Here is a 57,521-nt window from a genome sequence, read left to right as displayed (position 1 = left end):
GCGTAGTCGCCGTGGGTGGGCGGGTTGCGGGCAACACGTGCTGTGACGTGCGCCGCTCGCCCGACGGGGCGGGTCGGCGGCGGTGCTCGCGGCACGGTGCGTCGTCCGCGTGGCCCCGCTCCGTGCCGGGCCCGCCCGGTGTCCGCGTGCTGGTGGTGCCGGGTCGGACGGCTCCGGTTCGCGTCTATCCTGGCGCCCTGGCCCCGATAGCCCAACCGGCAGAGGCGTTCGGCTCAAACCCGATCCAGTGTGGGTTCGAATCCCACTCGGGGCACCCGTGCGACCGGCCGTCGTCGACGGACGGCGCCACCGGCAGCCCCCGGCAGGGGGATGCGCAGCGCGTCCGCGAGGCGTAGAACGGGTCGCATGTTCGAAGAGGGCCAGCTGTACGCCCCCGTCACCGCGGACGAGGACGGCAAGGCCAGGGTTCACCTCGCGGACGACCATCCCGGTGCGAAGGACGAGGAGTACCGGCGACGTCGCGACGAGATCGCGGCGCCGGCGCTCGCGTGGCGGCCGGGCGAGCCGGTGCCGCGCGTCGAGTACACGGACACCGAGAACCAGATCTGGGCGACCGTGTGCCGGGAGCTCGCGCCGAAGCACGAGCGGCTCGCGATCCGGGGCTACCTCGAGGGCAAGGAGGCCCTCGCGCTGCCGACGGACCACGTGCCGCAGCTCGACGAGGTCAGTGCGGGACTCATGCCGCTCAGCGCGTTCCGGCTCCACCCGGCCGCCGGGCTCGTCCCGCTCGACGTGTTCTACGGGTCGCTCGCGGACGGGGTGTTCCACTCGACGCAGTACCTGCGGCACGCGTCGCAGCCGCTCTACACGCCGGAGCCGGACATCCTCCACGAGGTCGTGGGGCACTGCAATCTCCTGGCGAACCCGGCGATCGCGGACGTCAAGCGGCGTGCCGGCGAGGCCGCGCGGCGGTGCGAGACGCCCGAGGGGCTGCAGTACGTCGCGGACGTCTTCTGGTTCACGATCGAGTTCGGCGTGATGTACGAGCACGGTGAGCTGCGCGCGTACGGGGCGGGGCTGCTCTCGTCGTACGGGGAGATCGAGGAGTTCCGCGGCGCGGACATCCGGCCGGTGGACTTCCACCAGATGGCGACGCTCGCGTACGACATCAGCCACTACCAGCCGATCCTGTTCGCGTGCGACGGGATGGGTGAGCTCACCGACCGGGTCGCGGGGTTCTTCGCGGACTTCGACGACGAGACGCCGGCACGGCTCGCGCGCGAGGCCGCGCGCGTCTGACGGACGGCGGGCGCGGCGGGTCGGGCTGCGCCGGCCCGCCGCGGACCGTCGGCGACGTCAGGCGACGGGCTCGCGCGTCTGGACGAGCAGGTGCTGCCGGAAGAAGGCCGCGAGGTCCGCGGTCGCGTCGAGCGGCAGGACGGCGGCGACGTACTGGTCGGGGCGGACGACGACGACGCAGCCGGCGCGGTCGACGCCGCGCAGGTCGAAGACGTCGTCGTCGGGGTGCGTGGCGAAGACCTTCTCGTAGTCGACGAGCGCGAACGGGCCCGTGCGCGGGAGGAACAGCGCGGGCACCGCCGTGATGTCGACGTCGACGTGCCGCTGCTGGTAGACGACCTTGACGTCGAGAAGTGCGTCGAGCGCGTCGCCGTCGCGCGCGTGCGCGAGGACGGGTGACTCGGGCGACGTCGCCATCCAGTCGGCCCAGTCCGCGAGCGCGGACCGCTCCCCCGCGGCGGGTCGGTCGGCGAAGGCGTAGACGCGCCAGCGGCCGTCGGCGCGGTGCTGGTGGCCGAGGTGCAGGGGGTTGGCATCGGCGACGCGGACGACGGGGGCGGACTTGAACCGTTTGCCGAGGGGGAAGCCGGTGGCGAGGTTCTGGTGGGTGGGTGCGGCGACGAGCATCGAGGGCGGGTACTGCGTCATGAAGCCGAAGAGGAACTCGGTGGTGCGGACGTAGAAGGCGGCGAGCTCGCCGGGGTCGAGGTCCTCGGGCTTGCGGGCCATGAGGGAGGACCACTCGCGGTCGAAGTCGATGAGGTTCTGGGCGATGACCTGGCGTTCGGCGGAGTAGGTGGCGAGGAGGGTCTCGGGGCTGCGGCCGGTCAGGACGTGGCCGAGCTTCCAGGCGAGGTTGAAGCCGTCCTGCATGGAGACGTTCATGCCCTGGCCGGCCTTGGCGCTGTGGGTGTGGCAGGCGTCGCCGGCGATGAAGACGCGGGGGGTGCGGGTGCCGCGCTGGTCGAGGGGGACGTCGTCGAAGCGGTCGGTGACGCGGTGGCCGACCTCGTAGACGCTGTGCCAGGCGACGGAGCGGACGTCGAGCGTGTAGGGCCGCAGGATGGCGTTGGCGTGGTCGACGATCTGGTCGATCGTGGTGGCGCGGACGGCGTCGCGGGTGTCGGGGTGGACCTCGCCGAGGTCGACGTACATGCGGAAGAGGTGTCCGCCCTCGCGGGGGATGAGCAGGATGCTGCCGCCGGTGCCGGACTGGATGGCGCACTTGAGGCGGATGTCGGGGAAGTCGGTGACGGCGAGGACGTCCATGACGCCCCAGGCGTGGAACGCGGAGTCGCCGCGGGGGACGCAGCCGATGGCGCGGCGGACGTCGCTGTGGGCACCGTCGGCGCCGAGGACGTAGCGCGCGCGGACGGTCTTCTCGGTGCCGGTGTCGTCGCCGGCGGTGCGGGTGAGGTGGACGGTGACGGGGTGGTCGCCGTGGTCGTCGACGTGCAGGTCGCGGAAGGCGTAGCCGTAGTCGGGCCGCATGCGGGTGGGGGCGTTGGCCATGTACTCGGCGAAGTGGTCGAGGACCCGGGCCTGGTTGACGATGAGGTGGGGGAACTCGCTGATGCCGGACGGGTCGTCGGGCGGGCGTTCGCCGCGGACGATGCGGGTGGGGTCGGCGGGGTCGGGGTGCCAGAAGCACATCTCGGTGATGCGGTAGGCCTCCTCGGCGATGCGGCCGGCGAAGCCGAACGCCTGGAAGGTCTCGACGCTGCGGGCCTGGATGCCGTCGGCCTGGCCGATGGCGAGGCGTCCGGGGCGGCGGTCGACGATGCGGGTGGTGACGTCGGGGAACTGGGAGAGCTGCGCGGCGGCGATCATGCCGGCGGGTCCGGTGCCGACGATGAGGACGTCGACCTCGTCGGGCAGGTCGTCGGGGCGGTCGAGGCCGACGCCGGCGGCGGGCTGGACGCGGGGGTCGCCCGAGACGTAGCCGTGGTGGTGGAACTGCATGGTGCGACTCCCCCGGACGTCGTTGTCGAGGCGGTGGGAGGCGTGGCGCGCCGGTCGGTCGCGTGGACCTCCCTCGTGCGGATCGTATACGGCGGTGGATAGAGTGCCGAGCGGACGGTCCCACGACGGCGTGGGCCCGACGTTCGACGAGGAGGTCGGCGATGCCCTCGGTCTCCGCGCACGCCGCGGTCACCCTCGCCGCGCACGTGGACCACGTGTTCGGGGTCATGGGCAACGGCAACGCGCACTTCCTCGACGCGCTCGCGCGGCAGACGTCGGCGACGTTCACGCCGGTGCGGCACGAGTCGGGGGCCGTGGTCGCGGCGGACGCGCACCACCGGGCGTCGGGGCGGCTCGCGGCGGCGACGACGACGTACGGCGCGGGGTTCACCAACACGCTCACGGCGCTGGCCGAGGCGGTGCAGGCGCACGTGCCGCTCGTGCTCGTGGTGGGCGACGAGCCCACGTCGGGGCCGCGCCCGTGGGACGTGGACCAGATCGCGATGGCGTCGGCGGTCGGTGCCCGCACGTACACGGTGGGGCGTGCGGACGCGGCGGCGACGACGGCGATCGCGGTCGAGCACGCGCTGACGTACCGGGTGCCGACGGTGCTGGCGATCCCCTACGACGTCGCGACGCTCGACGCGGGCCCGGTGCCCGACGTGCCCGAGCCGCGGCTGCCGGGGCCGCTCGCGCCGCGGGGCCCGTTCGCGGACGCGACCGTGCGGGAGGTCGCGGCGGCGCTGGCGTCGGCGCGGCGACCGCTGCTCCTGGCGGGACGGGGTGCGTGGCTCGCGGGCGCGGGCGACGTGCTCGGGAAGATCGCGGACGCGACGGGTGCGCTGACGGTCACGACGGCGCTCGGTCAGGGCGTCTTCCCGCGGCCCGAGTTCGACCTCGGCGTGGCGGGCGGGTTCGGTGCGCGCGGCGCGATGGGGCTCGTGCGCGAGGCGGACGTCGCGCTCGTCGTCGGGGCGTCGCTCAACCAGTTCACAATGCGGTTCGGCGAGCTGTTCGCGCCGGGCACGCGCGTGCTGCAGGTGGACGTCGCGCCCGCGGCGACGCACCCGCACGTGGGCGGGTACGTGCGGGGCGACGCGGCGACGGTCGCGGCGGCGGTCCTCGACGAGCTGCACGCGCGGCCCGACGCGACGCCGAGCGGGTGGCGCGAGTCCGTGGACGTGGCGGCCGCGCGCCGGCACGAGCCCGGGACGGGCACCGCGCCCGACGGTCGGCTCGACCCCCGCTCGGCGGCCGCGCGCATCGCTTCCCTGCTGCCGACCGACCGGGTCGTCGTGTCCGACGGCGGGCACTTCATCGCGTGGGCGAACATGTACTGGCCGGTGGCGTCGCCCGACCGCATGATCATGGTCGGCACCGCGTTCCAGTCGATCGGCCTCGGCTTCCCGAGCGTCGTGGGCGCGGCGCTCGCACGGCCCGACGCGACCGTCGTGCTCACGTCGGGGGACGGTGGCGGGCTCATGGCGCTCGCCGACCTGGAGTCGGCGGTGCGCGTCGCGGGTGGGCGCGGGATGGCCGTCGTGTGGAACGACGCCGCGTACGGCGCCGAGGTGCACGTCTACGGGCGCAAGGGCCTGGTGCGCGAGCCCATGCTCATCCCCGCGGTCGACTTCGCGGGCCTCGCGACGGCCGTCGGTGCGCACGGCGTGACCGTGCGGACGCTCGAGGACCTCGACGCCCTCGCCGACTGGGCCACGCGACCCGCCGGCGAACGCCCCTTCCTGCTGCTCGACCTCGTCGTCTCCCCCGGCGTCGTCGCGCCGTACCAGGAGGAGATCGTGCGGGCGAACAGCTGAGCAGCACGCGTCCGCGAGCGCCGGTGCCCGCGGTCGTGACGGGTTCCGTCGAACGAAGGACGCGGAGGTGCGGATGTCCGAGCAGGCCTCCGAGCAGGCCCCGGAGCGGGCCACGGGCGGGGACGCGGTCGACCCGAGGTTCGCCGCGCTCCCGGGGCGCCCGGGGAAGGTGGTCGCGGTGCACCTGAGCTACGTGTCGCGCGCGGACCAGCGGGGGCGCCGGCCGGCGCAGCCGTCGTACTTCCTCAAGCCGTCGAGCTCGGTGGCCGCGTCGGGCGGCACGGTCGAGCGGCCGGCGGGGACGGAGCTGCTCGCGTTCGAGGGTGAGGTGGCGCTCGTGATCGGGCGACCCGCCCGCCGCGTGTCGGCGCAGGAGGCGTGGGCGCACGTCGGGTGGGTGACCGCGGCGAACGACCTCGGGCTGTACGACCTGCGGGCGGCGGACCGCGGGTCGAACCTGCGGTCGAAGGGCGGCGACGGGTTCACGCCGCTCGGTCCGCGGCTGCTCGACGCGGCGCCGCTCGACCCGTCGGCGCTGCGCGTGCGGACGTGGGTGAACGGTGAGCTGCGGCAGGACGACACGACCGCGGGGCTGCTGTTCCCGCTCACGCAGATGGTCGCGGACCTGTCGCAGCACCTCACGCTCGAGCCGGGCGACGTGGTGCTCACCGGGACGCCCGCGGGGTCGTCGGTGCTGCGGCCCGGTGACGTGGTCGAGGTCGAGGTGGACGCGCCCGACGCACCGGGCTCGCCGACGACGGGTCGGCTCGTGACGACGGTCGTCGAGGGGACGCACGCGTTCGACGCGGCTGTCGGCGCGCTGCCCGCGGTCGACGACCACCAGCGCGCCGAGGCGTGGGGGTCGCGCGACGCCGCCGGGCTCGACCCGGTGACGGGAACGGGTGCGCTGACGCCCGAGCTGCGCGAGAAGCTCGCGCACGTGCCGGTCGCGGCGCTGAGCTCGCAGCTGCGCAGGCGCGGGCTGGACCGGGTCACGGTCGACGGGGTGCGGCCGCTGAACCCGGGGACGCGGCTCGTGGGCACCGCGCGCACGCTGCGGCTCCTGCCGGGCCGTGAGGACCTGTTCGCACGGCACGGCGGCGGGCAGAACGCACAGAAGCGGGCGTTCGACGCGGTGGGTCCCGGTGAGGTGCTCGTCATCGAGGCCCGCGGCCAGGCCGACGCGGGCACGCTCGGCGACGTCCTGGCGCTGCGCGCGCACGTGCGCGGGGCGGCGGGGATCGTCACCGACGGTGCGGTGCGGGACCGCGACGCGGTCGCGGCCGTCGGCATCCCGGTCTACGCGGCGGGGGCGCACCCGGCGGTGCTGGGGCGCCTGCACGTGCCGTGGGACGTCGACGTCGCGGTCGCGTGCGGCGGGACGACCGTCGAGCCGGGCGACGTGCTCGTGGGCGACGCGGACGGTGTCGTCGTCATCCCGCCGGCGCTCGTCGCGGAGGTCGTCGACGCGGCCCTCGCGCAGGAGGAGGAGGACGCGTGGGTCGCCGAGCAGGTCGCGGCGGGGCACGCCGTCGACGGGCTGTTCCCGATGGACGCGACGTGGAGAGCGAGGTACGACGCGTGGCGCCGCACCCGGTGAACGCCATCCCGAGCGCGCCGGCCCGGACGCCCGGGCCGCGGTCCGTCGCGCCTGCCGGGCCGCCGGCCCGCCCGCGGGCCGGGTCGTCGACGGCCGCCGGCAAGTCGGAGCAGGCGTACCGCTGGCTTCGCGAGCGCATCGCGGGCGAGCAGTACACGCCGGGCCACCGGCTCGTGCTCGGCACGATCGCGGACGAGCTCGGCATGAGCGTCGTGCCGGTGCGCGAGGCGATCCGGCGGCTCGAGGCCGAGGGGCTCGTGACGTTCGAGCGGCACGTCGGCGCGCGCGTCTCGCTCATCGACGACACGCAGTACCGGCACAGCATGGAGACGCTCGCGATGCTCGAGGGCGCCGCGACCGCGCTCGCCGCGCCGCACCTCACCGCGGAGCACGTGGCGCAGGCGCGGCGCGTCAACCGGCGCCTCGTGGACTGCCTCGACGACTTCGACCCGCGGCTGTTCACGTCGCTCAACCACCGGTTCCACGCGGTCCTGTTCGCGGCGTGCCCCAACCCGCGGCTGCTCGCGCTCGTCGACGCCGAGTGGGCGCGTCTGGGGCACCTGCGCGACTCGACGTTCACGTTCGTGCCGGGCCGCGCGCGCGAGTCCGTCCGGGAGCACGAGGCGCTGCTCGACCTGATCGCGTCGGGCGCGTCACCGGCCGACGTCGAACGCGCCGCCCGCGCGCACCGGTCCGCCACGCTCGCGGCCTACCTGGCGCGCGAGCACCCCGAACCCGCGCCGGACGCGACCGGCGTGACACCCCCGGAGAGGTGAGCGATGCCCACCACGCACGACCGCCCCGGCGCGCCGGCCGCACCGCACGTCCCGGCGGACCTGCCGGACCGGGTGCGGCACCACATCGGCGGCGAGGACGTCGACTCGGTCGACGGTGCCACGTTCGACGTCCTCGACCCCGTCACCCAGCGCACGTACCTGCGGGCCGCGCGCGGCACCGCCGCCGACGTCGACCGCGCCGTCGCGTCGGCGCGGCAGGCGTTCGAGGAGGGACCCTGGCCGCGGATGCTCCCCCGCGAGCGCTCGCGCGTCCTGCACGAGGTCGCGGACGTCGTCGAGTCCCGCGACGCGCGGCTGGCGGAGCTGGAGAGCTTCGACTCGGGTCTGCCGATCACGCAGGCGCTCGGGCAGGCGCGGCGGGCGGCGGAGAACTTCCGGTTCTTCGCGGACCTCGTGGTCGCGCAGACGGACGACGCGTTCAAGGTGCCCGGGCGGCAGCTCAACTACGTGAACCGCAAGCCGATCGGTGTCGCGGGGCTGATCACGCCGTGGAACACGCCGTTCATGCTCGAGTCGTGGAAGCTCGCGCCGGCCCTCGCGACGGGCAACACGGTCGTGCTGAAGCCCGCGGAGTTCACGCCGCTGTCGGCGTCGCTGTGGGCGGGGATCTTCGCCGAGGCGGGCCTGCCGACGGGCGTGTTCAACCTGGTGCACGGCCTCGGCGAGGAGGCGGGCGACGCGCTCGTGCGGCACCCGGACGTACCGCTCATCTCGTTCACGGGCGAGAGCCGCACGGGGCAGACGATCTTCGCCAACGCGGCCCCGCACCTCAAGGGCCTGTCGATGGAGCTCGGCGGCAAGTCCCCCGCGGTCGTGTTCGCGGACGCGGACCTCGAGGCGGCGGTCGACGCGACGATCTTCGGGGTGTTCTCCCTCAACGGGGAGCGGTGCACCGCGGGCAGCCGGATCCTCGTCGAGCGGTCGGTGTACGACGAGTTCGTCGAGCGGTTCGCGGCGCAGGCGGAGCGCGTCGTGGTCGGGCCGCCGCACGACCCCGCGACCGAGGTGGGGGCGCTCGTGCACCCGGAGCACGTCGCCAAGGTCATGTCGTACATCGACGTCGGGAAGAGCGAGGCACGGCTGGTCGCGGGCGGCGGGAGGCCGGACGGGTTCCCGACCGGCAGCTACGTCGCGCCGACCGTGTTCGCGGACGTCCCGCCCGACGCGCGGATCTTCCAGGAGGAGATCTTCGGACCCGTAGTCGCGATCACGCCGTTCGACACCGACGCCGAGGCCCTCGCGCTCGCGAACGGCGTCCGGTACGGGCTCGCGGCGTACGTGTGGACCAACGACCTGCGACGGGCGCACACGTTCGCGCACGGCGTGGAGGCGGGCATGGTCTGGCTCAACAGCAACAACGTGCGCGACCTGCGCACCCCGTTCGGCGGCGTCAAGGCGTCCGGGCTGGGCCACGAGGGCGGGTACCGCTCGATCGACTTCTACACGCACCAGCAGGCCGTCCACGTGACGCTCGGCCCGGTGCACAACCCGACGTTCGGCAAGGTCGCCGCGCACCCACCCGCCGACCTCGACGACCCCGACCCGCGCTGACCCCGACGACGAGAGGCGCACGCCGTGAACGCCACCCCCACGCCGCCGGGCGGTCGTCCGGACGACGCCCGCTTCATCCCGACCCCCACCTCGCCACCGCCCGACGTGCTGCGCGCGCTGTCCGTCGAGCTCGTCGTCACCGACCTCGCCGCGGCGCGGCACTTCTACGTCGACGTGCTCGGGCTCGTCGTGACCGCGCAGGACCCGACCACGCTGCACCTGCGCACGTTCGACGAGTTCCTCCACCACAACCTCGTGCTGCGGCAGGGGCCCGTCGCGGCGGCGGCGGCCCTCACCTACCGCGTGCGCGCCCCGCAGGACCTCGACCGGGCCGTCGCGTTCTACTCCGAGCTCGGGTGCCGGGTCGAGCGGCGACGCGACGGGTTCACCACGGGGGTCGGCGACTGCGTGCGCGTGCAGGACCCGCTCGGGTTCCCGTACGAGTTCGTCCACGACGTCACGCACGTCGAGCGGCTGTCCTGGCGGTACGACCTCCAACCACCCGGCCCGCTCGTGCGCCTCGACCACGTCAACCAGGTCACCCCCGACGTGCCGCGCGCGGTGCGGTACATGGAGGACCTCGGGTTCCGCGTCACCGAGGACATCCAGGACGCCGACGGGACCACGTACGCGGCGTGGATGCGCCGCAAGCCCACCGTGCACGACACGGCGATGACCGGCGGCGACGGGCCACGCCTGCACCACGTCGCGTTCGCGACGCACGAGAAGCACGACGTCCTCGCGATCTGCGACCGGCTCGGCGCGCTGCGGCTGTCCGACCGGATCGAGCGCGGCCCCGGGCGGCACGGGGTGTCCAACGCGTTCTACCTGTACCTGCGCGACCCCGACGGGCACCGCGTCGAGATCTACACGCAGGACTACTGGACGGGCGACCCCGACAACCCCGTCGTCACGTGGGACGTGCACGACAACCAGCGGCGCGACTGGTGGGGCAACCCCGTCGTGCCGTCCTGGTACACCGAGGCGTCGCTCGTCCTCGACCTCGACGGCGAGCCGCAGCCCGTCGTCGCGCGCACCGACTCCACCGAGATGGCCGTCACCATCGGCGCCGACGGGTTCTCCTACACGCGCCCCGAGGACGCCGGCGACCTGCCCGCGTGGAAGCAGGGCGAGTACAAGCTGGGGCACCAGCTGTGACGCGCGCACGCCGCGGGCCTGGCCAGGCGGGCCACCCGATCCGGTCGCGTCGAGGCGTCCCGTGCTGACGCCCGACGCGGTCGCCGACATCGCCGACGAGCTCGCCGCCGCCGAGCGCGACCGCACGACCGTGCCGCTGCTCACCGCGCGCCACCCGGGCATGACCGTCGACGACGCCTACACGGTCCAGGCCGAGTGGCGGCGTCGCGCCCTGGCCGCGGGGAGGCGGCACGTCGGGCGCAAGATCGGGCTCACGTCGAAGGTCATGCAGGCCGCGACCGGCATCGACGAGCCCGACTACGGCGCGATCCTCGCCGACATGATCCACGAGGACGGCGCTGTCCTCGAGCACGGGCGGTTCTCGAACGTGCGCGTCGAGGTCGAGCTCGCGTTCCTCCTCGCCGCGCCCGTCGACGGGCCCCACGCGACGGTCTTCGACGTGCTGCGCGCGACCGAGTACGTCACGCCCGCGCTCGAGATCCTGTCGTCGCGCATCGCGCTCGAGGGCCGCACGATCGTCGACACGATCAGCGACAACGCCGCGATGGGCGCCATGGTGCACGGCGGCAGGCCCGTGCGTCCCGACGACGTCGACCTGCGCTGGGTCGCCGCGCTGCTGCACCGCAACGGGACCATCGAGGAGTCCGGCGTCGCGGGAGCCGTGCTCGGCCACCCCGCGCGCGGGGTGGCGTGGCTCGCGAACAAGCTCGCGCAGCACGGCGAGCGCCTCGACGCGGGCGAGCTCGTCCTCGCCGGCTCGTTCACGCGCCCGATGTGGGTGCACCGGGGCGACACCGTCCTGGCCGACTTCCACGACCTGGGGACCCTCTCGTGCCGCTTCGACTGACCCCGACGTTCCGCGACGCCCTCGCGGGCCGTGCCGACCGGCCGCTCGTCGGCATGTGGGTGTGCACGGGCAGTCCGCTCGTCGCCGAGATCTGCGCCGGGTCCGGCCTCGACTGGGTGCTCGTCGACATGGAGCACGCGCCCAACGGCCTGGAGTCGGTGCTCGCGCAGCTCCAGGTCCTCGCCGCGTACCCGGTGACCCCCGTCGTGCGCGTCCCGGCCGCCGACCCCGTGATGATCAAGCAGGTCCTCGACCTCGGCGCGCAGAACGTGCTCGTCCCGATGGTGTCCACCGCGGACGAGGCGCGCGCCGCCGTCGCGGCCGTCCGGTACCCGCCGCACGGACGACGCGGCGTCGGTGGCGCGCTCGCCCGCTCCACCCGGTGGAGCCGCGTCGAGGGGTACCTCCGGGACGCCGACCGGCACGTGTCGCTCGTCGTCCAGGTCGAGACCGCGCAGGGCGTCGACGCCGCGGGCGAGATCGCGGCGGTCGACGGCGTCGACGGGGTCTTCGTCGGCCCGTCCGACCTCGCCGCGTCGATGGGGCTGCTCGGGCAGCAGGACCACCCCGACGTCGTCGCCGCGGTCCACCGCACGTTCGACGCGGTCCGCGCGGCCGGCACACCGGTCGGCGTCAACGCGTTCGACCCGACTCTCGCCGACGCGTACGTCCAGGCCGGGGCGTCGTTCGTGGCCGTCGGCGCCGACGTCGTGCTGCTCGCGCGCGGCTCCGAGCACCTCGCCGCGCGGTTCGCGCCCGACCGCCCGCCGGACGCCTGACCGACCGACAGGCGGACCGACCCCGCCCAGCGCTCGCCACACCGCGCCGGGTGCCTCACCATCGACGTAGCGCCGGCCCCGCGGCGGCCCACCAAGCAGAGGTGGAGGTCCCTCCATGACCTACCCGACCCCCGCGCTGGTCGCCTCCGGCGTCCCCTACGCGGTCCGCACGGTCAACGACCGGTCCCCGTCGAGCCTGAGCGACTTCGACGGCGTCGTGGCGGTCGCCGTCGAGGGCGTCACCGGGGCGCACGTCATCCGCGGCATCTCCGTCCACGCCGACGGCGCGGTCCGGCTCTTCGAGAAGAGCGAGGACGGCGTCGGCAAGGACGTCCGCACCTGGGACATCCACCCCGGCGCGCCCGCCGGGTTCACCGCCACGCCCCGGTAGGGACGGTCGGGCGCACGCCCGAGGAGGACGGCATGCCGCTGCGCGACCAGGTCCAGCTCATCACCTACGCCGACCGCCTCGCGGGCGACCTGCCCGGACTCGCGCGGCTCCTGCGCTCCCCCGCGCTCGACGGCGTCTTCGGCGGCGTGCACGTCCTGCCGTTCTTCACACCCTTCGACGGCGCCGACGCGGGCTTCGACCCCGTCGACCACACCCAGGTCGACCCGCGGCTCGGCACCTGGGACGACGTGCGCGACCTCGCGCGGACGCACGACGTGGTCGTCGACCTCATCGTCAACCACGTCTCCGCCGACTCCTCCTGGTTCCGCGACGTCCGCGAGCGCGGTGAGGCGTCCCCGCACGCGTCGATGTTCCTCACGATGTCGTCGGTGTTCCCGGGCGGTGCGACGGAGGACGACCTGACGCGGATCTACCGGCCGCGGCCGGGCCTGCCGTTCACGCCCGTCCGGCTCGGGGACCGGCTGCGGTACGTGTGGACGACGTTCACGCCGCAGCAGGTCGACATCGACGTGCACGCCGAGGCAGGGCGCGCGTACCTGACGTCGATCCTCGACGCGGTCGCGGGCGCCGGCGTGCGACTGGTGCGGCTGGACGCGGTCGGGTACGCGGTGAAGACGCCGGGGACGACGTGCTTCATGACACCGGAGACGTTCGCGTTCATCGAGGACTTCACGGCGCAGGCCCGCGCGCGCGGGGTGGACGTGCTGGTCGAGGTGCACGCGTACTACGAGCGGCAGGTGCGGATCGGGCGGTCGGTGGACCTCGTGTACGACTTCGCGCTGCCGCCGCTGGTGCTGCACGCGCTGTACACGGGCGACGGGTCGGCGCTCGTGAGGTGGCTCGGGATGCGGCCCGCGAACGCGGTGACGGTGCTGGACACGCACGACGGGATCGGGGTGATCGACGTCGGGCCGGACCAGACGGTCGAGCCGGGCGAGCCCGAGCGGCCAGGGCTGCTGACACCGGCGCAGGTCGACGAGCTCGTGGAGGGGATCCACGCGCGCACGGGCGGTGCGTCGGCGCGGGCCACGGGCGCGGCGGCGTCGAACCTCGACCTGTACCAGGTGAACTCGACGTTCTACGACGCGCTGGGCCGCGACGACCGGCGGTACCTGGCGGCGCGTGCGGTGCAGCTGTTCACGCCCGGGATCCCGCAGGTCTACTACGTGGGCGCGCTGGCGGGCGGCAACGACGTCGACCTGCTCGCACGCACGGGCGTCGGCCGGGACGTGAACCGGCACCACTACACCCCCGACGAGGTCGCCGGCGCGCTCGACCGGCCGGTGGTGCGGGCGCTGCTCGCGCTGTGCCGGTTCCGCAACGCGCACCCGGCGTTCGGCGGCGACGTCGAGGTCGGGCTGGACGGGACGCGGCTGTCGCTGACCAGGCGCGCGGGGGCGGCGGTGGTGTCGCTCGACGTGGACCTCGCGACGGGTGCGACGCACGTGACGTGGACCGGCGCCGACGGCGCCTCGGGTGCGTGCGACGACCTGCTCGCCCTTCCCGGGGCGTGGTGACGGCCGCCGGTCCGACCGGCGGGGACCTTCGCCCCTCGTGACCGGGCGGCCGGTGCGGTGCGCTGGGAGCAGGAGGGCGGTGAGGACCATGACGACGCGCCCACGGCACGACATGCACGACGACCACGGCCCGCACGACGCACCCTCGCTCGTCACGGCGCACGACGCGCTCGTGGCCGCGCGGCGAGCCCAGGAACGTCTCTGCCGTGTCCTTCGCGGGCGCCCCGGCGTGTGCGGGGTCGGCCTGACGCGCCGGGGCGACGGGTACGCGCTGCGCGTCAACGTCGTCCACCCGGGCGTGCACGTGCCCGAGGTGGTCGACGGCGTGCCGGTCGAGGTCCGCACGACAGGCCGCCTCACGGCGCACACGGCCCGCTGAGCCCGCCGCGACCACACGGACCGCGACATTCGGGACCCAGGTCCCGGGTCGCGGGCGCCCGCGCGGCGGAGCCTGGAAGGGACGCGGCACCGAGGCCGACGCACTGCCGGCCCCCGGCCGCCGCCGGAGCGGAGGAGGCAGACATGCGTGCCGACGGACCGGTGGTCGTCGCCCTCGACGGCTCACCGCACAGCACACTGACTCTCGACTGGGCGGTCCACGAGGCCGAGCGGCGGCACGCCGCGCTCCTGCTGGTGCGCGTGCTCGACGACTCCTGGCAGACGATGGCGTGGAGCTGGTACCCGGTCGTCGACACCCGCGACCTCGGCACCGAGGTCAAGGAGTACCTCGACGAGCAGGCGCGCCTCGTCGAGGAGCGCCACCCGGGCCTGCCCGTGGAGACGCGCGCGCTGCACGGCCGCGTCGTCCCGTGCCTGCGCGACGTGAGCGCCGACGCCGCGCTGCTCGTCGTCGGGGCGCGCGTGCGGACCGGCGGCGCGCGCACCGGCTCGACCGGGGTGCACGTCGCCGCGCACGCGCAGTGCCCGGTCGCGGTCGTCCGCTCCGACCCCCGCCACGCGACCGCGGTCGACGCGGCGGTCGTCGTCGGCGTCGACGGGTCGTCGGCGTCGCTCGTCGCCGCCCGACTCGCCGCGCGCGAGGCCACGCTGCTCGGGCGGCCCCTGCGGGTCGTGCACGCCCGCCCGACGATCCCCGACCCGTTCGGGCGTGGCAACCTCCCGCCGCTCGCGACCGACGACGAGGAGCACCCGACGCACCGCGCGGCGACGTCCGTGACGGACGCGCTGCGCGCGGAGAACGACGGGCTCGAGGTCGAGCTCGCGCTCGTCGACGACGACCCGGCGGACGCGCTCGTGCACCTCGGCACGGGCGCCGCGCTGCTCGTCGTCGGGTCGCGCGGGCTGGGGAGCTTCCGCGGGATGCTGCTCGGCTCCGTCAGCGGCGCGGTCCTGCGCGAGGCCACGGTGCCGGTGATGGTCGTGCACGACGACGGGTGAGGACGAGCACGGGGTGGCCGGCGCCGGTGAGCCGCAGGTGGCCGGCCGCTCCCCCCCGGCGTCGGCCGGTCCGTGGACGATCGCCACGGACCGGCGGACGCCGGCACACGAGGACCCGGGACCCGCGACGAGCCCCGGGTCCTCGCACGTGCGGGTCGGCCGGCGGTCGGCAGGCCGTCAGCAGGCCGCCGGGAGCTCCTCGCGCTCGAGCCCGGACCGCTCGCCGGCCTCGAGGGCGAGCCGGCGGGCGAGGTCGCGCAGCGCACCGGCGACCGCGAGCGCCTCCCACGCGGTGGTGTCGTCGGTGTCCCGCGGCACGCGTGCGCGGCCGTAGCCGTCGAGCGTCGTGCCGTCGGCGGTCGCGAGCACCGCGTGGGCCTGCGTGAGGGGTCCGCGCGCGGCGTCGGGGGTCTCGACCAGGTAGACCGTCACGTCCCAGGGGTGCGACATGGCCTGCTCCTCTCCGTCGGCGCGGCGCCGCCGGGTGGGCGCCTGGCGATGCCTCCATCGTCCCGCGTGCCGGCCCCGAGCCCGTGGTCCGGAGGTCCCGGGTCAGCGGCCGGCCGCCGTGCGTGCCGGGTGGCCCGCCGGGTAGTAGGCGCGGACCCAGTCCGGGAACTCGTGCACGAGCCGGTCGTAGAGCTCGGAGTCGGGGACGGCGTCGATGTCGTCGAGGGCGAAGAAGCCGGTGTTGTCGACGGTGCGGCCCCGCAGGTCGTCGAGGCGCGCGAGGATGCCGTAGTTGGACCGGCCCAGGCCGATGAACTGCCAGAACACCGCCGACGGGACCGCGGCGCGGATCGCGGCCTCGGTGCCGCGGTTGTCGGTCACGCCGCCGTCGTGGAAGAAGAGCACGAGCGTCGGCACGTCGGCGGACTGCGTGGCGACGTAGCGCAGGACCTCGTCGATGACGGCGCGCTCGTTGTTGACGCCGCCGGCCTCGACGGGCCGCCGGCTGGTCCAGCGCTCGAGCCACTGCGGGAGGTCGCCGACCTGGAGGTCGTCGACGCGCACGCCGCGGGCGCCCATGAGGAACATCTGCATCTCGGCGTCGTCGTCGAGCGCCGCAGCGACGGGCATGATCCGCTCGACGGCCCGCGTGAAGACGCCTCGCCGGTAGAGCCCGGCCGTCGAGCCGGAGACGTCGAGGACGCCGATCACGCGGGCGCGCAGGCCCGCGGCGCCCTTCTTCTCGAGGGAGACGGTGACGAGCTTCTTGCGCAGGTCGAGCGTCTCGCGCATCGGGGCCGGCAGCCGCTCGGCACCCTTGGTGAGCGACACCGCGGGCTCGGCCGCGGGTGCCGGGGCAGCCGGTGCGGGAGCGGCGGGCGTCGCGGGCGTCGCGGGCGTCGAGGGCTCGTCGGCGACGTCGACGCCGAAGTCCCGGGCGAGTCCGGCGAGGCCGTCGGCGTAGCCCTGCCCGACGGCCCGCACCTTCCACGCGCCGCCGCGGAGGTACACCTCGCACAGCACGAGCGCGGTCTCGGTCGACAGCCCCTCGGGGGCGTACCGCGCGGCGAACGCGCCCGAGGTGAGCGTGACGGCCATGCCGCCGACCGCGGCGAACGTCTGCCCGTCGGTCGCGGGCGACGCGACGAGCACGACGCGCTCGGCGCCGGGCCGCAGCGACCCGAGGGTCAGGTCGAGCGTGCGGCCGGTCAGGCGGGCGCCGGGTGCGGAGGTCTGGTTGAAGAAGACCATGTCGGCGTCGCTGCCCACCTTCCCCGACGCGCCGAGGACCAGGGCGGTGAGGTCGACGTCACCCGTGACCTCGACCCGGACGGTCGTGTCGGGCAGCGGCGCGTTCTGGCCGGCGGACAGCGGGGTGACGGACATGGGGTCCTCTCGGTCGTCGACGGCGGTGCGCTGGCGCACCGGTGGGGGCACGACCGAGGGTAGGGGCCGGGGCCGGTCTCACTGCGCGGGACGGGCCGGATTGTCGAGGACGGTGCCGGCGTTCGGGCGTACGGTCCTGCGCGCCCCCGTCCGAGCGCGCGCCCGGACCACGACGAAGGGACGCACCCGTGACGGTCGAGTCGACGACTCCCCCGCTGGCCGACGAGCACGTGCTCGACAACGCCGCCTGGCACTCGCTGGTCGGGCGGCACGCCGACCTGTCCGAGGGCAACGAGCTCGCGCGCCGCTTCCTGCCCGACGTGTCGATCTTCGCCGGCGTGGCGTCGTGGGAGCACCCCGACGTGTGGGACGCGGTGCTCGACCTCGTCGGGCCGGGCGCGCTGTTCCCGTTCTCCGGCACCGAGGCCGCGCTGCCGCCGGGCTGGGTGGTCGCGAGCCGTGGTGAGGGCGTGCAGCTCGTCGAGTCCGACCGGCTCGCGACGCGCCCGGACGACGAGGCGGTCGTGCTCGGCGCGCGGGACGTCCCGGAGATGCTCGACCTCGTCGCCCGCACGCAGCCCGGCCCGTTCGCGCCGCGCACCCACGAGCTCGGCCGCTACGTCGGGATCCGCCGCGGCGGCCGGCTGGTCGCGATGGCCGGCGAGCGGCTGCAGCCGACGGGGTGGACGGAGATCAGCGCGGTCTGCACCGACGCCGCGTACCGCGGGCAGGGTCTGGCGACGCGGCTCGTGCTCGACGTCGCGCACCACGTGCGGGCGCGCGGGGAGCGCGCGCTGCTGCACGCCGCGGCGACCAACACCAGCGCGATCCGGATCTACGAGCGCCTCGGCTTCGAGCTGCGGCGCCGGACCGCCTTCGGCGCGCTGCGCACCCCCGGGACCGGCGCGGGCTGACCCGGGTCGGTGGCCCGCGGCGCGCGTCCCGGCGGACGTCGGTCAGTGCGCGGCGGCGGGCCGACGGCGCGGGACGAGGTGCAGGACGGCGACGATCACCGCGCCGACGACCAGGCCGACGAGCGCCGACCCGAGCGTGTCGACGAGCCACGCGAGCAGCCCGCCGACACCGGGCACGTGGTGCACGGCCTCCTCGAGGTGGTGCAGCACGTCGATCGGCCCGTGCCAGCCGAGCGTGTCGACACCCGACAGCAGGATGTGCCCGCCGACCCACAGCATCGCGACGATGCCGACCGTCGACAGCACCGACAGCACCTTCGGCATCGCGCGGACCAGCACGCGCCCCGTGGCCGCCGCCGCCCGGTTCTCGCGGCCCGCGAGGTGCAGCCCGATGTCGTCCATCTTCACGATGAGCGCGACGACGCCGTACACGAGGACCGTGATGGCGAGCGCGACGACCGCGAGGATCAGGGCGCGCGAGAGCAGCGGCTCGTCAGCGACCTCGTTGAGGGCGATCACCATGATCTCGGCGGACAGGATGAAGTCCGTGCGGATCGCGCCGCCGATCATCGTCTTCTCGGTGTCGGCGCCCTGCGCCGCGGCCGGCGTGCTCGTGTGCTCCTTCGCGTGCCCGCTGACGAGCTCCCAGATCTTCTCCGCACCCTCGTACGACAGGTACGCGCCGCCGACCATGAGGATCGGCGTGAGCAGCCACGGCAGGAACTGGCTGAGCAGCAGCGCCGCCGGGAGGATGAACAGCAGCTTGTTGCGCAGCGACCCGACGGCGATGCGGCGGATGATCGGCAGCTCCCGGTCGGGCGTGAACCCGTGCACGTACCGCGGCGTGACGGCGGTGTCGTCGATGACGACGCCCGCCGCCTTCGCGCTCGCCCGCCCCGCGGCCGCGCCCACGTCGTCGACCGACGCCGCCGCGAGCTTGGCGAGCGCCGCGATGTCGTCCAGGAGCGCCGCGAGACCGCCTGCCATCACCATCTCCTTCACCGGCCCGAGGGCCGTCGGGGGCGGCGCCCCATCCGGTCGCCTCGCGCAAGGCTAGGACGGGACCGCCCGGTCGGCGCGTCGCGTCCGTCGCGCGCGTCCGCCGCGGTGGGCTGCGCGCCGCTGCGCCAGCATGGGCGCATGACCGACACACACGTCCACGAACGCGACGTCGCCGTGCCGGGCGGCGTCCTGCACGCCTACGACACCGGCCCGGCCACGGACCCGGACGGCCGGCCCGCCCTCCCGCTCGTCTGGTGCCACGGCACCCCCAACCTCGGCGCGCCGCCGGCACCGCTGCTCGAGCCCGCGCGACGCCTCGGGCTGCGGTTCGTGTCGTACGACCGCCCGGGCTACGGCGGGTCCACCGCGCGTCCCGACCGCACCGTCGGGTCGGCCGCCGCCGACGTCGCCGCGGTGCTCGACGCGCTCGGGCTCGACCGGTGCGCCGTGATCGGCCACTCCGGCGGTGGTCCGCACGCGCTCGCGTGCGCCGCCCTGCTGCCGGGGCGCGTCGTCGCGGCGGTCAGCGGTGCGGGCCTCGCGCCGGCCGACGCGGACGGGCTCGACTGGTTCGACGGCATGGCCGCGTCGGGCGTCGCGTCGCTCCGGGCGGCCGCCGCCGGGCGCGCCGCCAAGGAGGCGCACGAGCGCAGCGCGCCTCCCTACGACCCCGAGTTCACCGAGGCCGACCTCGACGCGCTGCACGGCCCGTGGGCGTGGTTCGACGAGGTCGTGGGCCCGGCGGCCGCGCAGGGACCGGCACCCCTGGTCGACGACGACCTCGCCTACGTCGCTCCGTGGGGGTTCGACCCGGCCGCCGTGCAGGTGCCCGTCCTGCTCCTGCACGGCGCCGACGACCGCGTGGTGCCCGTCGCGCACGCGCGCTGGCTCGCCGCGCACCTCCCGGACGCCGAGCTGCGCGTCGTGCCCGCCGCCGGCCACATCGCGGTGCTCACCGCGGCCGACGACGCGCTGCGCTGGATCGCGGACCACCGCCCTGCGGACTGACCCCACCGCACGACGAGCCCGCGCACGCGTCCGCCCGGGGAGACGCGCAGGTCCCCCGGGGCGGCGCCGTGCGGCCGCGCCGCGCTGGTGCGGCCGTCGCCGTCAGGCGGACGTCGTGGCGGCCCCTGCCGGTGCGATGGTGAACGGCTGCTGCCCGAGGAACGCCTCGTCGCGCGTGCCGAGCGTGAAGAAGTTCGGCTGCTGGCGGGCCGGCATCTGGTCGAGCACCTTGCGGTGCAGGTCCGCGTAGGTGCCGGTGAACCCGCCCTCGTCCCAGACCCGCAGCAGCGTCCCGGTGAACTCGCCGTTGACCGGGCCGTCGTACGAGTACTGGTCGTCCTGGCAGCCGGAGATGAGCAGCACCGACGCGGCGACGTCCTCGTCGGTGGTGGTGCCCGCGAGCGACTGCACGAACTCGTACGTGGCGCGCCGCGCCTTGTCGTCCTTCTCCGCGACGCCGCGCGGCATGACGCGGGCGACGGCCTCGGGGGGCAGCACCGCGGGCGGGCCGCCGCGCGCGCCCGTCTCCAGGCCCAGGTCGCGCTCGCGCTCCTGCTGCAGGACCGCGTCCCGCTCGACGTCGCGGATCACCGTGCCGCTGTGGCAGCTGTCGCTGAGGACGAGCACGCGGACGCCCTTCGCGAACTGCGCGTACATGCGCCGCAGCTCGTCGTCGAGGACCTGGCGGTCGAACAGCACCCACGTCTCGTCCTGCTGGTCGGGCTCGTCGCCGTCGATGTCCTCGACCTGGCCGCCGTGCCCGGAGTACGTGAGCAGCACGAGGTCGCCCGCGACCGCCGTCCGCGCGTAGGCGCCGATCTGCGTGATCACCGCCTGCGACGTGGCGGCCGCGTCGAGGAGCTGCACCGGCTGGAAGCCGGTCGCCGTCGCGAGCCGCAGCATCGCGTTCGCGTCGTTCACGCACCCGTTGAGCTTGCCGTCCCAGCCGCCGTAGGCGTCCGGGTCGACCCGGTTGAGGCCGATGTGCAGCGAGTAGCCGGTCATGGTCGTCGTCCCCCTCGTCGAGTTCCTGCACCGGCCAGCGTCCCACCGCGACCGGAGCGGGTCCAGACGCTTTGTCCCGATTTCGCCCACTTCTCGCCCGGTCGGAACCACGACAAGGTGAACTTTCTCCGTGACGGTTGTGCGCGACGCGGTGACACCCGCAGCATTCGGGGTGCGCCGGGCACCCGGAGGACACCGGAGACCCCACGGCGCCACGTCAGGGGGAACCATGCCTCGTCCGGAGCCAACCGCAGTGCCCGGGACACCCGCGCGACGACAGCGCGGACGCACCACGCTCGCCGTGGTCGCGACCGCGGCCGCGCTGGCCGTGACCCTCCCGACCCCTGCCGGCGCGAACCCGCCCGGGGTCCGCCCGCTCGGCGTCGACGAGTGCGCCGTCGACGTCAACGACCACGGCGTCGTCGTCACCGACACCCACCTCGTCGACCGCGGCCGCGTCCTGCCGCTGCCGGGCGGCCTCACCTCCGCCGCCGCGATCAACGACCGTGGCCAGATCGCCGGCCTCGTCGACGGCCGCGCCGCGTTCTGGGACGGCCGCCGGCTGCACCGCATCGGCGTCGCCGACCCCACCGACACGTTCGAGACCGTGTCCGCCGTCAGCGGCCGCGGCGAGGTCGTCGGCACGTCCGGCACGTTCGGCGGGGAGCGCCACGCGTGGCGCTGGCGCGAGGGCGTGCTCACCCCGCTCGCCGGCCTCGGCGGGTCGACCGGCGCGAACGACGTCAACGACGCCGGCCAGGTCGTCGGCGACGCGTGGCTCGGGTCGCGGCAGGTCCCCGTGCGCTGGGAGCCCGACGGCTCGCTCACCACGCTCCCGACGCTCGGCGACGGGACCGGCGACGGCCTCGCCGCGGCGCTCGACTCCCAGGGGCGCTCCGCGGGGTACGCCTACGCGGACGGGACGATGCACGCGACGCGCTGGTCCGCGAGCACCGCGGTCACCGACGTGACCCCCGGCGGCACGTCCTTCGGCATCGTCACCGACCTCAACGACCGCGGCCTCGCCGTCGGCAGCACCGTGCCGGCCGGCCTCCCGCAGCACGGCTTCGTGCAGCAGCTCGGCGCACCCGCGCGCCTCGTCGCCCCGCCGGAGGGCTCGGACGCGATCGTGCTGTCCGCCGTCAACGACCTCGGCCTCGCCGTCGGCTGCGTCGTCGACGAGGTCGGGCTCCACGCCGTCAGCTGGCGCGGCTGACCCGGTCGCGGCGGCCGTCGGCACGCGCGGCGACGCGCGGGTCACGGCAGGCGCCAGCCCGCACGACGACCAGGCGACCCCCGGCCGTCGTCAGCCCGCCCGGCGGCGCGGCAGCGGGACGCGGTCGAGGTCCTCGACCGCGCGCACGACCGTGCCGCCCGGACGCCGTGACGACGCCGCCGCGGCACGCGCCTGCGCGGCGAGCGGCGCCACGTCGGTGTACCGCGACGAGAAGTGCGTGAGGACGAGCGTGCCGACGCCGGCCGCCCCCGCGAGCTCACCGGCCTGCCCGGCCGTCAGGTGGAGGTGCTCGCGCGCGAGCGCCACGTCCTCGTCGGCGTACGTCGACTCGGCGACCAGCAGGTCGACGTCCTGGGCGAGCGCGGCCGCACCGTCGCACGGCGCGGTGTCCATGACGAACGCGAACGACTGCCCGCGCCGCGGCACGCTCACGTCCTCGAGCCGCACGTCGCGCCACCGCCCCTCGGCGACGAGCGTCCCCACGTCGGGTCCGCGCACGCCGGCCGCCTCGAGCAGCGCCGGCTGGAGGGTGCGCCCGTCCGGCTCGGTCAGCCGGTAGCCGAACGTCTCCACGCGGTGGTGCAGCGGCTCGACGCGCAGACCGGGCGCGACCTCGCCGGACGCACGGTGCGGGTGCAGCCGCACGTCGAGCCCGGGCCGCGCGAGCGCGACGAGGGCACGCACGACCGGGTCCGCGGACGCCGGGTAGTGCACCGGGACCGGGTGGGGCACGCCGTCGAGCGACATCCGCGACAGGAGGCCCGGCAGGCCGAACGTGTGGTCGCCGTGGGCGTGCGTGAGGCAGATGCGTGTCACCGCCGACGACGCGACGCCCGCGTGCAGCAGCTGGCGCTGCGTGCCCTCACCCGGGTCGAACAGCAGACCCTGGTCGTCCCACCGCAGCAGGTGGCCGTTGTGGTTCCGCGTGCGCGTGGGCGCCTGCGACGCCGTCCCCAGCACGACGAGCTCGCGCACCGCACCCTCCCTCTCGTCCGGCTCCGACGCCGGGACGACGAACGGGCCCCGGAAGACCGGGGCCCGTTCGTGTCGCTCCTCGGCACCTGCGTGCCGTCGGGCGTGACGTCGCGTGCGTCAGGCGACGCGACCGCCCGGGTTCTCCTCGTCGCCGATCTTGTGCACGACGATCGAGTTCGTCGAGCCGACGACGCCGACCGGTGCACCCGAGACGACGACGACGTAGTCGCCGACCTCGGCCAGGCCGTTCGCGCGCAGCGTCTGGTCGACCTGCGCGACCATGTGGTCGGTGCTCTCGACCGTGGGCACCTGGTACGTCTGCGTGCCCCAGCTCAGCGACAGGACGTTGCGCACCGACTCGACCGGCGTGAACGCGAGCAGCGGGATCGACGAGCGCAGGCGGGACATGCGCCGCGCCGAGTCACCGGACTGCGTGAACGTCACGAGGTACTTCACACCGAGCGTCTCGCCGATCTCGGCGGCCGCCCGCGTGATCGCACCGCCGCGCGTGTGCGGGGTCGAGCCGAGCGGCGCGATGCGCTCGCGACCGAGCTCCTCGGTCGCCTCGATGATGCGGGCCATCGTGCGGACCGTCTCGATCGGGTAGTCGCCGACGCTCGTCTCGCCCGAGAGCATGACCGCGTCCGCGCCGTCGAGCACCGCGTTCGCGCAGTCCGAGGTCTCGGCGCGCGTCGGGCGGGGGTTCGTCGTCATGGACTCGAGGACCTGCGTCGCGACGATGACCGGCTTCGCGTTGCGGCGGGCCAGCTCGACCGCGCGCTTCTGGACGAGCGGCACCTGCTCGAGCGGCAGCTCCACGCCCAGGTCGCCGCGGGCGACCATGATGCCGTCGAACGCGGCGACGATCTCGGCCAGGTTGTCGACGGCCTGCGGCTTCTCGATCTTGGCGACGACCGGGACGACCCGGCCCTCCTCCTCCATGATCCGGCGCACGTCGTCGTAGTCCTTGGCGGTGCGGACGAACGACAGCGCGATGATGTCGGCGCCGATCTGGATCGCCCAGCGCAGGTCCGCCTCGTCCTTGTCGCTCATCGCGGGCACGGACACCGCGACGCCGGGCAGGTTGAGGCCCTTGTTGTTCGAGACCGGGCCCGGGACCTCGACGCGCGTGATGACGTCGTTGCCCTCGACCGCCGTCACGCGGACGAGCACCTTGCCGTCGTCGATGAGGATCGGGTCGCCGGGCGACACGTCACCCACGAGGCCCTTGAACGTCGTGGAGACGCGCTCCTTGGTGCCCTCGATGTCGTCGGTCGTGATGGTGAACACGTCACCGACGGCGAGGTCGTGGCGACCCTCGATGAACCGGCCGAGGCGGATCTTCGGGCCCTGCAGGTCGACGAGCACCGCGACCGAGCGCCCCGACGCCTTCGAGGCCGCGCGCACGTTGTCGTAGACCTTCTTGTGCGCCTCGGTGTCGCCGTGGCTGCGGTTGATCCGTGCGACGTCCATCCCGGCGTCGACGAGGGCCTGGATCTGCTCGGCGGACTCCGTCGCAGGTCCGATGGTGCAGACGATCTTTGCTCTACGCATGGCTCGAGCCTATGCCTTCCTGGTGGGCGTGGTCGGACCAACGTCCCGGTGGAGGCACTGACGCCGACCGGTACAACGTGGCGGTCCTGGTGGGGTCAGGGGCGCAGCGCCACGGTGCTGGCCGTGACCGGTGAGGGCAGCTCGGTGCCGCCCGAGAGGTAGGTGTCGACGGCGGCCGCGGCAGCACGGCCCTCCGCGATCGCCCACACGACGAGAGACTGCCCGCGACCGGCGTCGCCGGCCACGAACACGCCGGGGACGGTCGTGGAGAAGTCGTCCGACCGGGTGACGAGTCCTCGCGCGGTGAGCTGGACTCCGAGCTGCTCCGTGAGCGGCTCCGTCTCCGGGCCGGTGAAGCCCATCGCGACGAGCACGAGGTCGGCCGGGATCTCACGCTCGGTTCCGGGCGTCGGGACGCGACGGCCGTCGGGCAGGTACTCGGTGGTCGCGAGCCGCAGCCGCGCGACGTTCCCGTCCTCGCCGGGGAGGAACTCGACGGTCGACGCGAGGTACGCGCGCTCGCCGCCCTCCTCGTGCGACGACGACACCTCGAACAGGATCGGGTCGGTCGGCCACGGCTGGTGCGCGGGGCGCTCCTCGGGCGGGCGCTTGCCGATCGCGAGCGTCGTGACCGACGCGGCGCCCTGGCGCAGCGCGGTGCCCAGGCAGTCCGAGCCGGTGTCGCCGCCGCCGATGATGACGACGTGCTTGCCGGTCGCCGTGATCTGGTCGGGCACCTCGCGGCCCGCCGCGACGGCGTTGGCCTGGTGCAGGAAGTCCATCGCGACGTGCACGCCACCGAGCTCCTTGCCCGGCACCTGCAGCTCGCGCGGGACGGTCGCGCCGGTCGCGATGACGATCGCGTCGTAGCGCGCCTGCAGCTGCTCCCACGTGATGTCGCGGCCGATCTCGACGCCCGGGCGGAACCGGGTGCCCTCGGCCTCCATCTGCGCCAGGCGGCGGTCGATGTGGACCTTCTCGAGCTTGAAGTCCGGCACGCCGTAGCGCAGCAGGCCGCCGATCGCGTCGTCCCGCTCGTACACCGCGACCGTGTGGCCCGCGCGCGTGAGCTGCTGCGCGGCCGCGAGGCCCGCGGGACCCGAGCCGACGACAGCGACTGTGTGGCCCGTGAGGCGCTGCGGCACCTGCGGCGTCACGTACCCGCGCTCGAACGCCTCGTCGATGATCGAGACCTCGACGTTCTTGATCGTCACCGGCGGCTGGTTGATGCCGAGCACGCAGCTCGACTCGCACGGCGCCGGGCAGATCCGCCCGGTGAACTCCGGGAAGTTGTTCGTCGCGTGCAGGCGGTCGATCGCGTCCGACCACTGCCCGCGCCACACCAGGTCGTTCCACTCGGGGATGAGGTTCCCGAGCGGGCAGCCGTTGTGGCAGAACGGGATGCCGCAGTCCATGCAGCGGCCCGCCTGCTCCTTGAGGTACGGCTGGCCGTCCTGCAGGTGGGCGTGGACGTCCTTCCAGTCGCGCAGACGCACCTCGACCGGGCGGTTGGGCGGGAGCTCACGCTCCCGCACCTTCAGGAAGCCGCGGGGGTCAGCCACGGGCCACCTCCAGGATCTGGTCCCACACGCCGGGCGCCGCGGGGTCGAGGCCGTCGGCCTCGGCCTGCGCGAGCGCACGACGGACGCGGGCGTACTCGGTGGGCAGGAGGCGCGTGAACCGCGCCCGGGTCGCCGTCGGGTCCTCGAGCAGCTGCGCGGCGACCGGCGAGCCGGTCTCCTCCAGGTGGGTGCGCAGCAGGCTCTCGACGAGCGCGGCGTCCTCGTCGTCGAGGGGGTCGAGGGACAGCTCGCCGGAGCGGACCGCCTCGAGGTTGACGAGCGGCACGTCGAGGTCGAGCACGTAGGCCGTGCCGCCTGACATGCCGGCGCCGAGGTTGCGGCCGGTGCGGCCGAGGATCACCACGGTGCCGCCGGTCATGTACTCCAGGCCGTGGTCGCCCACGCCCTCGACGACGAGCGTCGCGCCCGAGTTCCGGACGCCGAACCGCTCGCCGACGCGGCCGCGCAGGAAGACCTGCCCCGACGTCGCGCCGTAGCCGATGACGTTGCCCGCGACGACGTCGTGCTGCGAGAGCACGGCGCTGCGGTCGGGGCGCACGACGATCCGGCCACCCGACAGGCCCTTCGCGACGTAGTCGTTCGCGTCGCCGAACAGCCGCAGCGTGATGCCGCGCGGCAGGAACGCCCCGAACGACTGGCCGGCCGACCCGGTGACGGTCACGTCGATCGTGTCGTCGGGCAGGCCCGCGCCGCCGTACCGCTTGGTCACCTCGTGGCCGAGCATCGTGCCGACCGTGCGGTTGACGTTGCGGATGGGCAGGGCGATGCGCACGGGCTCCCGCCGCTCGAGCGCGTCCTGCGCGAGCGAGATCAGCTGGTTGTCGAGCGCACGGTCCAGGCCGTGGTCCTGCGACGCCGAGTGGTGCAGCGTCGACCCGGGGACCGGGTCGGGCACCGCGAGGACGGGCGTCAGGTCGAGTCCCTCGGCCTTCCAGTGGTCGATCGCGGCGCGCGTGTCGAGCAGCTCGACGTGACCCACGGCCTCCTCGATCGACCGGAAGCCGAGCTGCGCGAGCAGCTCGCGCACCTCCTGCGCGATGAACTCGAAGAACGTGACGACGAACTCCGGCTTGCCGGTGAACCGCGACCGCAGCTCCGGGTTCTGCGTCGCGACGCCGACCGGGCAGGTGTCGAGATGGCAGACGCGCATCATGATGCAGCCCGACACGACGAGCGGCGCGGTCGCGAAGCCGAACTCCTCGGCGCCCAGGAGCGCGCCGATCACGACGTCACGCCCGGTCTTCAGCTGGCCGTCGACCTGCACGACCACCCGGTCGCGGAGGTTGTTGAGCACGAGCGTCTGCTGCGTCTCGGCGAGGCCGATCTCCCACGGCGTGCCCGCGTGCTTGAGCGACGTGAGCGGGCTCGCACCCGTGCCGCCGTCGTGGCCCGAGATGAGCACGACGTCGGAGTGCGCCTTGGCCACGCCCGCGGCGATCGTGCCCACGCCGAACTCGGAGACGAGCTTGGTGTGGATCCGCGCCGACGGGTTCGCGTTCTTCGCGTCGTGGATGAGCTGCGCGAGGTCCTCGATCGAGTAGATGTCGTGGTGCGGCGGCGGCGAGATGAGGCCCACACCGGGCGTCGAGTGCCGCGTCTTGGCGACCCACGGGTACACCTTGTGGCCGGGCAGCTGACCGCCCTCGCCGGGCTTGGCGCCCTGCGCGAGCTTGATCTGGATGTCGTCCGCGTGCGTGAGGTACTCGCTCGTCACGCCGAACCGGCCCGACGCGATCTGCTTGATCGCCGAGCGCCGCTCGGGGTCGTACAGGCGCTCGGGGTCCTCGCCGCCCTCGCCCGTGTTCGACTTGCCGCCGAGGCGGTTCATCGCGATCGCGAGCGTCTCGTGCGCCTCGGCGGAGATCGAGCCGTACGACATGGCGCCGGTGTTGAACCGCTTGACGATCTCGCTGACGGGCTCGACCTCGTCGAGCGGCACCGGCTGACGCACGCCGTCCTTGAACGCGAGCAGGCCGCGCAGCGTCATGAGCCGCGACGACTGCTCGTCGACGCGGTGCGTGTACTCGCGGAACACGTCCATCTGGCGCGTCCGGGTCGAGTGCTGCAGGCGGAACACCGTCTCGGGGTCGAACAGGTGGTCCTCGCCGTCACGACGCCACTGGTACTCGCCGCCGACCGCGAGCCGCTGGTGCGGCTGGCGGTTGCCGGACGCGGGGTACGCGTCCTCGTGGCGCGCCGCGACCTCGGCCGCGATGACGTCGAGCCCGATGCCGCCGAGGCGGCTCGTCGTGCCCGTGAAGTACCGGTCGACGAGCGGCTGCGACAGGCCGATGGCCTCGAACACCTGCGCGCCGCGGTACGACGCGATCGTCGAGATGCCCATCTTCGACATGACCTTGAGGACGCCCTTGCCGAGCGCCTTGATGAGGTTCTTGACGGCCTTCTCGGGCGAGACGCCCGGCAGGTAGCCGTTGCGCGCGAGGTCCTCGACCGACTCCATCGCGAGGTACGGGTTCACCGCGGCCGCGCCGTAGCCGATGAGCAGCGCGACGTGGTGCACCTCGCGGACGTCGCCGGCCTCGACGACGAGCGAGATCTGCGTGCGGGTGTGCCGGCGCAGGGTGTGGTGGTGCACCGCGGACAGCAGCAGCAGCGACGGGATCGGCGCGAGCTCGGCGTCGGAGTTGCGGTCGGACAGCACGAGGAAGCTCACGCCGTCGGCGATGGCACGGTCGACCTCGGCGAAGATCTCCTCGAGGCGCGCCTCGAGGGCCGCTCCCCCGCCGGCCGCGCGGTACAGGCCGCGGATCGTCGTCGCGCGGAAGCCGAGGGACGGCTCCTTCTGGACGTGCACGATCTTGGCGAGCTGGTCGTTGTCCAGGACGGGGAACGGCAGCACGAGCTTGCGCGCGTGGCCGGGGCCGTCCTCGAGCAGGTTGGGCTCGGGGCCGATCGCGCCGCCGATCGCGGTGACGAGCTCCTCGCGGATCGCGTCGAGCGGCGGGTTCGTGACCTGCGCGAACATCTGCGTGAAGTAGTCGAACAGCATGCGCGGCCGGTTCGACAGCACCGCGACGGGCGTGTCGGACCCCATGGCACCGAGCGGCTCCGCGCCCGTCGCGGCCATCGGCGACAGGAGGATCTTGAGCTCCTCCTCGGTGTAGCCGAACGTGCGCTGACGACGACGGACCGACGCGGCGGAGTGCGCCACGTGCTCCCGCTCGGGCAGCTGCTGGAGGTAGACCGAGTTGTCGCGCACCCACTCCGCGTACGGCCGCTGCGCGGCGAGCTGCGCCTTGATCTCGCTGTCCTCGACGATCCGGCCCTTGCCCGTGTCGACGAGGAACATCCGGCCCGGCTCGAGCCGGCCCTTCGCGACGACGGTCGCGGGGTCGAGGTCGAGGACGCCGGCCTCGGACGCGCACACGACGAGCCCGTCCTCGGTCACCCAGTACCGGCCCGGGCGCAGGCCGTTGCGGTCCTGCACCGAGCCGATGAGCGTGCCGTCCGTGAACGTCATCGCCGCCGGGCCGTCCCACGGCTCCATGAGCGTGGAGTGGTACTCGTAGAACGCGCGCCGGGCCGGGTCCATCTGGGCGTGGTTCTCCCACGCCTCCGGGATCATCATCATCACGGCGTGCGGCAGCGACCGGCCGGACAGGTGCAGCAGCTCGAGCACCTCGTCGAAGCTGCCCGAGTCCGACCCGCCCGGGGTACAGACCGGCAGCAGCGGCGCGAGGTCGCCGAGCGCCTCGCTCGCGAGGGTGCCCTCGCGCGCGGCCATCCAGTTGCGGTTGCCGCGCACCGTGTTGATCTCGCCGTTGTGCGCGATCAACCGGAACGGCTGCGCGAGCGGCCAGGACGGGAACGTGTTGGTCGAGAACCGCGAGTGCACGAGCGCGATCTCGGTCGCGTAGCGCGGGTCGGACAGGTCGGCGAAGAACGGCTCGAGCTGCCCGGTCGTGAGCATGCCCTTGTAGGCGAGCGTGCGCGCCGACAGCGACGCGAAGTACAGGCCCAGCTCGCGCTCGGCGCGCTTGCGCAGCCGGTAGGCGCGGCGGTCGAGGTCGAGGCCCGCGAGCTCGCGCGAGGGGTCGGCGACGACGAGCTGCCGGAAGACGGGCATCGACGCGCGCGCCGTCGGTCCGACGAGGTCGGCCGTGACGACGACGTCGCGCCACGCGAGCACGTCCAGCTTCTCCTCGGCCGCGATGGCCTCGACCGCGGCGACCACGGTGCGCTGCTCGGCCTCGTCGACCGGGAGGAACGCCATGCCGATCGCGTAGAAGCCGGCGGGCGGCAGCTCGGCGTCGACGACGTCGCGCAGGAATGCGTCGGGGATCTGGGTGAGGATGCCCGCGCCGTCACCGCTGTCCTCCTCGGCGCCGACGGCGCCGCGGTGGTCGAGGTTGAGCAGCGCCGTCAGACCGGCGTCGACGATGTCGCGACCGGGGGTGCCACGCAGGGTGGCCACGAAGGCGAAGCCGCAGGCGTCGTGCTCGGCCGCGGGGTCGTACAGACCCTGCTGCGCCGCGCCCGACGGCGTGACGAGCGCGCCAGGGCTCACGTGCGACGTCGACATCTGCACCGTCCTCACGATCCCCGGGGACCGGGGTTTGTCGAACATGGGGGGAACGCGGGACGTCGTCGGCCCAAACGTGGGGTGACGATACAACCCGGAAACATCGCGAGCCGCATCGCCACTTTGTGAGGTGGGTCACACCCCGCTCGCGGTCAGCGAGCGGCCTCGGACGTGCTCTCCTCGTCGTCCTGCACGGTCGGGGGTGCCAGCAGGAGGGTCGTGTCGCGCCCTGGATGCCGGCGCCCGACCACCACGAACGCTACCAGCGCGCCGAGGCCCACGATGATGGACGTCCAGACGTTGACCCGCAGCCCCAGGATCGTGCTCGCCGGGTCGATCCGGACCAGCTCGATCCACAGACGTCCGGTCGTGTAGATCACGACGTAGAGCCAGAACACGCGGCCGTGCCCGAGCTTGAACCGGCGGTCCGCCCAGACCAGCACCGCGGCACCCGCGAGGTTCCAGAGGATCTCGTACAGGAACGTCGGGTGGAACAGCGTGCCGGTCTCGAAGCCCGCGGGCAGGTGCGCGTCGTCGATCTGCAGGCCCCACGGCAGCGTGGTGGGTCCGCCGAACAGCTCCTGGTTGAACCAGTTGCCGAGCCGGCCGATCGCCTGCGCCACGAGCAGGCCGGGCGCGAGCGCGTCCGCGAACGGTGCGAGGCGGACCCCCTGGCGACGGCAGCCGATCCAGGCACCCACCGCGCCGAACGCGACCGCACCCCAGATGCCGAGGCCGCCCTCCCAGATGTACAGCGCGCGCACCGGGTCGCCGCCCTCGCCGAAGTACGCCTGCGGGGACGTGATGACGTGGTAGATCCGGCCGCCGACGATGCCGAACGGCACCGCCCAGAAGGAGATCTCCAGCACCGTGTCGGGGTCGCCCCCGCGCTCGGCCCAGCGCCGACGGGTCATCCAGAGCGCCGCGACGATGCCCAGCAGGATCGCGATCGCGTACGCGCGCACCGGGAACGGGCCCAGGTGCCAGACGCCCTGCGGCGGGCTCGGGATCGACGCCAGGACCGCGGCGCTCACCGCTCGCCCCGCACCGCCGAGCGGACGCCGTCGGCGAGGTCGGCGGTGACCCGCGCGAGCGCGTCGATCCCGCCGGTCGCGTCCCCCGACTCGTAGGCGTCGAGCAGCGGACGGACGAACGCCGAGCCGACGATGACGCCGTCGGCGTACCGCGCGACCTCGGCCGCCTGCTCACGGCGCGACACGCCCAGCCCGACGCAGACGCGCTGCGCGCCCGCGGCGCGGGTGTCGGCGACGAGCTGCTCGGCCCGCGAGCCGACGGTCGCACGCTCCCCCGTCACCCCCATCGTCGACGCCGCGTACACGAAGCCGCGCGACGCGGCGCTCGTCGACGCGAGCCGCTCGGGCGTCGAGCTCGGGGCGACGAGGAACACGCGGTCCAGGCCGTGCGCGTCGGACGCGGCGACCCAGTCGTCGGCCTCGTCCGGGATGAGGTCGGGCGTGATGAGCCCCGCGCCACCGGCGGCGGCCAGGTCCCGGGCGTACGCCTCGACGCCGTACCGCAGCACGAGGTTCCAGTAGCTCATGACGAGGACCGGCGCCCCGCGGCCCGCCACCTGCTCGACCGCGGCGAGGGTGTCGCGCACGCGCGTCCCGCCGCCGAGCGCGACGTCGACCGCGCGCTGGATCACGGGCCCGTCCATCACGGGGTCGGTGTACGGGACGCCGAGCTCGACCACGTCGACGCCCGCGTCGACCATCGCGCGCACCGCGTCGACCGAGCCGGGCAGCGTCGGGAAGCCGACCGGCAGGTAGCCGACCAGCGCCGCACGACCCGACGCCCCGCCCTCGCCCGCGCGCAGCGCGTCGAGCCGCTCCCCGGTCGCCGACCGGACGTCCACCGTGCTCACTGGCCCTCCTCGCCGCCCGACCGCGTGCGCCGCCGGGTCGTCCTCGTCACCCCGCCGCCGCGCGGCGACGTCACAGCTGCTCGTTCTCGTCGGCCAGCACGACCGGCTCGTCCTCGATGAGGCCGAACCAGGCCGCCGCCGTCGCGACGTCCTTGTCCCCGCGACCCGACAGGTTCACCAGGAGCACGGGGTCGTGCCCGTCGTCCCCGCGCCACGACGCGGCCTCGCGGCCGAGCTGCAGCGCACCGGCGAGCGCGTGCGCCGACTCGATCGCGGGGATGATCCCCTCGGTCCGGCACAGCAGGCGGAACGCCTCCATGGCCTCGTCGTCCGTGACCGGGCGGTACTGCGCGCGGCCGATGTCGTGCAGCCACGCGTGCTCGGGCCCGACGCTCGGGTAGTCCAGACCCGCCGACACCGAGTGGCTCGGCAGCGTCTGGCCGTCCTCGTCCTGCAGCAGGTACGACTTCGCGCCGTGCAGCACGCCCGGCTGACCGCCCGAGAAGCGCGCCGCGTGGCGGCCCGACGAGATGCCTGCGCCGCCGGCCTCGAAGCCGAACAGCCGGACGTCCGCGTCGTCGAGGAACGCGTTGAAGATGCCCATCGCGTTCGACCCGCCGCCGACGCACGCCGCGACCGCGTCGGGCAGGCGCCCGATCTCCTCGAGGAGCTGCGCGCGCGCCTCCTCGCCGATGATCTTGTGGAAGTCGCGCACCATCTCGGGGAAGGGGTGCGGTCCCGTGACCGTGCCGAGCAGGTAGTGCGTGGTCTCGACGTTCGCGACCCAGTCGCGCAGCGCCTCGTTGATCGCGTCCTTGAGGGTGCGCGATCCGATCGTCACCGGGACGACCTCGGCACCGAGGAGCTGCATGCGCGCGACGTTGAGCGCCTGCCGCTGCGTGTCCTCCTCGCCCATGTAGACGACGCACTCGAGGTCGAGCAGCGCGGCCGCGGTCGCGGTCGCGACGCCGTGCTGGCCCGCGCCCGTCTCGGCGATCACGCGCGTCTTGCCCATGCGCTTCACGAGCAGCGCCTGACCGAGCACGTTGTTGATCTTGTGGGAGCCCGTGTGGTTGAGGTCCTCGCGCTTGAGGAACACGCGCACCCCGTCGCCGACGTGCCGCGCGAACCGCGGGACCTCGGTCAGCGGGCTCGGGCGCCCGGTGTACGTGCGGTGGAGGCGCGCGAGCTCGCGGCCGAACGCCGGGTCGGTGAGCGCCTTGTGGTACTCGGTGTCGAGCTCGTCGAGCGCCGCGATCAGCGCCTCCGGCACGAACCGTCCGCCGAAGTCGCCGAAGTAGGGGCCGGCGTGCGTGGCGAGAGGGCCGGCCGCGGTGTCCGGGTGCAGCGGCGTCCCCGACGGACCCGCGCCGCGTCGTGCGGTCACTGGCGCACCGCCCGCAGCGAGGGGTGGGCGCCCGCGGCGACGAGGTCGGCGACCGACTGGCGCGGGGCGTCGTCGGTGACGAGCGCCTCGCCGACCAGCACGGTGTCGGCGCCGGCGCGTGCGTAGTCCATGACGTCGTGCGGTCCGCGGACGCCGGACTCGGCGATCTTGACGACGTCCGACGGGATCGACGGCGCGACGCGGGAGAACGTCGTGCGGTCCACGTCGAGCGTCTTGAGGTTGCGCGCGTTGACGCCGATCACCCGGGCACCGGCGTCGACCGCACGGGCGACCTCCTCGGTGTCGTGCACCTCGACCAGTGCCGTCATGCCGAGCGAGTGGACGCGCTCCACGAGCGACTCGAGCACGGTCTGCTCCAGCGCGGCGACGATGAGGAGCACGAGGTCGGCGCCGTGGGCCCGCGCCTCCCACACCTGGTACGGGCTGACGACGAAGTCCTTGCGCAGGACCGGGATGTCGACGCGCGCACGCACGGCGTCGAGGTCCGCGAGCGAGCCGTTGAACCGCCGCTGCTCGGTGAGCACCGAGATCGCGGTCGCGCCGCCCTTCTCGTACTCGGCCGCGAGGGCCGCAGGGTCCGTGATGGTGGCGAGCGCGCCCTTGCTCGGGCTCGAGCGCTTGACCTCGGCGATGACCGTCACCGCGTCCTCGACGCGCAGGCGCCCGAGGCACTCGATCGCCGACGGCCGCTTCGCCGCGAGCTCCTTGACGGCGGCGAGCGGCGTCGCCGCCTCCCGGACAGCAAGGTCCTCCCTGACGCCTGCGACGATGTCGTCGAGCACGGTCATCGAAGCCTCACCCCTTCCCCCGGTCGGCTCAGTCCGCTCGCGCCGTGGTGACGGGCGGGTCTGACCTGGCCATGGTACGGGGAGCGTCGGGTGACCCCGACCACAGGCCGGTCCGTGGACCGCGACCGCCCCTCGCGAGCGCGTCGGGCGGGGTGGGATCAGGTCGAGGGGGTCGTCGCGCTCATGACGACGGCGAACACCACGAAGAACAGGTAGATGAGGAGACCGGCGGCCGACAGCGCGGTCCCGATCCAGCCGAGCACCACGCCCGCGGTCGCCATGCCGGGGTTGTCCGCCTCGCCGACCGCGGCCGCCTTCTTGGCGTTGTTGCCGACGATGATCGCCGGGACGCCCGTGAGGAAGCCGCACGAGACGAGCGACAGGATGCCGAGCACGAGCGACCAGACGGCGTAGGAGTTCTTCGGGTAGTAGCCGCCGGGCGCGTACCCGTAGCCGTACCCGTACCCCGGGGCGTAGCCGCCGGGCGCGGGCGCGACCCCGTAGCCGGGGGCAGGGGCCGACCCGTAGCCGGGGGCGGGCGCCGACCCGTAGGTCGGCTCGGGCGGGTACGCCGGGCCCGACGGGTACGCGCCCGGCACGGGGCCCGGCTCAGGTGCCCCACCCGGTGCCGCGCCGGTGTCCGGCTTGCGCCACGGGTCGGCCGGACCAGGCACGGGGAACTGCGGGTCGCTGCTGCTCATCGGGGCGTACTCCGGGGTGCTGGCCGCCGCGCGCGCGGCGGTCGAGGGTCAGGGGGCGAGGTACGGCGCGAGGGGTGGGAGGTTGCGCAGGACGGCGAAGGCGACCACGACGGCGAGCGCCGTCCACGCCCACGCCGGGCGAGGGGCGCGCCAGGCGCGACCGGTCGCGGACCGCCACGTCCACACCGCCCAGCCGAGGACCGCGAGCGGGAGGAGGGTCACGACGAGCGGGTTCATCCCCCAGGCGCCGGCGAGGTCGCCGTGCGTCAGGTCGTGCACGGCGCGCAAGCCGCCGCAGCCGGGGCACCACAGGCCCGTCAGCAGGTGCAGCGGGCACGCGCCCCAGCTGCCGGCGACGTGCGGGTCGCGCACGGCGACCGCGAGGGTCGCGAGCAGCGTCCCTGCGCCGACGACCAGCGGCGTCCGGACCCGGCCGGACGCCGCTGCGACGTCAGTAGCTCGAGGAGTTGTAGCCGTCGACGAAGGCGTCACGGAACTCGGCGTTCGAGAAGACGATGATCGTCACGATGATGCCGATGATCGAGAGCACGGTGGCGATCCAGCCGAGCACGACGCCCGCGGTCGCGAGACCGCCGTTGTTCGCCTCGCCGCGCTGCACGGCCTTCTTGGCGTTGTTGCCGACGATGATCGCGGGGATGCCGGTGAACAGGCCGCACGACAGCACGAACGCGGCGATGCCGAGCACGAGGGACCACACGCCGAGGCTGTTCTTCGGGTACGGCGTGCCGTAGCCCGGGCCGCCGTACGCCGGCGCGGCGCCGCCGTACTGCGGGGCCGACGGGTACTGCGGGGCCGACGGGTAGCCGGACTGCGGGGGCGGCGGCGCGGACGGGTAGCCGCCGGCCGGCGGCGGTGCCGCCGGGTAGCCCGGGGCGCCACCCTCGGGCTCGGAGCCCTTCTCGAACGGGTTCTGCGGCTCGTTGGGGGTCGACATCGGTCCTCCAGGCGGTGTGGCGACCGGGTCACGGCCGGTCGCAGACGGTGCCCGCGTGCGGCCGCGCGCGGGATCGAGCTGCCCGCGGACGGGCCGGGCGTCAGTGCGCCCCGGGTCGTCCGTCCCGGGACTGCGTGTGCGCGCCGCCCTGGCCGTAGCCCATGCCCTGCAGGACCTTGCCGAGCACGAGGGCGACGAGGGCGACACCGAGACCGACCCAGAACAGCCACACGAGCGCGAAGACCACCGCGAGGGACATGACCACGGCACCGACGAGGACGCCGTACGTGGTGGTCCAGCCGGCGACCGTCTTGCCGTGGTTGACCGGCGGGGTCGCGGGCGGGAGGTGGACCGTCTCGGTCCGGGTGACGTTCTGCGCGCGGTGCGCGAGGGACTGGTCAGACATCAGGTGGTGCCCTTCGTGCTCGGTTCGCGGCCCACCCTATCGGACCGGGTGGCCCTCCGACCTGCGGACGACACGGTCAGGTCGGGTCGTCGCCGCGGCTCAAGGCGTCCCATGCGCCGCGCTCGTCGACGGGTCCGCCGCCCTGGGCCGTCGGCGCCTCGTGCCGGCGGGACGGACCCCGCCACGAGCGCGACGTGCGCACGAGCCAGCCGGCCGCGAGCACGACGACCACGCCCACGGCGACCGCGACCCACGGCCACGCGGTGACCGCGACGTCGCCCACGAGCCGGCCCACGCCGGTCTCCTGCGTCACCACCGGGACCGCGGCCGCGCGCGGGTCCGCCAGCACGGCTGCCGTCGCGCCCACGACCACCGCCCCGCTGAGCACCGTGACGGCCGCCACCAGCCAGCGCCCGACGCGACCCACGAGCGCCACGGCCGCCGCCGTCGCGAGCAGCACGACCGACGCCCCGAGCACCGCGGGCGCGACCTGCGTCCCCGTCGCGGGCACGTCCACGGTCCCCCGCAGCGCCGTCACGCCGGTCGCCGTGAGCCACGTCGGCACCGCCGCACCGGCGGACGCCGCCGCGAGCAGCACGAGGACGCCCGCGGCCCGCCCACGGCCCCGGGGCCGCGCGGCCTGCGGGACGGGCGCGCTCGTCACTCGGCGACCCGGCGCAGCCGGGACGCGACCTGGACGGCCCGGACCGCGGCGGCCGCCTTGTTGCGCGACTCGGCGTACTCGAGCGCGGGCACCGAGTCGGCGACGATCCCGCCACCCGCCTGCACGCTCGCGCGGCCGTCCCGGATGAGCGCGGTGCGGATCGCGATGGCCATGTCCATGTCGCCCGCGAAGTCGAAGTAACCGACCGTCCCGCCGTAGATGCCGCGGCGGGCCGGCTCGATCTCGTCGATGAGAGCGATCGCGCGCGGCTTCGGCGCGCCCGACAGCGTGCCCGCGGGGAACGTCGCCGTGAGCGTCTGGAGCGCCGTCGCGCCCGCGCGCAGGCGGCCGACGACCGTCGAGCAGATGTGCATGATGTGCGAGTACCGCTTGACCGCCATGAACTCGACGACCTCGACGCTCGACGGCTCGCACACCTTGACGAGGTCGTTGCGCGACAGGTCGACGAGCATGATGTGCTCGGCCCGCTCCTTGGGGTCCGCGAGCACCTCGTCCTGGAGCGCGCGGTCCTCCTCGGGCGTCGCGCCGCGCGGCCGGGACCCGGCGATGGGGAACGTCACGACGTGCCCGTCGGTCACCTTGACGAGCGTCTCGGGGCTCGAGCCGACGACCGCGAAGTCGTGGCCGTCCGCGTCCTGGAGCTGCAGGTAGTACATGTACGGGCTCGGGTTGATCGTGCGCAGCACGCGGTAGACGTCGAGCGGGTCGGCCGGGCAGTCGAGGTCGAGGCGCTGCGACAGCACGATCTGGAAGACCTCGCCGTCGCGGATCGCCTCCTTGCCGATGTCGACCGCCTGCTCGAACTCCGCGCGCGTCGAGCGGAACTCGAGCTCGGGCTCCGGGACGTCGGCGAGCGCCGCGACGCCGGGGTCGGCCGGGTGCAGCAGCGCGCGCTGCATCGCGTCGAGCCGCGCGACCGCGTCGGCGTGCGCCTCGTCGACGCGCTCGTCGGTGTCGTCGAAGTTGATCGCGTTGGCGACCAGCCAGACCGAGCCGTCGTGGTGGTCGACGACCGCGAGGTCGGTCGCGAGGAGCAGCGTGAGCTCGGGGACGCCGAGCTCCTCGGGCGCCTTCGCGGGCAGCGTCGGCTCCCAGTGCCGCACGACGTCCCACCCGAGCGCCCCGACCAGCCCGCCCGTCAGCGGGGGCAGGCCGTGGATCGCGGGCGTGCGCAGGACGTCGAGCGTGCGGCCGAGCACGTCGAGCGCGTCGCCCTCCGTCGGGACGCCCACGGGCACGTCGCCGACCCACACCGGGGCACCGTCGCGGACCGTGAGCGTCGCACGCGAGCCGACGCCGACGAACGACCAGCGGCTCCACGTGCCGTCGGACTCCGCGGACTCGAGCACGAACGTGCCCGGGCGCCCCGCGGCGAGCGTGCGGTACAGGCCGACGGGCGTGACGTCGTCCGCGAGCAGCCGGCGCACGACCGGGATGACGCGCCGGTCGGCCGCGAGCGCCCGGAACGTGTCGACCGACGGCCACGTGCCGCCCCACGGGACGTCCGCGGTGACGACGTCGGCGGGGACGTGGGCGGCGGGCGCGGTCATGCGTCTCCTCCGGGTGCGGGTGCGGTGTCGGGAGCGGTGGTGGGACGGTGGCCGGCGACGACCGCGAGCGGTCCCCCGGCCTCGAAGCACGTGCGGGTGCCGGTGTGGCAGGCGGCGCCGACCTGGTCGACCTCGACGAGCAGCGCGTCGCCGTCGCAGTCGAGCGAGACCGCCTTGACGTACTGCGCGTGGCCGGACGTGTCGCCCTTGCGCCAGTACTCCTGGCGCGAGCGGCTCCAGAACGTCACGCGACCCGTCGTCAGGGTGCGGTGCAGCGCCTCGTCGTCCATCCAGCCGACCATGAGCACCTCGCGCGTGTCGTGCTGCTGCACGACGGCGGCGACGAGGCCGTGCTCGTCGTGGCGCAGCCGCTGCGCGACCTGCGGGTCGAGGAGGGTGGCGGACGGGTTCTCGCGAGGCACGGACCGATCCTGCCACGCGGGCGCGCCCCGCCCGGGCGGTGTCCGGGACCGACGCCGGCGAGGTCGCGAGCGGCACCGGCGTCAGCGGCTCTGCGCGACCCGGGCAGCGGCCGTCAGCGGGTCTGCGCGACCCAGGCCGCGTGCATCGCCGCGTAGGTGCCGCCGCTCGCGACGAGGTCGTCGTGCCGCCCGGTCTCGACGACGCGCCCGGCGTCGACGACGACGACGAGGTCGGCGGCCTCGGCGGTCGACAGCCGGTGCGCGATGGTCAGCGTCGTGCGGCCGGTGCTCAGCTCCTCGAGCGCGCGCACGAGGCGGACCTCGGTGGCCGGGTCGACGGCGCTCGTCGCCTCGTCGAGCAGCAGCACGTCGGGGTCGGCGAGGTAGGCGCGCGCGAGCGCGACGAGCTGGCGCTCGCCCGCGGACAGCGACTCGCCGCGCTGGCCCACGTCGGTGTCCAGCCCTGCGGCGAGCTCGTCGACCCAGGGGCCGAGGCCGAGCGCCTCGACGGCGTCGCGCACACGTGCGTCGGCGGGGTCGGGGGTGGTGCCGTCGGGCGTCCGCAGCCCGTAGGCGACGTTCTCGGCGACCGTGCCCTCGAACAGGAAGCCCTCCTGCGGGACGAGCACGACGCGTGCGCGCAGGTCCGTCGCGGGGATGTCACGCAGGTCGGTGCCGTCGAGCAGGACGCGGCCGCGCTCGGGGTCGACGAGGCGCGCGACGAGCCGCGCGATGGTCGTCTTGCCGGAGCCGGTCGCCCCGACGACGGCCACGGAGGCGCCCGCGGGCACCTCGAGGTCGACGTCGTGCAGGACGCGGCGGCCCTCGGGGTAGGCGAACGCGACGTCGCGCAGCTCGACCGTCGCCGGACCGCGCGGGCTGGGCACGCCGGCGGTCCCCGGGTCCTGCACCGCTACGGGGGTCTCGAGCACACCGAGCACGCGCCGCCAGCCGGCGACCGCGTTCTGCAGCTCGTTGAGGATCTCGGTGGCCATCTGCACGGGCCCGGTGAACAGCTGGACCAGGAACAGGAACGCGAGCAGGCGCCCGACCGACACGTCGCCGCGCACCCCCAGGAACGTGCCGATGACGACGACGAGGGCGAGCACCACGTTCGACACGAGCACACCGCTCGAGAAGACGACCGACACGAGGTTCTGCGCGCGCACCATCGCGCTGCGCGTCGCGGTGATCGCGGCGTCGAGGCGGCGCTGCGTGCGGTGCGCGGCACCGTACGCGCGGATCGTCTCGGCGCCGACGACCGACTCCGACACCGTGCCGAGCATCGCGCCGTACCGCTCGCGGACCGCGGAGTACCGCGCGTTGACCCGACGCTGGAGCGGCGGCAGCACGAGCAGCAGCGGGATGAAGCCGAGCCACACGACGAGCGTGAGCTGCCACGAGTACAGCGCCATGAGGACCGAGGCGGCGGCGATCTGCAGCACCGAGACGAGCAGCATGATCCCGCCCCACTGCACGAACAGCGAGATCGTGTCGACGTCGGACGTGACGCGGCTGACGAGCGAGCCGCGCCGCTCGGTGTGCTGCGTGAGGACGGACAGGTCGTGCACGTGCCGGAACGCACGGGTGCGCAGCGCGAGCAGCCCGTCCTCGCTCGACCGGAAGAGGCGCACGTTGACGTACGCCGAGCACGCGGCGGCGGCGAGGAGCCCGACGGCCGCACCGCCGGTCAGCGCGAGCACCCGCGGGACGTCCGGCCCGCCGGGCGCGAGGATGCCCGTGTCGACGGTCTGCTGGACCACGAGCGGCACGAGCACCTTGCCGAGCGCGGCGAGGACCGCGAGCAGGAGCGTGACGCGCCACCCGCGCAGCATCTGCGGCGACACCTCGAGGCCGCGGCGGAGCGTCGCGAGGATGCCCAGCGTGCTCGCGGACGCCATCCGGTGGTCGGGCGCGCCCGAGGCCGCCGCGCTCATCGCGCCTCCTCCCCCGCCGGGACCGGCTCCGGGGCGTCGTCGAGCTCCTCCACGCCCTCGGCGGCCCGGCGCGCGGACTCCTCCTCGTACGCCGTCGCGAGCGCGCGGTAGCCCTCGTCGCGCGCGAGCAGCTCGGCGTGCGTGCCGCGGTCGACCACGCGGCCGGACTCGACGTGCACGACCTCGTCGGCCAGCAGCACCGACGACATCCGGTACGCGACGAGCAGCACCGTCGGCGAGCCCGCGCGGTCGCCGCGCAGGCCGCGCAGGATCGCCTGCTCGACCCGCGGGTCGACCGCGGACGTCGCGTCGTCGAGCACGAGGACGCGCGGCTCGCGGACGAGCGCGCGCGCCAGGGCGAGGCGCTGGCGCTGGCCGCCCGACAGGTTCGCACCGCGCTCGCCGAGCGGCGCGTCGAGGCCGCCGGGCAGCGCGCCGACGACGTCGTCGACGTGCGCGGCGCGCAGCGCGTCCCAGACCGCGTCGTCGGACGGCGCCTGCGGGTCGTCGGCGTCGGCGAGCGTGACGTTGCCGCGGACCGTGTCCTCGAAGACGAACGTGGACTGCGACACGAACGCGACGTGCCGCGACAGGTCGGCGGGGACGACGTCGCGCAGGTCCGTGCCGTCGACGCGGACGCTGCCGGTCGTCGGGTCGCTCAGGCGGGCGACGAGCGACACGAGCGTCGACTTGCCCGAGCCCGTCGGCCCGACGACGGCGACGACGCGACCGGGTGCGACGTCGAGGTCGACGTCGTGCAGCAGCTCGACCGGACCACGGGCGCCAGGGACCGCGAGGCCGACCCCGCGGAGCTCGACGCGTGCGCCGCCGGGCGGCGGGGCCCACCGCGTCGTCCCGGCGGGCAGCGCGCCACGCGCGTCGACCACGCGCGCGATCCGGTCGTAGCCGACGAGCGCGCGCGGCAGCTCGCCGAGCACCCAGCCGAACGCCCGCACCGGCACCGCCAGCAGCGTGAGCAGGTACGCCGCCGCGACCACGTCGCCGGTGCCGATCCGGCCGGCGGCGACCTGCACCGCGCCGACGACGAGCACGAGCAGCGTGCCGAGGCTCGGCAGCACGTCGATCACGGGGTCGAAGAACGCGCGCACGACGCCGACCCGGACGTTCGCGTCGCGCAGCTCACGGGCGCGCGCCGCGAACCGCGCGGCCTCGCGCTCCTCGGTGCCCAGCGCCTTCACGAGCAGCGCACCCTCGAAGCTCTCGTGCGCGACGTCGGCGACCGCCGCGCGCAGCTCCTGCGCGCGACCGACCGCGGGCGCCATCCGACGCTGGAACACCAGGTTGGCGACGAGCGCGAGGGGCACGACGACGAGCGCGGCGACCGCGAGCCAGACGTCGGTGCGCAGCAGCCCCACGGCCGCCACCGCGAGCATGACGACGACCCCGAGCGCGAACGGCAGCGGGTTGAAGACCCCGGTCGCCGCCTCGACGTCGGCGCTCGCGTTCGACAGCAGCTGGCCGGTCGGGTGCTGCTTGTGCCACGACATCGGCAGGCGCAGGTACTGCCGGGTGACCCGCGTGCGGTGGTCCGCCTGGATCCGGGCGAAGCCCATGCCGGCGAAGATGCGTCGCCCCGCGACGGAGACGGCGAGCGTCACGGCGACGGCCAGCAGCGCCAGGCCGGCCAGCCAGATCCGGTCGCGGGCCTGCGCGGAGCCGGCGAGCGCGGGCACGACGACCTCGTCGGTCGCCCAGCCGAGCACACGGCTCACCGCCACGACGGAGACGCCGAAGACCGCCGAGGTGCCGATCGCGACCACGTACGTCCACGGGTGCGCCGCGATGCCGCGGACCACGATCGTCGCGGCCCGGCGGGGTGCCGAGCCGGTCAGCGTCATCGGTCGCGACGAAGGAGCTCGCGAGCGCACGCGCAGGCCTTTCCGAAGGGGGCGGGAAACCGTCATCCTCTCACGCGGTCCCGACGCGTGGCCCGCCCGGCACGCAGGGTCCGGCCGTGACCGGCCCTCCCGCGCGGGTGGCCGCGCCGTCCCTCGCCGGGGCCGTGGCCGCGGCGCGGACCAGCGCTCCCACGTGCGACGATGCGGGGATGACGTGGCACGAGGTGGAGCGCGCGCAGCTGGCCGAGGCTCTGCGAGCCGTCCCGCCCGACGCGCCCACGCTGTGCGAGGGCTGGCAGGCCCGTCACCTCGCCGCGCACGTCGTGCTGCGCGAGCACTCCCCCGTCGTCGGTGCCGGGATCGCGGTGCCCGCCCTCGCCGCCCGGGCGGAGGCCGCGATCGAGCGGCTCGCGGACGACGCGTCGACCGAGGGCGCGTACCGGGACCTCGTCACCCGCGTCGCGGCGCCGCCGCCGCGCTGGCACCCGATGTCGTGGGCGGGCGAGCTCGCGAACGTCGTCGAGTTCTTCGTGCACACCGAGGACGTCCGGCGCGGTGCCGGACCGACGCCGGCCCGGGACCTCGACCCCGCGCTCGTCGAGGTGCTGTGGAAGCACCTGGGCGGCGCGGGCGGTGCGCGGCTGCACCGGCTCCCCGTCGGCGTCGTGCTGGTGCGCGACGACGGGCCGCGCCGGCAGGTGCGGCGCCCGAAGGACGGCTACGGGACGGTCGTCGTGCGGGGCGCGGTGGGCGAGCTCGTGCTGTTCGCCTTCGGGCGCGGCGCGGCCGCCGACGTGACGGTGCAGGGCGACCCGCAGGACGTCGAGATCCTCACCGACCGCCTGCCGGTCTGAGCCGCCGGTTCCCGAGCGCGGACCAGGCGCGGGGCGTCAGCGGACGACGACGCCCGCCGCGCGCAGCGCGTCCTTGACGTCGCGCACCGTGAGCTGGCCGAAGTGGAAGACGCTCGCCGCGAGCACCGCGTCGGCACCGGCCTTCGCGGCGTCGACGAAGTGCTGCACGGTCCCGGCGCCGCCGCTCGCGACGAGCGGGATCCGCACCTCCCGGCGCACGTCCCCGATCATCTCGAGGTCGAACCCGGCCTCGGTGCCGTCGGCGTCCATCGAGTTGAGCAGCACCTCGCCCGCACCGAGCTCCGCGGCGCGCGCCGCCCACGCGACCGCGTCGAGGCCCGTGCCGCGCTTGCCGCCGTGCGTCGTGACCTCGTAGCCGGACTCGGTCCGGACGTCGCCCGTGACGCGGCGCGCGTCGATCGAGATCGTGAGCACCTGGGAGCCGAAGCGGTGCGCGATCTCCGAGATGAGCTCGGGGCGCGCGATCGCGGCGGTGTTCACGCCGACCTTGTCGGCGCCCGCGCGCAGCAGCCGGTCGACGTCGTCGGTCGACCGCACGCCCCCGCCGACGGTGAGCGGGACGAAGACCTCCTCGGCGGTGCGGCGGACGACCTCGATCGTCGTGTCACGACCCCCCGACGACGCGGACACGTCGAGGAACGTCACCTCGTCGGCGCCCTCGGCGTCGTAGCGGCGCGCGAGCTCCACCGGGTCACCGGCGTCGCGCAGGTTCTCGAAGTTCACGCCCTTGACGACGCGACCCGCGTCGACGTCGAGACAGGGGATGACGCGCAGCGCCACGGTCATCAGGAGCCTCCGTCGGGTGAGCCGGTCGCGAGGATGTCGACGACGAACACGACGGTCTGCCCGGCGAGCTCCTGGCTCTCCGTGACACCGAGCGCGTACGTCGGGGGGACGACGAGCATGACCTGGCTGCCGACCGGCTGGTCCACGAGACCCTCGGCCCACGCCTGCACGTCCTGCAGGCTGAACGACACCGGCAGGCCGTGCGTCCACGTCGAGTCGAAGGCCTCCCCCGTGGTCCAGGCGAAGCCCGTGTACTGCACGGTGATGACGTCGCTCGCCGCGACCTGCGCGCCGGCGCCGCGCAGCAGCGGCTGGACGACGAGCTGGTCGGGAGGTTCGGTCCCGGTCGGGGTGATCGACGGCGCGCCCGACGCGTCGAGCGTGACCGGCGGCAGGTCGGGCCGGGGCGTCAGGGGCTCGCCGTCCGCGCGCGTCGGCAGCACGTCGAGCACCGTGACGGTCGGGTAGTCGACCGCGCCGGACCCCGGCGGCGGGCTCACCTGGAGGAGGCGTGCGCCGACCTTCTGGCCGCGCAGCGTCTCGTACAGGTCGGTGCCGAGGTCCTCCTCCGTGAGCAGGCGCGGGGTGGGCGTCGAGGAGTAGCTCTCGTCGACGAGGGACGCGTCGGAGCCGTTCTCGAGCCAGAAGTCGATGAGCACCGGCCCGCCCTCGACGAGGTCCGCGCCGGTCCCCGGCCAGATCTCCTCGCGGTACGTCGACGTCACCTCGAGCGGCGTGAGGTACGTGAGCGTGGGCGCCTCGCCCGGCTCCCCCGTGACCGTGATCTCGGGGTCCGCGGCCTGCGGCGTGGTGCAGCCCGCGAGCAGCGCCAGCGCCACGAGCGCGGCGGCGGCCGTCTCCCGCAGTCGTCGCACGTCGGTCCTTCCTGGTGGTCGGCGCCCCCCGCCTCCGGCGTCCGGTCACGCCCGCGAGGCGCCACCGTACCGGGTCGGTGCCGGACGAGGCTGCGCGCGACCGCGGACGACGCACGCGCGCGCACGGGCCGGCCCCGCGACGAGCACGGACACTGTACGGCGCCCGCCTGAGCGCGACGTCCGCTCGGGCTACATCGACTCGATCAGGCGGTCTACGCGCTCGTCGACGCTGCGGAACGGGTCCTTGCACAGGACCGTGCGCTGCGCCTGGTCGTTCAGCTTGAGGTGCACCCAGTCGACCGTGTAGTCGCGGCGGGCCTCCTGAGCGGCACGCACGAAGTCGCCGCGCAGCTTGGCGCGCGTGGTCTGCGGGGGCACCGCGGTCGCCTCGAAGATCTCGAGGTCGCTCGTCACGCGCTCGACCATCCCCTTGGCGGCGAGCAGGTTGTACAGGCCCTCGGTGCGGGAGATGTCGTGGTACGCGAGGTCCAGCCGCTGCACGCGCACGTCGGACAGCTCGAGGCCGTGCTTCGCGCGGTACCGCTCGATGAGCTGGTGCTTGATGACCCAGTCGAGCTCGCGCTCGACGAGCGACAGGTCGCCGGTGCGCAGCGCGCGCAGCCCCCGCTCCCACAGGTCGAGCACCTGCTTGGTCTCGGGCGTCGGCCCGCCCTCCGTCGACACGAAGTCGACGACCCGCGCGAGGTACTCCTCCTGCAGGTCGAGCGCCGTGACGGTCCGGCCGTTCGCGAGAGCGACCGGGTGCTTGCCGGTGATGTCGTGGCTGATCTCGCGGATCGCGCGGATGGGGTTCTCGAGCGTCATGTCGCGCATCGGGATGCCGGCCTCGACCATGCGCAGGATGAGGTCGGTCGCCCCGACCTTGAGCATCGTCGTCGTCTCGGACATCGAGGAGTCGCCCACGATGACGTGCAGGCGACGGAAGTGCTCCGCGTCGGCGTGCGGCTCGTCGCGCGTGTTGATGATCGGCCGCGACCGGGTCGTCGCGCTCGAGACCGCCTCCCAGATGTGGTCGGCCCGCTGCGACAGGCAGAACAGCGCACCCCGGGGCGTGCTCAGCACCTTGCCCGCGCCCGTGAGGATCTGCCGCGTGATGAGGAACGGCACGAGCACGTCGGACAGCCGCGCGAAGTCGCCCTGCCGGCGCACGAGGTAGTTCTCGTGGCAGCCGTAGGAGTTGCCCGCCGAGTCGGTGTTGTTCTTGAACAGGTGGATGCGGCCCGGCAGCCCTTCGTGCTCGAGCCGCTGCTGCGCGTCCGCGACGAGGCCCTCGAGGATCCGCTCCCCCGCGCGGTCGTGCGCGACGAGCTGGCGCACGTCGTCGCACTCGGCCGTCGCGTACTCGGGGTGCGAGCCGACGTCGAGGTAGAGCCGCGACCCGTTGCGCAGGAAGACGTTCGACGAGCGTCCCCACGCCACGACCTTGCGGAACAGGTAGCGCGCCACCTCGTCCGCGGACAGCCCGCGACCGTCCTGCGCGGCGCACGTGACGCCGTACTCGGTCTCGAGCCCGAAGATCCGTCGATCCATCGCTGCCTGCCTCCTCCGCGGCCCGTGCTCGTCAGTCGTCGTGCGGTGCGGCCGCCGGCGGGGCGCCCGCGTCCACGGGCGTCAGCAGGTCCTCGAGCAGCGCACCCGTGAGCCGGCGGAACGTCCGACGGGGCCGCGTGCGGTCGAGCACCGCGACCTCGAGCTGCTGCGCGGGGATGCTGCGCGCCTCGCCGCCGTCCTCGGGCGCGCCCAGCACGTCCACGGCCAGCCGCAGCACCTCGCGCAGCGACATCCCGGGCCGCCAGCCCGATGCGAGCAGCCCGCCGAGGCGGTCCGCCTGTCCACCCATGACGACGTACCCGTGCTCGTCGGCGACCGACCCGTCGTACGAGAGCCGGTACACCTGGTCCCCGGCCGGCTCACGACCGACCTCCGCGACGACGAGCTCGACCTCGAGCGGCTTCGACTCGGTCGTGAACACCGTCCCGAGCGTCTGCGCGTACGCGTTGGCCAGGCCGCGCGCCGTCACGTCCTCGCGGTCGTAGGAGTAGCCGCGCAGGTCGGCGTAGCGCACGCCCGCGACCCGCAGGTTCTCGAACTCGTTGTACTTGCCGACCGCGGCGAACGCGATGCGGTCGTAGATCTCCGAGATCTTGTGCAGCGCGCGCGACGCGTTCTCGGTCGCGAACGCGATCCCGTCGTCGTACTGCAGGACGACGACGGAGCGGCCACGGGCGATGCCCTTGCGCGCGTAGTCCGCCCGGTCCTTCATGAGCTGCTCGGGCGAGACGTAGAACGGCATGCTCATCGCGCACCTCCGCGGTCCGCGTGCGTCGCACGCCGCTCGTCCTCGACCAGGGCCACGAGCTCGCCGAGCTCGGCGTCCGGCACGCGCAGGTAGCCCGCCTCCGTCACGGTCGCCACGACGGGCCAGATCCGGCGCGTCGAGTCGGGACCACCCGTCGCGGAGTCGTCGTCCGCCGCGTCCACGAGTGCTTCGACCGCGACGCGCACGCCGCCCGCCGGGTCCAGCCCGGGCCGCCACAGCTTCTTGAGGGAGCCGCGCGCGAACACGGAGCCCGAGCCGACCGCGTGGTGGTCGTGCTCCTCGTACCGGCCGCCCGTCACGTCGTAGGAGAAGATCCGGCCGACCCGGCGGTCCAGGTCGAAGCCCGCGAACAGCGGGACGACCGCGAGGCCCTGCATCGCGAGCCCGAGGTTGCCGCGGATCATCGTCGACAGTCGGTTCGCCTTGCCGTCGAGCGACAGCAGGCTGCCCTCGATCTTCTCGTAGTGCTCGAGCTCGAGCTGGAACAGCCGCACGAGCTCGGTGGCGAGCCCCGCCGTGCCGGCGATGCCGACCGCGGAGTACTCGTCGGCGGGGAAGACCTTCTCGATCTCGCGGCTCGCGATCATCGAGCCCATGGTCGCCCGCCGGTCCCCCGCCATGACCACGCCGCCGTCGACCGCGAGCGCGACGATCGTCGTGCCGTGCGGGGCCTGGACCTCGGACGTGGGCAGCGGCCGGTTACCGGGCAGCAGCTCGGGGGCGTGCCCGGCGAGGAAGTCGACGAACGACGACGAGCCGGGCGTGGTGAAGGTGTGCGGGAGCCGCCCCGAGGCGGCGCGGTCGGGCTGCGGTGTCAGTGGGGCCATCGACGCTCACTGACCGCCCTTCTGGACGAACCCGCGGACGAACTGCTCCGCGTTGGACTCCAGGACGTCGTCGATCTCGTCGAGCAGCGCGTCCACCTCGGCGTCGCGCGACTGCGCGGACGGCGCGGCCGGCACCGGCGCGTCGGCGCCGTCGACCGGGTCCTCGTCGTCGCGGCGGGGCCGCACCTGTTCCTGACCAGCCATGGTGACCTCCGTAGGCGTCGCGCTGACCTGCTCACTCCCACCCTAGGCCCATCCTCCGACGCATCCGGGGCGGGCGCTCGCGAGGCGGACACCCAGGGCGGGTCGCCGCGGGCGCACGCGCACCACGCCGGTCGGCTCCCGGCACGGTGCTCGCGTCGGACGCGTGGCGGCCCGAGGGCTCAGGCGCCCAGCTCGGCGAGGAGCGCGCCGGCGTCGGCGCAGCGGTCCAGCAGGTCGCCGACGTGCGCACGCGTGCCGCGCAGGGGGTCGCGCATGGGCACGCGCTGGAGCGTCGCGGCCCCGGGCACGTCGAACACGACCGAGTCCCAGCTCGCCGCGGAGATCTCGGCGCCGTACCGGGCGACGGCCTCGCCGCGGAAGTAGGCGCGGGTGTCGTGCGGCGGGTGCCACACGGCGTCCTCGACCTGCTCGGGCGTCACGAGCAGCTCGACGGCGCCCGCGGCGACGAGCCGGTGGTACAGGCCGCGCTCGGGACGCACGTCCGACCACTGCAGGTCGACCGCCGCGAGGCGCGGGTGGTCCCACGCGAGGTGGTCGCGGCGCCGCATCCCCTCGAGCAGGCGCAGCTTGGCGAGCCACTCGACCGTGCGGGCGCAGCTCGCGGGGTCGGTCGCGAGGCCGTCGAGGACGGACTGCCACCGGTCCAGCACGTCGGTCGTCTGCACGTCGAGCGGGTCGCCGACGTGGGCGAGCGCGGTCCGGACGGCCGCGAGGTACTCGCGCTGCACGTCGATCGCGGTCAGGTGGCGCCCGTCGGCGAGCTCGAGCCGCGTGGTGAGCGTGAGGTCGTGGCTCACGAGGTGGACCGCGTGCACCGGGTCACGCAGCGCGAGCCGGTCGACCGCCGCGAGCGCGCCGCCCGCGCCGCCCTCGGCGACCGCCCGCTCGATCAGCCACAGGACGAGCGACGTCGTGCCGAGCCGCAGGTAGGTCGCGACCTCGAGCATCGTCGCGTCTCCGATGATGACGTGCAGGCGGCGCCACCGGTCGGGGTCCGCGTGCGGCTCGTCGCGGGTGTTGACGATGGGCCGGCGCAGCGTCGTCTCGAGGCCGATCTCGGCCTCCATGTAGTCGGCGCGCTGCGAGATCTGGAAGCCCGGCGTCTCACCCCGCTGGCCGATCCCGACGCGGCCGGCGCCCGTGAACACCTGCCGCGTGACGAGGAACGGGATGAGGCGGCTCGCGAGGTCGGTGAACGGCACCGCGCGGTCGACGAGGTAGTTCTCGTGCGTGCCGTAGGTCGCGCCCTTGCCGTCGACGTTGTTCTTGTACAGCGCGACGTCGGGCAGCGCGGGGGTCGACGCGAGCGCGCGGACCGACGCGAGCATCACGAGCTCGCCCGCGCGGTCCCAGCGCACGGCGTCGAGCGGCGAGGTGACCTCGGGCGAGGAGTACTCGGGGTGCGCGTGGTCGACGTACAGGCGCGCGCCGTTGGTGAGGATGACGTTCGCGGCGCCCGGGTCCTCGTACTCCTCGGTCGTGCCGCGCGGGAGCTCCTGCGGGCCGTCACCCGTGTCGGCCGGGCCCGCGGGCGCGGCGCGGTTCGGGTCGTCGGTGAGCAGCGACGGGTGCGCCGACGCGCGCTGCAGGTGGAACCCGCGGGCGTCGTGCAGCGGGTCCTCGTCGTCGTAGTCCCAGCGGGCGCGGGCACGCCCGCCCTCACGTGCCGCCGCGTGCACCGCGACGACGTGGCTCGACAGCAGCATGGGGTTCGCGAGGGGGCGACCCGGCTGGAGGATGCCGTACTCGGTCTCGATCCCCATCACGCGGCGCACGGTCACGGCTCCACCCTAGGCGTCCGTCGCGGCACGTCAGTGCCGACGTCCGCGCGCCGGGCACCGCCGTCGCGGCGGGCCCGGCGCGCGGTCGGCGTCGAAGGGACGGTCCGTCGTCAGAGGTACTGACCGGTGCTCGTGACGGTCTCGATCGTGCGCGACGTGTCCGTGCCCTTCTTGCCCTGGACGATCGTGCGGATGAACACGATGCGCTCCCCCTTCTTGCCGGAGATGCGCGCCCAGTCGTCGGGGTTCGTCGTGTTCGGCAGGTCCTCGTTCTCGCGGAACTCGTCGACGCACGCCGTGAGCAGGTGGTCGACGCGGATGCCGCGCTGACCGGTCGCGAGCAGGTCCTTGATCGCCGACTTCTTCGCGCGGTCGACGACGTTCTGGATCATCGCGCCCGAGTTGAAGTCCTTGAAGTAGAGGACCTCCTTGTCGCCGCTCGCGTACGTCACCTCGAGGAAGCGGTTCTCCTCGCTCTCGGTGTACATGCGCTCGACGACGCGCGTGATCATCGCCTCGACCGCCGCCGACGGGTCGTCGCCGTGCTCGCGCAGGTCGTCCTCGTGGATCGGCAGGTCGGCCGTGAGGTACTTGCCGAAGATCTCGCGCGCGCCCTCGGCGTCGGGCCGCTCGATCTTGATCTTCACGTCGAGGCGCCCGGGGCGCAGGATCGCGGGGTCGATCATGTCCTCGCGGTTCGAGGCGCCGATGACGATGACGTTCTCAAGCCGCTCGACGCCGTCGATCTCGGACAGCAGCTGCGGGACGATCGTCGTCTCGACGTCGCTCGACACGCCCGTGCCGCGCGTGCGGAACAGCGACTCCATCTCGTCGAAGAACACGACGACCGGGTGCCCCTGCGACGCCTTCTCGCGCGCGCGGGCGAAGATCAGGCGGATGTGCCGCTCGGTCTCGCCGACGTACTTGTTGAGCAGCTCGGGGCCCTTGACGTTGAGGAAGAACGACCGTGTCTCGGCACCCTCCTCGCCCCGCGCCGCCGCCGCGGTGGCCGCGAGCGAGTGCGCGACGGCCTTCGCGATCAGCGTCTTGCCGCACCCGGGCGGGCCGTACAGCAGGACGCCCTTCGGTGGCTTGAGGCCGTGCTCGCGGAACAGCTCGGGGTGCAGGAACGGCAGCTCGACCGCGTCGCGGATCGCCTCGATCTGCGGGCCCAGGCCGCCGATGTCCTCGTACTGGATGTCCGGCACCTCTTCGAGGACCAGCTCCTCGACCTCGGCGCGCGGGATGACCTCGAACACGAACCCGCTGCGCGAGTCGATCGTCAGCGCGTCGCCGACCCGCACCTTCGCCTGGTCGATGACCTGACCGGCGAAGCGGACGACGCGCTCCTCGTCACCGCGCCCGACCACGAGCGCGCGGCCCTCGCCGAGCATCTCCTTGACCGTGACGATCTCGCCGACCTTCTCGTAGCCGCCGGCCTCGACGACCGTGAGCGCCTCGTTGAGCATGACCTCCTGGCCGGGGCGCAGGCGGTGGACGTCGATCGAGGGGCTCGCGCCGACGTGCATCTTGCGGCCCGACGACACGATGTCGACCGTGCCGTCGTCGCGCGCCGCGAGGAACGTGGCGTACGTGCCCGGGGGCTTCGCGAGGTCGTCCACCTGCCGCTTGAGCTCGACGATCTGCTCGCGCGCGGCGACGAGCGCCTCGCTGAGCCGCTCGTTCTTGGCCGCCAGGATCGCGAGCTCACGGGACAGGTCCCTGCCAGGGGCGTTCGGGTCGGTCATCGTCTCGGCCTCCGTTCCGCGTCGTGCATGGTCGTCACGCTCACCACCGTGCACGTCGCTGTGCCTGCTGGTCCGACGACACTAACCATCGCTGTCAACCAGAGACGCTCGCCGCACCGCGCCTGTTCCCGGTGTCTCGCGGTGCGGGACGACGGACCGCCGGACGGTCAGGCGAGGTCGTCGTCGGCCGCGGTGTCGGCCTCGCGGGCCGCGTCGGCCAGGCCCTGCGCGTCGCGGCGCGCCCGGCGCAGCTTCTTGTCGGAGACCGCGCGCTCCCCCATCGCCTCGGGCGACCACAGGGTCGGGTCCTCCAGCGGCGCACCGTCCTCGGCGACCGGGTAGGACCCCTTGGCGGGGCGGCGCTTGCGCTGCGGCGCCTCGACGCCGTCCGCGAGCCGCCGCGTCGTCAGCAGGAAGCCGGTGTGGCCGATCATGCGGTGCTGCGGGCGCACCGCGAGCCCCTCGAGGTGCCAGCCGCGCACCATCGACTCCCACGCCTGCGGCTCGGTGTACCGGCCGTCCTCGCGCACGTCCTCCGCGAGGCGGGACAGCTGCGTCGTCGTCGCGACGTACGCGATGAGCAAGCCCCCGGGCGCCAGCGCGACCGCGGTTGCGTCGAGGTTCTCCCACGGCGCGAGCATGTCGAGCACGACACGGTCGACCGAACCCGGCTCGGCGACGCGCGGCAGGACGTCCGCGAGGTCGCCGATCGACAGACGCCACGCCGGGTGCGGGCCGCCGAAGAAGCCCTCGACGTTCGCGCGGGCGATGTCGGCGAAGTCCTCGCGCCGCTCGATCGAGTGGAGCTCGCCGCCGTCGCCCACGGCGCGCAGCAGCGACATCGTGAGGGCGCCCGAGCCCACTCCCGCCTCGATGACGCGCGCGCCCGGGTAGATGTCACCCATCGTGACGATCTGGCCCGCGTCCTTCGGGTACACGACGGCCGCGCCGCGCGGCATCGACAGCACGTGGTCCGCGAGCAGCGGCCGCAGCGCGAGGTACTCGATGCCCGACGTGTTGCGCACGACCGTGCCCTCGGGCGCGCCGATGAGCTCGTCGTGCGTGAAGTAGCCGCGGTGCGTGTGGAACGTGCCACCGGGGGCGAGCGTGATGGTGTGCAGCCGGCCGCGCGGGTCGGTCAGCTGGACGCGGTCGCCCGCGCGGAACGGGCCGCGGCGCTGCGCGGCCCCGGTGGGCGTCTGGTCGGTCACGGGCGACGAGTCTACGAGGGCGCCGGGTCACCGCCGTCGCCGCGCCGAGGACGTGTCTCCCAACCGCCGTGGGAGCATGCGCGGATGCATGCACCACGGACGCGAGGGCACTGGCAGGGCCTCGACCTCGGCGCTCTCTGGACCGACAGCGAGTACTTCCGCGAGAACTACACCGAGCCCGTACCGAGTGAGGCTCTCGTCCGCGAGGTCGAGGCGGAGCTCGGTGTGCGCCTGCCGGACGCCTGGGTCGAGCTGGCACAGGTGCACAACGGCGGCGCGCTCGCGCGGAACGGCTACCTCGTCGACGAGCGCCTGGGTCGGGCGGACGACCTCGTCGAGGTCGACGCCCTCTACGCCATCGGTCGCACCGCTCCCCACTCCCTGCTCGGGACGTTCTCCACCCGGTTCTGGTGCGAGGAGTGGGGCTATCCCGACCTGGGAGTCGTCATCGCTGACACCCCTTCCGCGGGGCACGACCTCCTCATGCTCGACTACCGCGCCTGTGGCCCGTGGGGCGAGCCCGCGGTGGTGCACGTCGACCAGGAGGCCGACTACCGGATCCTCCCCGTCGCACCCGACTTCGCGACGTTCATCCGCGGCCTCGTCGACGTCCAGGACGTGCTGGGCGACTAGCTGCGGAGCGCCGCGACGACGTCCGGCACACGCACCAGGCTCACGACGCGTCCGTCGACCACCGCGACGACGACGGCGCTGTGCCGGGCCGCCCGGCCGAGCGCGTCGAGCAGGTCCTGACCCACGAGCGTGCCGTCGACGACGGACCCCACGGGCAGCGCGACGGAGACCGAGGCCACGGGCGTGGTGCCCGCGACGTCCGCCGGCACGGCGCGTGCCGCCTCGCGGTCCACGTACGCCGCCGGGCGCCCGTCGGGCGCGACCACGACCACCTCGCTCGCGCCGACGGCCGCGGCCGCCGCCGAGGCGCGCGCGACGGAGTCGGCGTGCCCGACCACCGCCGCGGGACGTCCGACCGAGGCGACCGAGAGCTGCTCGACCGCGTGCTGCGTGCGCGCGCCGCGCATCGCGCCCGACGCACCCGTCCAGAGGAACGCCCCGATGAGCGCACCCCAGACCGCGTCGGTCAGGTCGGGCTGGCGGCCCTGCACGAACGGGAACACGAACGCCCACGCGAAGACGCCGACCGCGACGACGCGGCCGCACCACGCGGCGACCATCGTGCCGGTGTGCCGGCGGCCGGTGACCGCCCACACCGCCGACTGCAGGATCGCTCCGCCGTCGAGCGGGAGCCCCGGCAGGAGGTTGAAGAGGCCGACGAACCCGTTGGAGAACGCGCCGGCGAACAGCAGCAGGCCGAGCAGCTGACGCGTCCCGACGGCGTTCGCGGCGGCGAGGAACGCGCCCGCGAGGACCAGGTTGGCGACCGGGCCCGCGAGCGCGACGAGCGCGTTGGTGCCCGGGGTCGGGGCGGCGACGCCGAACGTCGTGTGCCCGCCCCACAGCGTGAGGACGAACTCGCGGGGCTGCTGGCCGCGGGCCCGGGCGACGAGGCCGTGCGCGAGCTCGTGCACGAGCACGGACGCGAACAGCAGGACGACGAACACCCCCGCGACGACGTACACGCGCCCACCGAGGTCCGGCGACCAGGACCGCACAGTCGGCGCGAACAGGAACGTGAGGACGACCGCGGCGATCAGCCAGCTGGGCGCGAGGATGATCGGCGCGCCCGCGACGCGGCCGATCACCCAGCCGGAGGTGCGCGGCGCGGCAGGTCGGGGGTCGCTCACCGGGTCAGCCTATGCGGCCGCCCTGGGCGTCCCCTGCACGTCCCGGTGCCGTCCGGTGCCTCGCCGTAGCGGGCGGGCGGCGCGGTGAGCCGGGAGCGTCGGAGGTGCGGCCTAGGCTCGGTGACGTGAGTGCGCAGGACGTGGTGGCGGTCGACCGGGACGAGGTCGTCGAGGAGCTGGTCGACCAGGCGGTCGAGCAGTCGGTCGAGCAGTCGGCGCCGGTCCGTCCACCGTCCCGGCCGGGTCTGTCGCCGTCGCGGGCCAACGACTTCCTGCAGTGCCCGCTGCTGTTCCGGTTCCGGGTGATCGACCGCCTGCCGGAGCCGCCGAGCGCGGCCGCCGCGCGCGGGACGCTCGTGCACGCGGTGCTCGAGCACCTGTTCGACCTGCCCGCAGCCGAGCGCACGATCGACGCGGCGCGCGGTCTCGTCCCCGGTCGGTGGGCGCAGCTGCGCGAGGACGCTCCCGACGTCGCGACGCTGTTCGCGGACGACGCGGCGCTCGACGCGTGGCTCGCCTCGGTCGACGGCCTGCTCGCGACCTACTTCTCGCTCGAGGACCCCACGCGTCTGCAGCCGCGCGAGCGCGAGCTCATGGTGAGCATCGAGCTCGAGGACGGCCCGCAGCTGCGCGGGATCGTCGACCGCGTGGACGTCGCGCCCAACGGCTGGGTGCGCGTCGTGGACTACAAGACGGGCAAGTCGCCCAAGCCCGGCTTCGAGGGCGGCGCGCTGTTCCAGATGCGGTTCTACGCGTACGTGATCTGGCGCTCGCGCGGCGTGCTGCCCAAGCTGCTGCAGCTCGAGTACCTGGGCGACGGCACGGTCCTCAAGCACGAGCCGACCGAGCCCGAGATGCACACGCTCGAGGCGCGCGTCCGGTCGATCTGGGGCGGCATCGAGGACGCGGCCCGCAGCGGCGACTGGCGTCCGCGCACGTCGCGCCTGTGCGACTGGTGCTCGTTCAAGGCGCACTGCCCGGCGTTCGGCGGCACCGTCCCGCCCGTGCCGGAGGGCGCGATCGAGCGGTCGATCGGCGTCACGCCGCCCGCACCTGCGCCCGTGGCCTGAGCGCGACGACGACGGCCGGCCCGGGCCGCCGCACGCGGTCGTGCCCCGGGCTGCCGCTCCCGGCCGTCGCGCCCGTGCGTCAGCCGGCGGGGCGCAGGTCGAGCACGTCGCCGTCCGCGATCCGCGCGAGGTCGTCGAGCGTGAGGTCCGCGAGCGACGCGACCCGGCTCAGTCCCGGCCGGTCGGCGAGCTCCTGCATCACCTCGACGCCGATCACGCGCGCGCCCGACGCCACGGCCGACGCGACGCCCGAGTGCGAGTCCTCGACCGCGACGCACCGCTCGACCGGCACGCCCAGGAGCCGCGCGGCCAGCTGGTAGGGCTCGGGGTCGGGCTTGAAGCGCTCGACGTCGTCCGCCGAGACGACCACGTCGAACAGCCCGACCGTCTCGGCGAACGGCTCCGCGAGCACCCGGAACGACGACGTCACGAGGGCCATCGGCACGCCCGCGTCGTGCAGCGCCTCCAGGATCTCCAGCGCGCCCGGCTGCCACGGCACCTCCGCCGCGACACCCGCACGGACGCGGCCGTTGAGGAAGTCCGCGATCTCCTCCGCGGACAGGTCGACCCCCCGCGCCTGCAGCGCGACGACGGCGACCGACATGGGGTTGCCGACCATCGCGGCGCCGTCCTCGTGCGTCCACACGCCGCCGTGCGCCTCGACGAGC

The 57,521-nt window shown here is 74.4% G+C and carries 51 protein-coding genes and 1 tRNA gene; 19 read left to right on the top strand and 33 right to left on the bottom strand.

Annotated features, from left to right (window positions below):
• Positions 1–200 precede the first annotated feature (200 nt).
• Together OMK64_RS12890 and OMK64_RS12885 are read left to right on the top strand one after the other, a co-directional pair.
• Positions 201–274: transfer RNA gene (locus OMK64_RS12890), tRNA-Leu, on the top strand.
• A gap of 92 nt (positions 275–366) precedes the next feature.
• Positions 367–1,260, top strand: coding sequence for a phenylalanine 4-monooxygenase (locus OMK64_RS12885; protein ID WP_272728778.1), 894 nt, complete (start codon positions 367–369; stop codon positions 1,258–1,260).
• A 57-nt stretch (positions 1,261–1,317) separates the two neighbouring features.
• On the opposite strand, the gene OMK64_RS12880 is transcribed toward OMK64_RS12885, so the two are convergent.
• Positions 1,318–3,222 carry an FAD-binding monooxygenase gene (locus tag OMK64_RS12880; protein WP_272728777.1) on the bottom strand — a complete coding sequence of 635 codons (1,905 nt, stop codon included), beginning with the start codon at positions 3,220–3,222 and terminating at the stop codon, positions 1,318–1,320.
• A gap of 161 nt (positions 3,223–3,383) precedes the next feature.
• Here OMK64_RS12880 and OMK64_RS12875 point away from each other — a divergent pair, with 161 nt between their 5' ends.
• From OMK64_RS12875 to OMK64_RS12825, 11 genes are all read left to right on the top strand, one after another.
• Positions 3,384–5,039 (top strand): thiamine pyrophosphate-binding protein, encoded by a 1,656-nt coding sequence (locus OMK64_RS12875; protein ID WP_272728776.1) that lies wholly within the window; start codon positions 3,384–3,386, stop codon positions 5,037–5,039.
• A gap of 73 nt (positions 5,040–5,112) precedes the next feature.
• Positions 5,113–6,639, top strand: a complete 1,527-nt coding sequence (locus tag OMK64_RS12870; protein WP_272728775.1) for a fumarylacetoacetate hydrolase family protein — start codon at positions 5,113–5,115, stop codon at positions 6,637–6,639.
• Complete coding sequence (locus OMK64_RS12865; protein WP_272728774.1) at positions 6,621–7,415, top strand: GntR family transcriptional regulator; 795 nt, start codon at positions 6,621–6,623, stop codon at positions 7,413–7,415. Before OMK64_RS12870 ends, OMK64_RS12865 begins: the two co-directional genes overlap by 19 nt.
• Before the next feature lie 3 nt (positions 7,416–7,418).
• Positions 7,419–8,987, top strand: coding sequence for an aldehyde dehydrogenase (locus OMK64_RS12860; RefSeq protein ID WP_272728773.1), 1,569 nt, complete (start codon positions 7,419–7,421; stop codon positions 8,985–8,987).
• A 24-nt stretch (positions 8,988–9,011) separates the two neighbouring features.
• Positions 9,012–10,145 (top strand): 3,4-dihydroxyphenylacetate 2,3-dioxygenase, encoded by a 1,134-nt coding sequence (gene hpaD, locus OMK64_RS12855; RefSeq protein WP_272728772.1) that lies wholly within the window; start codon positions 9,012–9,014, stop codon positions 10,143–10,145.
• 61 nt (positions 10,146–10,206) lie between these two features.
• The gene (gene hpaH, locus OMK64_RS12850) at positions 10,207–10,992 is read left to right on the top strand and encodes a 2-oxo-hept-4-ene-1,7-dioate hydratase (protein ID WP_272728771.1); all 786 of its coding nucleotides are present in this window, start codon (positions 10,207–10,209) and stop codon (positions 10,990–10,992) included.
• Entirely contained in the window at positions 10,977–11,771 is a 795-nt protein-coding gene (locus OMK64_RS12845) for an HpcH/HpaI aldolase family protein (protein WP_272728770.1), read from the top strand. The genes hpaH and OMK64_RS12845 overlap by 16 nt, the downstream gene beginning before the upstream one ends.
• A 115-nt stretch (positions 11,772–11,886) precedes the next feature.
• Positions 11,887–12,162 carry a hypothetical protein gene (locus OMK64_RS12840; protein ID WP_272728769.1) on the top strand — a complete coding sequence of 92 codons (276 nt, stop codon included), beginning with the start codon at positions 11,887–11,889 and terminating at the stop codon, positions 12,160–12,162.
• A gap of 32 nt (positions 12,163–12,194) precedes the next feature.
• A complete protein-coding gene (gene gtfA / locus OMK64_RS12835; protein ID WP_272728768.1) occupies positions 12,195–13,700 on the top strand; it encodes a sucrose phosphorylase in 1,506 nt (501 codons plus the stop codon).
• An 88-nt stretch (positions 13,701–13,788) separates the two neighbouring features.
• Positions 13,789–14,079 (top strand): hypothetical protein, encoded by a 291-nt coding sequence (locus OMK64_RS12830; RefSeq protein WP_272728767.1) that lies wholly within the window; start codon positions 13,789–13,791, stop codon positions 14,077–14,079.
• Positions 14,080–14,222: 143 nt separating this feature from the next.
• Positions 14,223–15,098, top strand: a complete 876-nt coding sequence (locus OMK64_RS12825; protein ID WP_272728766.1) for a universal stress protein — start codon at positions 14,223–14,225, stop codon at positions 15,096–15,098.
• 177 nt (positions 15,099–15,275) lie between these two features.
• Here OMK64_RS12825 and OMK64_RS12820 read toward each other — a convergent pair whose 3' ends face one another.
• Together OMK64_RS12820 and OMK64_RS12815 are read right to left on the bottom strand one after the other, a co-directional pair.
• Positions 15,276–15,548, bottom strand: coding sequence for a dsRBD fold-containing protein (locus OMK64_RS12820; RefSeq protein ID WP_272728765.1), 273 nt, complete (start codon positions 15,546–15,548; stop codon positions 15,276–15,278).
• Between the two features lie 102 nt (positions 15,549–15,650).
• Entirely contained in the window at positions 15,651–16,934 is a 1,284-nt protein-coding gene (locus tag OMK64_RS12815; protein ID WP_272728764.1) for a vWA domain-containing protein, read from the bottom strand.
• A 188-nt stretch (positions 16,935–17,122) separates the two neighbouring features.
• On the opposite strand from OMK64_RS12815, the gene OMK64_RS12810 reads away from it, so the two are divergent.
• Complete coding sequence (locus tag OMK64_RS12810; RefSeq protein ID WP_272728763.1) at positions 17,123–17,848, top strand: GNAT family N-acetyltransferase; 726 nt, start codon at positions 17,123–17,125, stop codon at positions 17,846–17,848.
• A 42-nt stretch (positions 17,849–17,890) separates the two neighbouring features.
• On the opposite strand, the gene OMK64_RS12805 is transcribed toward OMK64_RS12810, so the two are convergent.
• Positions 17,891–18,835 carry a DUF808 domain-containing protein gene (locus OMK64_RS12805; protein WP_272728762.1) on the bottom strand — a complete coding sequence of 315 codons (945 nt, stop codon included), beginning with the start codon at positions 18,833–18,835 and terminating at the stop codon, positions 17,891–17,893.
• Positions 18,836–18,988: 153 nt separating this feature from the next.
• Between OMK64_RS12805 and OMK64_RS12800 the strand changes: the two genes are divergently transcribed.
• Positions 18,989–19,858, top strand: a complete 870-nt coding sequence (locus tag OMK64_RS12800; RefSeq protein WP_272728761.1) for an alpha/beta fold hydrolase — start codon at positions 18,989–18,991, stop codon at positions 19,856–19,858.
• A gap of 102 nt (positions 19,859–19,960) precedes the next feature.
• Here OMK64_RS12800 and OMK64_RS12795 read toward each other — a convergent pair whose 3' ends face one another.
• The gene (locus OMK64_RS12795; protein WP_272728760.1) at positions 19,961–20,863 is read right to left on the bottom strand and encodes a caspase family protein; all 903 of its coding nucleotides are present in this window, start codon (positions 20,861–20,863) and stop codon (positions 19,961–19,963) included.
• A 301-nt stretch (positions 20,864–21,164) separates the two neighbouring features.
• On the opposite strand from OMK64_RS12795, the gene OMK64_RS12790 reads away from it, so the two are divergent.
• Complete coding sequence (locus tag OMK64_RS12790; protein ID WP_272728759.1) at positions 21,165–22,079, top strand: hypothetical protein; 915 nt, start codon at positions 21,165–21,167, stop codon at positions 22,077–22,079.
• A gap of 90 nt (positions 22,080–22,169) precedes the next feature.
• Here OMK64_RS12790 and OMK64_RS12785 read toward each other — a convergent pair whose 3' ends face one another.
• The 17 genes from OMK64_RS12785 to OMK64_RS12705 all read right to left on the bottom strand — a co-directional run bounded on the left by OMK64_RS12785 (position 22,170) and on the right by OMK64_RS12705 (position 43,351).
• The gene (locus OMK64_RS12785; RefSeq protein ID WP_272728758.1) at positions 22,170–23,075 is read right to left on the bottom strand and encodes a ribonuclease Z; all 906 of its coding nucleotides are present in this window, start codon (positions 23,073–23,075) and stop codon (positions 22,170–22,172) included.
• Positions 23,076–23,192: 117 nt separating this feature from the next.
• Entirely contained in the window at positions 23,193–24,629 is a 1,437-nt protein-coding gene (gene pyk / locus OMK64_RS12780; protein ID WP_272728757.1) for a pyruvate kinase, read from the bottom strand.
• A gap of 95 nt (positions 24,630–24,724) precedes the next feature.
• Positions 24,725–26,191: a glutamate synthase subunit beta gene (gltD, locus tag OMK64_RS12775; protein WP_272728756.1), complete on the bottom strand. Its 1,467-nt coding sequence runs from the start codon at positions 26,189–26,191 to the stop codon at positions 24,725–24,727.
• A complete protein-coding gene (gene gltB, locus OMK64_RS12770; protein ID WP_272728755.1) occupies positions 26,184–30,755 on the bottom strand; it encodes a glutamate synthase large subunit in 4,572 nt (1,523 codons plus the stop codon). The genes gltD and gltB overlap by 8 nt, the downstream gene beginning before the upstream one ends.
• Before the next feature lie 152 nt (positions 30,756–30,907).
• Positions 30,908–31,789, bottom strand: a complete 882-nt coding sequence (gene lgt / locus OMK64_RS12765) for a prolipoprotein diacylglyceryl transferase (RefSeq protein WP_272728754.1) — start codon at positions 31,787–31,789, stop codon at positions 30,908–30,910.
• On the bottom strand, positions 31,786–32,640 hold the full coding sequence (trpA, locus tag OMK64_RS12760; RefSeq protein WP_374694095.1) for a tryptophan synthase subunit alpha: 855 nt from the start codon (positions 32,638–32,640) through the stop codon (positions 31,786–31,788). The genes lgt and trpA overlap by 4 nt, the downstream gene beginning before the upstream one ends.
• A 70-nt stretch (positions 32,641–32,710) precedes the next feature.
• Complete coding sequence (trpB, locus tag OMK64_RS12755) at positions 32,711–33,988, bottom strand: tryptophan synthase subunit beta (protein WP_272728779.1); 1,278 nt, start codon at positions 33,986–33,988, stop codon at positions 32,711–32,713.
• Positions 33,989–34,023: 35 nt separating this feature from the next.
• The gene (gene trpC, locus OMK64_RS12750; RefSeq protein WP_272728753.1) at positions 34,024–34,836 is read right to left on the bottom strand and encodes an indole-3-glycerol phosphate synthase TrpC; all 813 of its coding nucleotides are present in this window, start codon (positions 34,834–34,836) and stop codon (positions 34,024–34,026) included.
• 158 nt (positions 34,837–34,994) lie between these two features.
• A complete protein-coding gene (locus tag OMK64_RS12745) occupies positions 34,995–35,537 on the bottom strand; it encodes a DUF4190 domain-containing protein (protein WP_272728752.1) in 543 nt (180 codons plus the stop codon).
• A gap of 48 nt (positions 35,538–35,585) precedes the next feature.
• The gene (locus OMK64_RS12740; protein WP_272728751.1) at positions 35,586–35,909 is read right to left on the bottom strand and encodes a DUF2752 domain-containing protein; all 324 of its coding nucleotides are present in this window, start codon (positions 35,907–35,909) and stop codon (positions 35,586–35,588) included.
• 79 nt (positions 35,910–35,988) lie between these two features.
• The gene (locus tag OMK64_RS12735) at positions 35,989–36,492 is read right to left on the bottom strand and encodes a DUF4190 domain-containing protein (RefSeq protein WP_272728750.1); all 504 of its coding nucleotides are present in this window, start codon (positions 36,490–36,492) and stop codon (positions 35,989–35,991) included.
• Positions 36,493–36,592: 100 nt separating this feature from the next.
• Positions 36,593–36,898, bottom strand: a complete 306-nt coding sequence (locus tag OMK64_RS12730) for an HGxxPAAW family protein (protein WP_272728749.1) — start codon at positions 36,896–36,898, stop codon at positions 36,593–36,595.
• A 76-nt stretch (positions 36,899–36,974) separates the two neighbouring features.
• The gene (locus OMK64_RS12725) at positions 36,975–37,562 is read right to left on the bottom strand and encodes a Trp biosynthesis-associated membrane protein (protein WP_272728748.1); all 588 of its coding nucleotides are present in this window, start codon (positions 37,560–37,562) and stop codon (positions 36,975–36,977) included.
• Positions 37,559–39,133 carry an anthranilate synthase component I gene (locus OMK64_RS12720; RefSeq protein WP_272728747.1) on the bottom strand — a complete coding sequence of 525 codons (1,575 nt, stop codon included), beginning with the start codon at positions 39,131–39,133 and terminating at the stop codon, positions 37,559–37,561. The genes OMK64_RS12725 and OMK64_RS12720 overlap by 4 nt, the downstream gene beginning before the upstream one ends.
• Complete coding sequence (hisI, locus tag OMK64_RS12715; protein WP_272728746.1) at positions 39,130–39,555, bottom strand: phosphoribosyl-AMP cyclohydrolase; 426 nt, start codon at positions 39,553–39,555, stop codon at positions 39,130–39,132. Before hisI ends, OMK64_RS12720 begins: the two co-directional genes overlap by 4 nt.
• A gap of 113 nt (positions 39,556–39,668) precedes the next feature.
• Positions 39,669–41,492 carry an ABC transporter ATP-binding protein gene (locus OMK64_RS12710; RefSeq protein WP_272728745.1) on the bottom strand — a complete coding sequence of 608 codons (1,824 nt, stop codon included), beginning with the start codon at positions 41,490–41,492 and terminating at the stop codon, positions 39,669–39,671.
• Complete coding sequence (locus OMK64_RS12705; RefSeq protein ID WP_272728744.1) at positions 41,489–43,351, bottom strand: ABC transporter ATP-binding protein; 1,863 nt, start codon at positions 43,349–43,351, stop codon at positions 41,489–41,491. Before OMK64_RS12705 ends, OMK64_RS12710 begins: the two co-directional genes overlap by 4 nt.
• Before the next feature lie 209 nt (positions 43,352–43,560).
• Between OMK64_RS12705 and OMK64_RS12700 the strand changes: the two genes are divergently transcribed.
• Positions 43,561–44,205, top strand: coding sequence for a TIGR03085 family metal-binding protein (locus tag OMK64_RS12700; RefSeq protein WP_272728743.1), 645 nt, complete (start codon positions 43,561–43,563; stop codon positions 44,203–44,205).
• A 36-nt stretch (positions 44,206–44,241) separates the two neighbouring features.
• On the opposite strand, the gene hisF is transcribed toward OMK64_RS12700, so the two are convergent.
• The 9 genes from hisF to OMK64_RS12655 form a co-directional block, all read right to left on the bottom strand.
• Complete coding sequence (gene hisF / locus OMK64_RS12695; RefSeq protein ID WP_272728742.1) at positions 44,242–45,012, bottom strand: imidazole glycerol phosphate synthase subunit HisF; 771 nt, start codon at positions 45,010–45,012, stop codon at positions 44,242–44,244.
• Positions 45,012–45,887 carry an FKBP-type peptidyl-prolyl cis-trans isomerase gene (locus tag OMK64_RS12690; RefSeq protein WP_272728741.1) on the bottom strand — a complete coding sequence of 292 codons (876 nt, stop codon included), beginning with the start codon at positions 45,885–45,887 and terminating at the stop codon, positions 45,012–45,014. The genes hisF and OMK64_RS12690 overlap by 1 nt, the downstream gene beginning before the upstream one ends.
• A 189-nt stretch (positions 45,888–46,076) precedes the next feature.
• On the bottom strand, positions 46,077–47,438 hold the full coding sequence (pafA, locus tag OMK64_RS12685; protein WP_272728740.1) for a Pup--protein ligase: 1,362 nt from the start codon (positions 47,436–47,438) through the stop codon (positions 46,077–46,079).
• A 31-nt stretch (positions 47,439–47,469) separates the two neighbouring features.
• Positions 47,470–48,207 (bottom strand): proteasome subunit alpha, encoded by a 738-nt coding sequence (gene prcA / locus OMK64_RS12680; RefSeq protein ID WP_272728739.1) that lies wholly within the window; start codon positions 48,205–48,207, stop codon positions 47,470–47,472.
• Entirely contained in the window at positions 48,204–49,055 is an 852-nt protein-coding gene (gene prcB / locus OMK64_RS12675) for a proteasome subunit beta (RefSeq protein ID WP_272728738.1), read from the bottom strand. Before prcB ends, prcA begins: the two co-directional genes overlap by 4 nt.
• A 6-nt stretch (positions 49,056–49,061) precedes the next feature.
• Positions 49,062–49,259, bottom strand: coding sequence for a ubiquitin-like protein Pup (locus OMK64_RS12670; RefSeq protein WP_013770948.1), 198 nt, complete (start codon positions 49,257–49,259; stop codon positions 49,062–49,064).
• A 179-nt stretch (positions 49,260–49,438) separates the two neighbouring features.
• Positions 49,439–51,061: a depupylase/deamidase Dop gene (gene dop, locus OMK64_RS12665; protein WP_272728737.1), complete on the bottom strand. Its 1,623-nt coding sequence runs from the start codon at positions 51,059–51,061 to the stop codon at positions 49,439–49,441.
• A gap of 110 nt (positions 51,062–51,171) precedes the next feature.
• The gene (arc, locus tag OMK64_RS12660; RefSeq protein ID WP_272728736.1) at positions 51,172–52,809 is read right to left on the bottom strand and encodes a proteasome ATPase; all 1,638 of its coding nucleotides are present in this window, start codon (positions 52,807–52,809) and stop codon (positions 51,172–51,174) included.
• A 167-nt stretch (positions 52,810–52,976) separates the two neighbouring features.
• Positions 52,977–54,020 carry a tRNA (adenine-N1)-methyltransferase gene (locus tag OMK64_RS12655; protein WP_272728735.1) on the bottom strand — a complete coding sequence of 348 codons (1,044 nt, stop codon included), beginning with the start codon at positions 54,018–54,020 and terminating at the stop codon, positions 52,977–52,979.
• Between the two features lie 84 nt (positions 54,021–54,104).
• Between OMK64_RS12655 and OMK64_RS12650 the strand changes: the two genes are divergently transcribed.
• Positions 54,105–54,653, top strand: a complete 549-nt coding sequence (locus OMK64_RS12650; RefSeq protein ID WP_272728734.1) for an SMI1/KNR4 family protein — start codon at positions 54,105–54,107, stop codon at positions 54,651–54,653.
• Here the strand turns inward: OMK64_RS12650 and OMK64_RS12645 are convergent.
• Complete coding sequence (locus OMK64_RS12645) at positions 54,650–55,783, bottom strand: site-2 protease family protein (protein ID WP_272728733.1); 1,134 nt, start codon at positions 55,781–55,783, stop codon at positions 54,650–54,652. The genes OMK64_RS12650 and OMK64_RS12645 overlap by 4 nt on opposite strands.
• Positions 55,784–55,959: 176 nt before the next feature.
• Between OMK64_RS12645 and OMK64_RS12640 the strand changes: the two genes are divergently transcribed.
• Complete coding sequence (locus tag OMK64_RS12640) at positions 55,960–56,853, top strand: RecB family exonuclease (RefSeq protein WP_374694096.1); 894 nt, start codon at positions 55,960–55,962, stop codon at positions 56,851–56,853.
• 79 nt (positions 56,854–56,932) lie between these two features.
• On the opposite strand, the gene OMK64_RS12635 is transcribed toward OMK64_RS12640, so the two are convergent.
• Positions 56,933–57,521: HAD family hydrolase (locus OMK64_RS12635; RefSeq protein ID WP_272728731.1), on the bottom strand; the 589-nt coding region annotated here is incomplete at its 5' end.

The sequence above is a fragment of the Cellulomonas fimi genome (genome assembly GCF_028527925.1).
GTDB lineage: Bacteria > Actinomycetota > Actinomycetes > Actinomycetales > Cellulomonadaceae > Cellulomonas > Cellulomonas fimi_C.
Note: the sequence above shows the minus strand (reverse complement) of the source record. Positions and strands in the feature narration are given on the sequence as shown.

Excerpts from the sequence above, each read along its gene's own strand:
- OMK64_RS12885 (WP_272728778.1), top strand. The coding sequence starts at position 367 with ATGTTCGAAGAGGGCCAGCTGTACGCCCCCGTCACCGCGGACGAGGAC.
- gltB (WP_272728755.1), bottom strand. The coding sequence starts at position 30,755 with ATGTCGACGTCGCACGTGAGCCCTGGCGCGCTCGTCACGCCGTCGGGC.
- OMK64_RS12825 (WP_272728766.1), top strand. The coding sequence starts at position 14,223 with ATGCGTGCCGACGGACCGGTGGTCGTCGCCCTCGACGGCTCACCGCAC.
- OMK64_RS12670 (WP_013770948.1), bottom strand. The coding sequence starts at position 49,259 with ATGGCTGGTCAGGAACAGGTGCGGCCCCGCCGCGACGACGAGGACCCG.
- OMK64_RS12805 (WP_272728762.1), bottom strand. The coding sequence starts at position 18,835 with ATGGCAGGCGGTCTCGCGGCGCTCCTGGACGACATCGCGGCGCTCGCC.
- gtfA (WP_272728768.1), top strand. The coding sequence starts at position 12,195 with ATGCCGCTGCGCGACCAGGTCCAGCTCATCACCTACGCCGACCGCCTC.
- OMK64_RS12745 (WP_272728752.1), bottom strand. The coding sequence starts at position 35,537 with ATGAGCAGCAGCGACCCGCAGTTCCCCGTGCCTGGTCCGGCCGACCCG.
- OMK64_RS12720 (WP_272728747.1), bottom strand. The coding sequence starts at position 39,133 with ATGACCGCGCCCGCCGCCCACGTCCCCGCCGACGTCGTCACCGCGGAC.
- OMK64_RS12650 (WP_272728734.1), top strand. The coding sequence starts at position 54,105 with ATGCATGCACCACGGACGCGAGGGCACTGGCAGGGCCTCGACCTCGGC.
- OMK64_RS12860 (WP_272728773.1), top strand. The coding sequence starts at position 7,419 with ATGCCCACCACGCACGACCGCCCCGGCGCGCCGGCCGCACCGCACGTC.
- OMK64_RS12800 (WP_272728761.1), top strand. The coding sequence starts at position 18,989 with ATGACCGACACACACGTCCACGAACGCGACGTCGCCGTGCCGGGCGGC.
- pyk (WP_272728757.1), bottom strand. The coding sequence starts at position 24,629 with ATGCGTAGAGCAAAGATCGTCTGCACCATCGGACCTGCGACGGAGTCC.
- OMK64_RS12710 (WP_272728745.1), bottom strand. The coding sequence starts at position 41,492 with ATGAGCGCGGCGGCCTCGGGCGCGCCCGACCACCGGATGGCGTCCGCG.
- prcB (WP_272728738.1), bottom strand. The coding sequence starts at position 49,055 with ATGGCCCCACTGACACCGCAGCCCGACCGCGCCGCCTCGGGGCGGCTC.
- OMK64_RS12880 (WP_272728777.1), bottom strand. The coding sequence starts at position 3,222 with ATGCAGTTCCACCACCACGGCTACGTCTCGGGCGACCCCCGCGTCCAG.
- prcA (WP_272728739.1), bottom strand. The coding sequence starts at position 48,207 with ATGAGCATGCCGTTCTACGTCTCGCCCGAGCAGCTCATGAAGGACCGG.
- OMK64_RS12840 (WP_272728769.1), top strand. The coding sequence starts at position 11,887 with ATGACCTACCCGACCCCCGCGCTGGTCGCCTCCGGCGTCCCCTACGCG.
- OMK64_RS12735 (WP_272728750.1), bottom strand. The coding sequence starts at position 36,492 with ATGTCGACCCCCAACGAGCCGCAGAACCCGTTCGAGAAGGGCTCCGAG.
- arc (WP_272728736.1), bottom strand. The coding sequence starts at position 52,809 with ATGACCGACCCGAACGCCCCTGGCAGGGACCTGTCCCGTGAGCTCGCG.
- OMK64_RS12705 (WP_272728744.1), bottom strand. The coding sequence starts at position 43,351 with ATGACGCTGACCGGCTCGGCACCCCGCCGGGCCGCGACGATCGTGGTC.
- OMK64_RS12870 (WP_272728775.1), top strand. The coding sequence starts at position 5,113 with ATGTCCGAGCAGGCCTCCGAGCAGGCCCCGGAGCGGGCCACGGGCGGG.
- trpC (WP_272728753.1), bottom strand. The coding sequence starts at position 34,836 with ATGACCGTGCTCGACGACATCGTCGCAGGCGTCAGGGAGGACCTTGCT.
- OMK64_RS12875 (WP_272728776.1), top strand. The coding sequence starts at position 3,384 with ATGCCCTCGGTCTCCGCGCACGCCGCGGTCACCCTCGCCGCGCACGTG.
- OMK64_RS12795 (WP_272728760.1), bottom strand. The coding sequence starts at position 20,863 with ATGACCGGCTACTCGCTGCACATCGGCCTCAACCGGGTCGACCCGGAC.
- OMK64_RS12820 (WP_272728765.1), bottom strand. The coding sequence starts at position 15,548 with ATGTCGCACCCCTGGGACGTGACGGTCTACCTGGTCGAGACCCCCGAC.
- OMK64_RS12830 (WP_272728767.1), top strand. The coding sequence starts at position 13,789 with ATGACGACGCGCCCACGGCACGACATGCACGACGACCACGGCCCGCAC.
- OMK64_RS12815 (WP_272728764.1), bottom strand. The coding sequence starts at position 16,934 with ATGTCCGTCACCCCGCTGTCCGCCGGCCAGAACGCGCCGCTGCCCGAC.
- hisF (WP_272728742.1), bottom strand. The coding sequence starts at position 45,012 with ATGACCGTGGCGCTGCGCGTCATCCCCTGTCTCGACGTCGACGCGGGT.
- OMK64_RS12730 (WP_272728749.1), bottom strand. The coding sequence starts at position 36,898 with ATGTCTGACCAGTCCCTCGCGCACCGCGCGCAGAACGTCACCCGGACC.
- OMK64_RS12700 (WP_272728743.1), top strand. The coding sequence starts at position 43,561 with ATGACGTGGCACGAGGTGGAGCGCGCGCAGCTGGCCGAGGCTCTGCGA.
- pafA (WP_272728740.1), bottom strand. The coding sequence starts at position 47,438 with ATGGATCGACGGATCTTCGGGCTCGAGACCGAGTACGGCGTCACGTGC.